Origin of the sequence: Vibrio sp. OPT18, assembly GCF_015163615.1 — a bacterium.
GTDB classification, from domain to species: Bacteria; Pseudomonadota; Gammaproteobacteria; order Enterobacterales; family Vibrionaceae; genus Vibrio; species Vibrio coralliirubri.
The window spans coordinates 1-57671 of sequence record NZ_JADDYK010000013.1 but is presented as its reverse complement, the minus strand read 5'-3'; the positions used below and the strand labels follow the sequence as shown (position 1 = coordinate 57671).

The 57671-nt window shown below is 45.3% G+C and carries 42 protein-coding genes and 1 pseudogene (1 of these 43 running past the window's edge); 29 read left to right on the top strand and 14 right to left on the bottom strand.

Going from position 1 to position 57671, the window contains the following annotated elements; all coding sequences use genetic code 11:
- The 6 genes in view from IQQ51_RS01120 to IQQ51_RS01095 are tightly spaced (at most 59 nt apart) and all read left to right on the top strand, a layout consistent with a single transcriptional unit that may run on beyond the window.
- A protein-coding gene (locus tag IQQ51_RS01120; RefSeq protein WP_193840148.1) for an ABC transporter substrate-binding protein crosses the window boundary here: on the top strand, nt 1-1230 show its 3' portion. Its footprint begins 414 nt before the window's first position; the window shows 1230 of its 1644 coding nt (coding positions 415-1644); its start codon lies off the left edge, out of view; it ends in the stop codon at nt 1228-1230.
- A 45-nt stretch (nt 1231-1275) separates the two neighbouring features.
- Entirely contained in the window at nt 1276-2250 is a 975-nt protein-coding gene (locus IQQ51_RS01115; protein ID WP_193840147.1) for an ABC transporter permease, read from the top strand.
- A 9-nt stretch (nt 2251-2259) separates the two neighbouring features.
- Nucleotides 2260-3249, top strand: coding sequence for an ABC transporter permease (locus tag IQQ51_RS01110; RefSeq protein WP_048613276.1), 990 nt, complete (start codon nt 2260-2262; stop codon nt 3247-3249).
- Nucleotides 3249-4223 carry an ABC transporter ATP-binding protein gene (locus IQQ51_RS01105; protein WP_048613331.1) on the top strand — a complete coding sequence of 325 codons (975 nt, stop codon included), beginning with the start codon at nt 3249-3251 and terminating at the stop codon, nt 4221-4223. The genes IQQ51_RS01110 and IQQ51_RS01105 overlap by 1 nt, the downstream gene beginning before the upstream one ends.
- On the top strand, nt 4213-5217 hold the full coding sequence (locus tag IQQ51_RS01100; RefSeq protein ID WP_048613274.1) for an ABC transporter ATP-binding protein: 1005 nt from the start codon (nt 4213-4215) through the stop codon (nt 5215-5217). Before IQQ51_RS01105 ends, IQQ51_RS01100 begins: the two co-directional genes overlap by 11 nt.
- 59 nt (nt 5218-5276) lie before the next feature.
- Nucleotides 5277-8729: a hypothetical protein gene (locus tag IQQ51_RS01095; protein WP_193840146.1), complete on the top strand. Its 3453-nt coding sequence runs from the start codon at nt 5277-5279 to the stop codon at nt 8727-8729.
- Nucleotides 8730-8861: 132 nt separating this feature from the next.
- On the opposite strand, the gene IQQ51_RS01090 is transcribed toward IQQ51_RS01095, so the two are convergent.
- The gene (locus IQQ51_RS01090) at nt 8862-9878 is read right to left on the bottom strand and encodes a LacI family DNA-binding transcriptional regulator (protein ID WP_193840145.1); all 1017 of its coding nucleotides are present in this window, start codon (nt 9876-9878) and stop codon (nt 8862-8864) included.
- A gap of 508 nt (nt 9879-10386) precedes the next feature.
- On the opposite strand from IQQ51_RS01090, the gene IQQ51_RS01085 reads away from it, so the two are divergent.
- Both IQQ51_RS01085 and IQQ51_RS01080 read left to right on the top strand, forming a co-directional pair.
- Nucleotides 10387-13560: a cellobiose phosphorylase gene (locus IQQ51_RS01085; RefSeq protein WP_193840144.1), complete on the top strand. Its 3174-nt coding sequence runs from the start codon at nt 10387-10389 to the stop codon at nt 13558-13560.
- 160 nt (nt 13561-13720) lie between these two features.
- On the top strand, nt 13721-15250 hold the full coding sequence (locus tag IQQ51_RS01080) for an MFS transporter (protein WP_193840143.1): 1530 nt from the start codon (nt 13721-13723) through the stop codon (nt 15248-15250).
- A 1401-nt stretch (nt 15251-16651) separates the two neighbouring features.
- Here the strand turns inward: IQQ51_RS01080 and IQQ51_RS01075 are convergent.
- Both IQQ51_RS01075 and IQQ51_RS01070 read right to left on the bottom strand, forming a co-directional pair.
- Nucleotides 16652-18280 (bottom strand): ABC transporter ATP-binding protein, encoded by a 1629-nt coding sequence (locus IQQ51_RS01075; protein WP_193840142.1) that lies wholly within the window; start codon nt 18278-18280, stop codon nt 16652-16654.
- Between the two features lie 12 nt (nt 18281-18292).
- Entirely contained in the window at nt 18293-18787 is a 495-nt protein-coding gene (locus IQQ51_RS01070) for a hypothetical protein (RefSeq protein ID WP_029235272.1), read from the bottom strand.
- A 240-nt stretch (nt 18788-19027) separates the two neighbouring features.
- On the opposite strand from IQQ51_RS01070, the gene IQQ51_RS01065 reads away from it, so the two are divergent.
- Nucleotides 19028-21388, top strand: a complete 2361-nt coding sequence (locus IQQ51_RS01065) for a Lon protease family protein (protein ID WP_017061577.1) — start codon at nt 19028-19030, stop codon at nt 21386-21388.
- Nucleotides 21389-21580: 192 nt separating this feature from the next.
- Here IQQ51_RS01065 and IQQ51_RS01060 read toward each other — a convergent pair whose 3' ends face one another.
- On the bottom strand, nt 21581-22327 hold the full coding sequence (locus tag IQQ51_RS01060; RefSeq protein WP_017065025.1) for a flagellar brake protein: 747 nt from the start codon (nt 22325-22327) through the stop codon (nt 21581-21583).
- 274 nt (nt 22328-22601) lie between these two features.
- On the opposite strand from IQQ51_RS01060, the gene IQQ51_RS01055 reads away from it, so the two are divergent.
- The 3 genes from IQQ51_RS01055 to IQQ51_RS01045 are packed head-to-tail and all read left to right on the top strand — an operon-like array spanning nt 22602 to nt 25181.
- Nucleotides 22602-22886 (top strand): GNAT family N-acetyltransferase, encoded by a 285-nt coding sequence (locus IQQ51_RS01055; RefSeq protein ID WP_048611915.1) that lies wholly within the window; start codon nt 22602-22604, stop codon nt 22884-22886.
- Between the two features lie 11 nt (nt 22887-22897).
- Entirely contained in the window at nt 22898-24010 is a 1113-nt protein-coding gene (locus IQQ51_RS01050) for a phosphotransferase (protein ID WP_193840141.1), read from the top strand.
- On the top strand, nt 24000-25181 hold the full coding sequence (locus IQQ51_RS01045; RefSeq protein ID WP_050632535.1) for an MFS transporter: 1182 nt from the start codon (nt 24000-24002) through the stop codon (nt 25179-25181). The genes IQQ51_RS01050 and IQQ51_RS01045 overlap by 11 nt, the downstream gene beginning before the upstream one ends.
- A gap of 102 nt (nt 25182-25283) precedes the next feature.
- Here IQQ51_RS01045 and IQQ51_RS01040 read toward each other — a convergent pair whose 3' ends face one another.
- From IQQ51_RS01040 to IQQ51_RS01025, 4 genes are all read right to left on the bottom strand, one after another.
- Nucleotides 25284-26630: an MATE family efflux transporter gene (locus tag IQQ51_RS01040; RefSeq protein ID WP_193840140.1), complete on the bottom strand. Its 1347-nt coding sequence runs from the start codon at nt 26628-26630 to the stop codon at nt 25284-25286.
- 101 nt (nt 26631-26731) lie between these two features.
- Nucleotides 26732-27574, bottom strand: a complete 843-nt coding sequence (locus tag IQQ51_RS01035) for a helix-turn-helix domain-containing protein (RefSeq protein ID WP_193840139.1) — start codon at nt 27572-27574, stop codon at nt 26732-26734.
- A gap of 274 nt (nt 27575-27848) precedes the next feature.
- Entirely contained in the window at nt 27849-28766 is a 918-nt protein-coding gene (locus tag IQQ51_RS01030) for a DMT family transporter (RefSeq protein ID WP_193840138.1), read from the bottom strand.
- A 332-nt stretch (nt 28767-29098) separates the two neighbouring features.
- A complete protein-coding gene (locus tag IQQ51_RS01025) occupies nt 29099-29992 on the bottom strand; it encodes a DMT family transporter (RefSeq protein WP_048611858.1) in 894 nt (297 codons plus the stop codon).
- Nucleotides 29993-30115: 123 nt separating this feature from the next.
- On the opposite strand from IQQ51_RS01025, the gene IQQ51_RS01020 reads away from it, so the two are divergent.
- Complete coding sequence (locus tag IQQ51_RS01020; protein WP_017054932.1) at nt 30116-30598, top strand: MarR family winged helix-turn-helix transcriptional regulator; 483 nt, start codon at nt 30116-30118, stop codon at nt 30596-30598.
- A 99-nt stretch (nt 30599-30697) separates the two neighbouring features.
- On the opposite strand, the gene IQQ51_RS01015 is transcribed toward IQQ51_RS01020, so the two are convergent.
- The gene (locus tag IQQ51_RS01015) at nt 30698-31138 is read right to left on the bottom strand and encodes a GlcG/HbpS family heme-binding protein (protein WP_008220964.1); all 441 of its coding nucleotides are present in this window, start codon (nt 31136-31138) and stop codon (nt 30698-30700) included.
- 101 nt (nt 31139-31239) lie between these two features.
- On the bottom strand, nt 31240-32865 hold the full coding sequence (gene aceB, locus IQQ51_RS01010) for a malate synthase A (protein ID WP_193840137.1): 1626 nt from the start codon (nt 32863-32865) through the stop codon (nt 31240-31242).
- A gap of 313 nt (nt 32866-33178) precedes the next feature.
- On the opposite strand from aceB, the gene gcl reads away from it, so the two are divergent.
- From gcl to IQQ51_RS00970, 8 genes and pseudogenes are all read left to right on the top strand, one after another.
- Nucleotides 33179-34951 carry a glyoxylate carboligase gene (gene gcl / locus IQQ51_RS01005; protein ID WP_193840136.1) on the top strand — a complete coding sequence of 591 codons (1773 nt, stop codon included), beginning with the start codon at nt 33179-33181 and terminating at the stop codon, nt 34949-34951.
- A 117-nt stretch (nt 34952-35068) separates the two neighbouring features.
- The gene (gene hyi, locus IQQ51_RS01000) at nt 35069-35845 is read left to right on the top strand and encodes a hydroxypyruvate isomerase (protein WP_193840135.1); all 777 of its coding nucleotides are present in this window, start codon (nt 35069-35071) and stop codon (nt 35843-35845) included.
- A gap of 37 nt (nt 35846-35882) precedes the next feature.
- Entirely contained in the window at nt 35883-36779 is an 897-nt protein-coding gene (locus tag IQQ51_RS00995) for a 2-hydroxy-3-oxopropionate reductase (RefSeq protein WP_193840134.1), read from the top strand.
- A gap of 242 nt (nt 36780-37021) precedes the next feature.
- Nucleotides 37022-38332 (top strand): glycerate kinase type-2 family protein, encoded by a 1311-nt coding sequence (locus IQQ51_RS00990; RefSeq protein WP_193840133.1) that lies wholly within the window; start codon nt 37022-37024, stop codon nt 38330-38332.
- 163 nt (nt 38333-38495) lie between these two features.
- Nucleotides 38496-39110 (top strand): TetR/AcrR family transcriptional regulator, encoded by a 615-nt coding sequence (locus IQQ51_RS00985; RefSeq protein WP_048611847.1) that lies wholly within the window; start codon nt 38496-38498, stop codon nt 39108-39110.
- A gap of 350 nt (nt 39111-39460) precedes the next feature.
- Nucleotides 39461-40285 (top strand): efflux RND transporter periplasmic adaptor subunit, encoded by an 825-nt coding sequence (locus IQQ51_RS00980; protein WP_193840132.1) that lies wholly within the window; start codon nt 39461-39463, stop codon nt 40283-40285.
- 2 nt (nt 40286-40287) lie between these two features.
- A pseudogene (locus IQQ51_RS00975) lies at nt 40288-43350 on the top strand (efflux RND transporter permease subunit).
- Nucleotides 43351-43527: 177 nt separating this feature from the next.
- Nucleotides 43528-44964: an amidohydrolase gene (locus IQQ51_RS00970; protein ID WP_193840131.1), complete on the top strand. Its 1437-nt coding sequence runs from the start codon at nt 43528-43530 to the stop codon at nt 44962-44964.
- 96 nt (nt 44965-45060) lie between these two features.
- Here the strand turns inward: IQQ51_RS00970 and IQQ51_RS00965 are convergent, their stop codons facing one another.
- The 4 genes from IQQ51_RS00965 to uraH all read right to left on the bottom strand — a co-directional run bounded on the left by IQQ51_RS00965 (nt 45061) and on the right by uraH (nt 50208).
- Complete coding sequence (locus IQQ51_RS00965; protein ID WP_050653189.1) at nt 45061-46422, bottom strand: 8-oxoguanine deaminase; 1362 nt, start codon at nt 46420-46422, stop codon at nt 45061-45063.
- Between the two features lie 173 nt (nt 46423-46595).
- A complete protein-coding gene (locus tag IQQ51_RS00960; protein ID WP_193840130.1) occupies nt 46596-48047 on the bottom strand; it encodes a nucleobase:cation symporter-2 family protein in 1452 nt (483 codons plus the stop codon).
- 216 nt (nt 48048-48263) lie between these two features.
- Nucleotides 48264-49607 carry an NCS2 family permease gene (locus IQQ51_RS00955; protein ID WP_048611821.1) on the bottom strand — a complete coding sequence of 448 codons (1344 nt, stop codon included), beginning with the start codon at nt 49605-49607 and terminating at the stop codon, nt 48264-48266.
- 247 nt (nt 49608-49854) lie between these two features.
- A complete protein-coding gene (uraH, locus tag IQQ51_RS00950) occupies nt 49855-50208 on the bottom strand; it encodes a hydroxyisourate hydrolase (protein WP_193840129.1) in 354 nt (117 codons plus the stop codon).
- A gap of 411 nt (nt 50209-50619) precedes the next feature.
- On the opposite strand from uraH, the gene puuE reads away from it, so the two are divergent.
- From puuE to IQQ51_RS00910, 8 genes are all read left to right on the top strand, one after another.
- Complete coding sequence (gene puuE / locus IQQ51_RS00945; protein WP_048611817.1) at nt 50620-51555, top strand: allantoinase PuuE; 936 nt, start codon at nt 50620-50622, stop codon at nt 51553-51555.
- Nucleotides 51556-51577: 22 nt separating this feature from the next.
- A complete protein-coding gene (gene uraD, locus IQQ51_RS00940) occupies nt 51578-52093 on the top strand; it encodes a 2-oxo-4-hydroxy-4-carboxy-5-ureidoimidazoline decarboxylase (protein ID WP_017067791.1) in 516 nt (171 codons plus the stop codon).
- A gap of 122 nt (nt 52094-52215) precedes the next feature.
- Nucleotides 52216-53202, top strand: a complete 987-nt coding sequence (gene alc / locus IQQ51_RS00935) for an allantoicase (protein ID WP_193840128.1) — start codon at nt 52216-52218, stop codon at nt 53200-53202.
- A gap of 14 nt (nt 53203-53216) precedes the next feature.
- A complete protein-coding gene (locus IQQ51_RS00930) occupies nt 53217-53777 on the top strand; it encodes an ureidoglycolate lyase (protein ID WP_004732859.1) in 561 nt (186 codons plus the stop codon).
- Between the two features lie 14 nt (nt 53778-53791).
- On the top strand, nt 53792-55108 hold the full coding sequence (locus IQQ51_RS00925; protein WP_061037654.1) for a urate hydroxylase PuuD: 1317 nt from the start codon (nt 53792-53794) through the stop codon (nt 55106-55108).
- A gap of 288 nt (nt 55109-55396) precedes the next feature.
- Entirely contained in the window at nt 55397-56539 is a 1143-nt protein-coding gene (locus IQQ51_RS27850) for a Shedu immune nuclease family protein (RefSeq protein WP_081229022.1), read from the top strand.
- A 99-nt stretch (nt 56540-56638) separates the two neighbouring features.
- A complete protein-coding gene (locus IQQ51_RS00915) occupies nt 56639-57235 on the top strand; it encodes a DJ-1/PfpI family protein (RefSeq protein ID WP_193840127.1) in 597 nt (198 codons plus the stop codon).
- A gap of 98 nt (nt 57236-57333) precedes the next feature.
- Nucleotides 57334-57573: a hypothetical protein gene (locus IQQ51_RS00910; protein WP_081229020.1), complete on the top strand. Its 240-nt coding sequence runs from the start codon at nt 57334-57336 to the stop codon at nt 57571-57573.
- Nucleotides 57574-57671: the final 98 nt, after the last annotated feature.

Here is a 57671-nt window from a genome sequence, read left to right as displayed (position 1 = left end):
ATTGAAGCGACCGATGAAACAACGATAGTGTTCAATATTGCACAGCCTGACACGACGTTTTTGTGGAACCTTGCGGCTTATCACATTGTGCCTAAAAAAGTGTGGGGGCTACAAAAAGACTTAACAACGTTTACCAACCCAAACCCTATTGGCAGTGGGCCGATGACACAAGTGAGCTATCTTAAATCACAACAAATGGAACTGTGTCGTAACCCGCATTACTACCTTGAGAACCGCCCTTATTTAGATTGCATTACTTTCCGTTCATATAACGATAACTCTCAAATTCAACCGGCGCTTATCAAAGGAGAGATCGACTGGGGTTCGAACTTCATTGCTGATATCGAAAATACCTTTGTTGCCCGTGACCCTGACAACAACCACTTTTGGTATCCAGCGAACGACGCTATCCACTTATATTTAAATACCAAAGAAGCGCCTTTTAATGATGTGAAGGTTCGCCAAGCGCTATCTGTTGCTTTAGACAGAGAACTGATTGTGGATATTGCAGCGTATGGCTATCCGACTGCAAACTTTAACCCTGGTGGCATTGGTGAGCTGTATCAATCTGATATTGATCCCAAGGTGAACGAGAAATACGGCTACCTAACGCAATATTCCCCTCAACTTGCGTCTGATTTGTTAGATCAAGCAGGAATCATTGACCGAAATGGTGATGGGTTTCGTGATCTTGCAAGTGGTGAAACGTTTGAGTTTGATATCGAAGTCGTCAATGGTTGGACTGACTGGATTCAAGTTGTCCAGATGGCGACAGAGTTTTATGAAGAGATAGGCGTTAAGTCGAACGTTAAAACAGTCGACTGGGCCGTGTACGACAAAAATCTGAAAGACAGTAAATATAAAGTTTCGATTAACTGGTCTATGGCTGCAGCAAACCCAATCGTAGCGTATCAAGAGTACTTCTCTTCTGACCGAATCGGTAAAACTTGGCATGCAGGTCATGGTATCAATAGCCCTGAAATTGATGCGTTGATTGACAGTTTTGGGAAAACAAACGATAGCACCAAGCAATCCCAAATTTTGTCAGAGCTACAAGAGTTCACGGCGCAAAACCTTCCATTCATCCCTTTGTACTCGAACCCTACATGGTTCCAATACAGCGAGTCGAAGATCACGGGTTGGCCGAGTAAAGAGAACCCATATATTCAACCCGTTTTTTATGATGGCGGTAAACGCGTAATCATTCTTAATAACTTACACCTTAAATAAATTCATATAGGAGGGGGCAGCCCCTCCCACTGTAAGGATGGCGTTATGTCGTTTCTTGTTCGCCGGTTTGGCTTTTACTTTACTGCTTTTTTAATAGCAATATCTTTCAATTTTATGCTTCCTCGTTTGATGCCGGGTGATCCGGTTGATGCGCTTTTTGCTGCCGCTCAAGGCCGTATGGATCCTGCTCAGTTGGATGCGGTTCGTGAAATGTATGGCTTTGTTGATGGCAATATCTTCGAGCAATATTTTGCTTACATGAAAAGCGTATTTACATTGGATTTGGGGCCGTCGGTGTTGATGTTTCCTGTGAGTGTTTCTGATGTGTTGGCAATGGCACTCCCTTGGACCATGTTTTTAGCGTTAGGGTCGTTGATTGTTGCGCTGATTATTGGTGTCAGCATTGGCACCTATGCCTCTTATCGTCGTGAAGGTCTGTTTGGGCAACTCGTGCCACCGATTTTGGCATTCATTAGTAACTTTCCTTATATCGTTACTGCTCTGCTGCTGTTCTATTTCTTTGGTTTGAAGCTAGAACTGCTTCCATTAGCGTATACCTACGATCCTTCCCTAGAGCCCGGTATGACGTGGGAGTTCATCTCGAGTGTGGCAAAGCATGCGGTGTTGCCGGTTGGGTCAATGGTTATCGTTGGCATATCGACTTGGGTGTTCAATATGCGTAATGCGATGATCAATGTATTAGGTGAAGACTACGTGACGATGGCTGAAGCCAAAGGGCTAAGCAGTTATCGCGTGATGTCTCGATATGCGGGTCGAAATGCCATTCTTCCAGTCGCTACGGCTATCGCGATGGCGATTGGTTTCTCATTTGCGGGCTCAATCATGACGGAAGTTGTTTTTAACTATCAAGGCTTAGGCAACATTTTATTAAAAGGTATCGTCGCTCGAGATTATCCACTCATTCAAGCAATTTTGCTTATCTTGGTTACTGCCGTACTCACTGCCAATTTCATCGCTGATCTGCTTTACGTTTGGCTCGACCCTCGTATCTCTAATTAAGGCCATCACATGGATAATCTAATCACCAATAAAACCGTTGCGTCTGGCCAAAATTTGCCAGCGCGTGAACCGAAATACTCTTGGAAAAATGTTAAGCAAATCTGCGGAAAAGTGTACGCCTTTTTCTACGGCAACCCGCCTGCAATTATCGGAACGTTTTTGCTGACAATCATATTGGTGGGTGCATTAATGGCGCCTGTTTTGGCAACTCATAACCCAGAGAAGCGCGTCGCAAGGCCTCATGTTGCACCGAGTAGTGAACACATATTTGGCTCCACACGCAGTGGACGAGACGTATACAGCCAAGTGTTGCATGGCGCGAGAAAATCGCTCACGGTGGCGATTTCGGCAGGCGTTATTGCTATGACGATCGCTGTGTTAGTTGGCGTTTCATCGGGCTACTTCGGTGGCAAGATAGATGATCGACTGAATTTCTTAACTAACGTTTTCTTAGTGTTCCCACAGCTTCCTCTTTTGATTGTGTTAGCGGCATTTTTGGGGCAAGTGGGATCGCTTGTGATTACCGTGTTGTTGGGCATTACTTCGTGGCCATGGGGGGCTAGGGTCATTCGCGCTCAAACAATGGCAATACGCAGTAAAGAGTTCATAATTTCTGCAGAGGTAATGGGCGAGTCCAAAGTTCGTATTATTCTCGTCGAGATCCTACCGAATTTAGTTTCAATCGTTTTTGGTGGCTTCCTTGGAACCGTGATTTATGCCATGGGCTCAGAAGCGGGCTTAGGCATTTTGGGCTTGGGCGATGCGACAGAAGTGAGCTGGGGTTCGATGCTGTATTGGGCGCAAACTTCTTCATCTTTATATACAGGCGCCTGGTGGGAAATGCTGATTCCTGCACTGGCTCTTGCCATTACGGGTGGTGCACTGGCTTTGATCAACATGTCGATTGACCAAGTGAGTAATCCGAAACTCAGAACGGGCCCACATATCAAACTTTGGCACAAACTTAAAAAAGACGCGGATAAGCGCAGAGGTTTATGATGAGTAACTTACTAAAAATTAATGATCTTTGTGTCGATTATGTCTCGCCTAACGGTATCGCGCGTGCCGTGAACAATGTCAGTCTTTCTATCGCGCCGGGAGAAACGCTCGGTATTGCGGGCGAGTCGGGTTGCGGGAAAAGCACATTAGCGTTTGCCATTTCACGCTTGCACAAAGCACCTGCTCTCATCTCGGAAGGGGAAATCCTTTATAAAGGTCAAGACGTCCTCAAGATGAACAACAAGCAGCTACGCCAATTTCGCTGGAATGATGTGTCAGTGGTTTTCCAGAGCGCAATGAACTCTTTAAACCCGGTGATTTCTATTGGCGAACAGTTAACGGACGTGATTCTGGCGCATAAACCGGTGACGTACGCGCAAGCGCATCAGCGTGGGGTAGAGTTACTCAATACTGTTGGTATTCATGGGGACAGAATGTCGAGCTTCCCTCACCAATTGAGTGGTGGAATGCGCCAGCGTGTGGTTATTGCGATCGCGTTAGCCCTTGAGCCAAAACTGATCATTATGGATGAGCCAACAACGGCACTCGATGTTGTCGTTGAGCGTGAAATTCTTAATGAGTTGTATGACCTAAAGAGCAAATTTGGCTTTTCGATACTGTTTATCAGCCACGATTTAAGTTTGATGGGCGAAATTGCAGACCGAATTGGTGTGATGTATGCGGGTAACTTGATTGAACTGGGCGATGCAAAAACAGTATTTAGCCAACCTAAACACCCATATACCAAAGGTTTGATCTCTTCATTTCCAACGATTCATGGCCCGAAAGAGCGCCTACATGGTATTCCGGGTAACCCCGTTAACCTTCTCGATATTCCCCAAGGGTGCAACTTTCAAGAGCGCTGTACCGAATGTGTCGCAGCGTGTTTTGAAACCGAGCCTCACCTGTTGTCGGTCGAGAACGCCTATCATGTCGCTTGTCATTTAGTGGAAGGAAACCAACATGGATACTGAACAAACAATCGTAAACAGCCGTAAAGATGTGATCTTGTCGGTTAGGAATCTCATGAAAGATTTTCCGCTTGGCCAATCAAGTAAGAACAATATGATGCGCGCCGTTAATGACGTTTCTTTTGAGCTACGCAAAGGCGAGGCGCTTGCCATTGTGGGTGAGTCGGGTTCAGGAAAAAGTACTGGAGCAAGAGTACTTACGCGAATCTACGACAAAACAGCAGGAGACATCGAGTTTAAAGGTGAGCCTTTAGCCAACTATATTAAAAAACATGGTGAGCTAGAGTATGCACGCCAAGTTCAGATGATTTTCCAAGACCCATTTGGATCTTTAAACCCGGTACACACCATTTATCATCATATTGCTCGTCCACTTTTGATTCATAAACGCGCAGAGAAAGACGCCATTCCTCAATTGGTGTATGAACTGCTGGATATGGTGGGTTTATCGCCGGTGAAAGAGACGGCGGAGAAATACCCTCATGAACTCAGTGGTGGGCAACGCCAACGTGTCGCTATTGCAAGAGCGATCGCAGTAAGCCCGGAAGTCATTTTGGCTGATGAGCCTATCTCGATGCTCGATGTTTCTGTTCGTTTAGGCATCTTAAACCTAATGGCCGACCTGAAAGACAAACATGGTATCTCTTTCATGTACATCACTCACGACATCGCGACCGCTCGCTATTTTGCCGAGAAAACTGCGGTGATGTATGTCGGACATATGGTTGAGTGGGGTGATAGTGACAATGTAACTCAAAACCCACACCACCCGTATTCACAACTTTTGTTGTCGGCTGTTCCTGAAGTAGGCAATGCCGGTAAACGTGAACTTGGCGCTAAAAAAGGGGACATCCCACTTTGGAAGCCGACCAGCAAAGGGTGTCCGTTTGTGACTCGTTGTTATCATGCAAGTGACAAGTGCGCTCAATCGATGCCATCAGTGACTCAAGTATCAAGTAATCATTTTGTGCGTTGCCATCACATCCCGAACAAGTAACACAAAGACAGTTAATTTTTAGCGCCTAAAGTAAGCGCTTTCATGGTTGGTTTATTATTATGACATACATTAGAAATTCAGAAGCTCAAGACGTTCGCGGACAGTTCGTCGATTTAGACGGAGAGCGTTACTACAAAATCAGCAATGTGGACGCCATGGCGCCCTTTTTTATCAGCGTAGTCTCTGCAAGTAATCATTGGTTATTTATCTCTTCTTCTGGCTGCCTTTCTGCAGGGCGTATTCGACCTGAAAATGCACTTTTCCCTTATCGTTCGGTAGATTACATTCATGAAAATGCAGAAAATACCGGTTCAAAAGCGATAGTAAAAGTGGCTCAAGGTACCAATGCTTCAGCCTGTTGGGAACCATTCAACCTACACCATGACGGCAAGTTTGATGTTGAGCGCAATATTTACAAGAACGTTACGGGTGACAAAATTGTCTTCCAAGAGGTGAACTATACACTGGGTTTGAGCTATCAATACAGTTGGCAAACCTCTGACCGTTTTGGTTTCGTTCGAGAAACAGAAGTGGCGAATTTAGACTCTCAACCGAAGCACATTGAGATCATTGATGGGATCCAGAATGTTTTGCCTCCAGAAGTGCCTAAAACGGTGATGCAAACAAGTAGCGCGCTGGTGGATGCTTATAAATGGAATGAGCGTGTCGATACTCTGCCTTTAGCCCTTTACAGCTTGTATGCCAAATTGAGTGACCGAGCCGATCCGGCGGAATCTTTACGTGCAACGTCTGTGTTCTCACTGGTTGAGAATGAGCATCAGGTGCTACTGAGTTCTAAAGAGTTAACGAAGTTTAGAAAAAACAGTCAACTTAGTGCGCAACCATTGGTTCGAGGCGAGCGCGGTGCTTATTTAATACATCAAAAATTTGAGCTAAAGCCGAACCAAAAACAAAATTGGTTGATTGTGGCCGACATTGATCAGACTCACAAAGAGGTAGAAGTGACCAAAGCACTACTGCTAGAAAGTGGTGTACTGGTTAAGCAAATTAAAACCGACATCAAAGCGAATCAATACGACCTAATTGGCTTGATGTCTGGTGGTGACGCGTGGCAATTAACGTCTTCAGAAGAAACCGATGTTCATCACTATGCGAATGTTCTGTTCAATAGTATGCGTGGTGGAGTGTTTGTTGATGGCTACGAGCTAGATAGCAGTGATGTTAGATACACATTTGCTCGTATTAACCAAAAAGTCGCACAAAAACATCGTGATCTCCTGCACTCGCTACCCTCAAAACTGAGCCATCCTGAGCTTATTTCATTGGTTAAAGAGACACAAGACGAGCAGTTAATCCGCCTTGCATATGAATACTTGCCACTGACATTTGGCCGCCGACACGGCGATCCAAGCCGTCCATGGAACCATTATGAGATTAATGTTCGTGATGATGAAGGAAATCGACTGTTAGGTTACCAAGGAAACTGGCGTGATATTTTCCAAAACTGGGAAGCGTTGGCTCTGAGTTACCCGAAATTCATCGGCTCATTTATGACCAAGTTTGTGAACGCCTCGACGGTTGATGGCTATAACCCGTATCGCATCACAAAAGAAGGGATTGATTGGGAGATGTTAGAGCCTGAGAACCCGTGGAGTAATATCGGCTATTGGGGTGATCATCAAATTATCTACTTGCTCAAATTACTGGAACTCGCTGACAAGTATCAAAGCTCCGAATTAGTCGCGTGGTTGAATGAAGAGCACTTCAGTTACGCGAACGTACCGTATGAAATTGTCGGTGCAGAGCAGATATTTAAGAACCCTAAAGATACGGTGACTTTTAATACAGAAAAACAGCAAGTAATTGATGAACGTTGTGAAAAATTAGGCAGTGATGGCCGTCTTGTTATGGGCGCGAGTGATAATGTCTATTTGGTTTCACTGATGGAAAAACTGCTGGTTCCTTTACTGGCGAAACTAAGTAACTTTGTACTTGATGGTGGTATTTGGCTTAATACACAAAGACCCGAATGGAACGACGCAAATAATGCCATTGTTGGTAGTGGGTTGTCGATGGTGACGTTGTACTACATGCGTCGATACACTTCGTTCATGACTCAATTGTTAGAACGCGCTCCAAAGAGCTTTGCGATATCAAAAGAAGTCAGTGAATGGCTAAATCACAGTTTTTGTATTTTGGAAGCGGCCACGAATGTGTTGAAACATGACGCGGCGACGCCAGAGTTCCGTAAATCGTTGTTAGTCGATTTAGCGAACGAAGGCGAAAAATATCGAAATAAAGTGTATCAACACGGCTTCTCATCGAAAACATCGGTAGACAGCGGTCATATCAAAGGCTTCATGAATATCGCGCAGTCGCTGATTGACCGAACGATTGAAAACAACAAGCGTGAAGATGGGCTTTACAATGCGTATAACATCTTAGACTTGAACGATGACGGTGCTCAAATTAAAGAGCTATACCCAATGCTAGAGGGTCAAGTCGCGGTATTGAGTGCTGGTGTTTTAGACGGCAAACAGAGCGCCGAATTGCTTGATAACTTGTTTAGCAGTGAAATGTACCGAGCTGATCAACAGACATTTATGCTCTATCCAGATCGAGCCTTGAAAGGGTTTATGGACAAGAACAGCATTGATCAACATGCCATAGAATCAAGCACGCTGTTAGAACATATGCTTTTGAGAAATGACACTCGAATCATCACAAAAGATATTAATCAGAAGTATCATTTTAATGCCGATTTTGAAAATGCAGGCGTGCTTTCAGAACGCTTAAATGAAGTGAAACCAGATTACCCAAGCTTTGTCGATAGCAACTGGAAGGCCGTACTGGCGCTTTATGAAGACGTTTTTGAACATAGCGCGTTCACTGGCCGTTCCGGCACAATGTTTGGTTATGAAGGGCTAGGTTGTATCTACTGGCATATGGTGTCAAAACTGTTGCTTGCTGTGCAAGAAAATTATCAAGCTTCGTATCGTGAAACAGGTATGAGCCCATCGACGCTCAAGCTTGATAAATACTATTACCGTATTCGAAAAGGCATTGGGTTTAATAAGACCCCTCAAAATTACGGTGCTTTCCCGACCGACCCTTATTCTCATACACCGAAGCAGGCAGGCGCACAGCAACCGGGTATGACAGGGCAAGTGAAAGAAGAGATCATCACTCGTTTTGGGGAGTTGGGTATTGAGGTTGAGCAGTCTCAGTTGCGAATCCATCCGACATTATTAAAAGCGTCGGACTTTACCACCCGTCTCAAGGCATTCAATTACATTGATGTCGATGGGGTTTGCCAGTCGTTGGCGCTAGAAGGTGGCGGCTTGGCTTTCACTTATTGTCAGGTACCTTTTGTTTACAAGGTCGACAAAAGATCAGTGGACACTGGTATTCATGTAAAACTGATGGATGGACAATGTTTGGAGTGTGAAGGTGACCAGCTTTCTCTTGAATTGACGCAGTGGCTTTTTGAGCGCTCGGCAATGATACATTCAATCTATGTGACGTTACCTAACAGCGCAGTTGAGCGTTAATCTCACTATTAGATAAGAAGAAACACAAATAAAGCCATATCTACTATGGCTTTATTTGATCTTATCGAGGTGTAGAAACTTAAAACATGAAGGCCTATGGCTTGAAGCTTGAAAGGCTTAAAAGCGACGAAGTTACTCGTCATTCATGTTTTTTACGGAGTCTCGAATAACGATGGTTGGGATGAGTTTACGGCTTGTCATTTTTCCAACGTTATTGATCTGGTCGATAATCATCTCGCCCGCTATCTTTCCCATTTCGTGCAGTGGAAAACCAACAGTCGTTAATTGCGGACGCATGTGCTTAGAAAGTAAGTCGTTGTCAAAGCCGACAACTGATATATCTTCCCCAATCAGCAGTTTACGTTGTACGCAAACGTCATAGACAGCCAGTGCTATATTGTCATTTTGGCAGAATATTGCAGTGATGTTGTTGTCTCGATCAAGCAATTTAGAGGCCGTATCAAAGTTTCCTTCATGGTCAAATCGAGCTTCAATGGTGAGGTTAGGGTCATAAGAGACACCGTGTTCAGCTAGCGCACGAATATAACCAAGTAAGCGGTCACGGGCGTCTTGTTTAGACATAGGGCCGGTGATACACGCGACATTTCTATGCCCATTATCCAACAAATGCTTGGTGGCGATATACCCACCGAGTTCATTATCAAGGTAAAGACACTGATCTTTCAGCTCGGTTATTTTTCGGTTGAGCACAACGAGTGCTTTAAAGTCACGGGTTAAGCTTTGCAACATATCATCCGAGACTTTGTCAGCATGAACAATGGCACCGTCGACTTGTTTAGAGCGTAAAAAATTAAGAGCATCGTGCTCCTTTTTTTCATCGTCTTGCCCACTGGTCACTATAAAATGAAGCCCATTACGATAAAGCGTGTCTTCCGCTGAATGCATTAAAGGGCCATAAAAAGGACCGTCTAAGCTTCCTACTAACATACCGATACTGTTGGAACGGTTACTGGCTAACGCTTTAGCGGCTGAATTGGGAGTATAACCAAGGTCGGCGATGGCCTTTTTTACTTTTTCTAAGTTCTTCTCTTTTACCGAGCCCTGACCATTTATCACGCGAGAAACAGTGGCTTGCGAAACATTGGCGTATTCAGCGACTTCTTTAATTGTTATGACTTGTTTTTGCATAATAGGTCGAAAATGTCCGTGTTTAATAGATGATGGGTTTCAACTGGAAAAGGTAAGAGTTTGATGTCAGCACCATACAAATGAATGCAAGTGTTTGATTCAACATTATCTTTTAAGCTTTAGCCCAATTTTATACGCCTTAACTGCTGAGGTACAGAAGAAAGCGGTTCAAACTTTACCTAGGTAGCAAAAAGCAACAATATCTTTCATGTTTGCTTGGTGTAAAACACATCACAGAGTCGAGCTTTAAATGCTTAAAGTGAGTAATGACCTCGTTTATTGAGGGAGCAGTTCACGTTTTTTGAGTGCATTTTAACTTTTCGTAGACTTATCCAATTGAGTGAAGGTATCTTACAAGCATAAAAGAAAGCGCTTTCTTTTTCTTTTTCGGTGACTCATTCGATGGGCGTTGCATTAGAGAGGTCTGGATCAGTCAGACACGTACAGAAAGGTTTTTAAAGCATTTTTCTCATGTCGGGATACAAGAGTTGAGGTAGGTAGAGTGACCATGAATAAAGAGTATTATTTGGCAAATGAAGAGTTTGTAATTAACGATTATGACTTAAAGAAGACATTTTCTTCATTTTTGCCGGGGTTAGCTGGGAAGAAGGGAATTCCGCTTTGGGCGTTTTACGTTAATCGAGGTCAGGGGTTATGTTCTTTTGGTGTAGAGAATAAGGATAATCCTATTCTTGAATTTTCACCGGCAGTGACCGCTTACCAAAATGTTGATCGAATAGGGTTTCGTACCTTTGTGAAGTTAAACAATGATGTGTATGAGTTTTTTGGTACTCAGCGTTCTGAAAATACCCAGCGTAAAATGTACATCAAGCGTGATAAATTTAAGATTACTGAAGAAAATCAAGATCTCGGTATATTAGTAACGGTGACATATTTCGGACTTCCAAACGATAGCCTTGCTGCCGTTATGAGAAAAGTAGAGATCAGAGATTTGTCGGGCATGACGCGACATATCGAACTGATTGATGGACTGTCGCAAATTCTTCCATACGGTACGCCAAATACGCTATTCAAAGAGATGTCGAACTTGCTGAGAAGTTGGATGGATGTCTACAACTTAGAAAATGACGTGCCATTTTTTAAGATGCGCTCAACCACGTCAGACAGTGCAGAAGTTGGCATATTAGATAAGGGTAACTTCTATCTGTCTTTTGCTAATGAACAGCTTATTCGCCCAATCGTTGATGGTGAAATTATATTTGGTCACGACACTTCTATGTCGACACCGGTCTCTTTTCAAGAACACTCCATTGATGAGCTAAAACAGAAAGTGCAAATTACCGCGAATAAAATTCCAGTCGGTTTTTCTCCGGTGGCATTTGACCTTAAGGGTGATGATACTTTTGTTCTGAGAACCATTATTGGCCACGCCAACGATCTCGAACAGTTGAACGGTAAAGTCAATGAGATGGTTTCAAGCCATTACTTTGACACAAAAGAGCAAGAGTCTGAAGCCGTGATCAACGAGTTGGTTCAAGAAGTTGAATGTCAGACATCGAATCCAATCTTTGATCAGTATATCAAGCAAAACTATCTCGATAACATTTTGCGTGGTGGCTACCCGTTAATATTCGAAGGAAATAAGACAAATCATGTTTATCATGTTTTTTCTCGTAAACACGGTGATCTTGAGCGTGACTATAACTTCTTCAATGTGGCTCCCGAGTATTTCTCGCAGGGTAATGGTAACTTCCGAGACGTATGTCAAAACCGCCGAGTCGATTCACTCTTTAACCCAAAAGTGGGTGACTATAACGTCAAACTGTTTGCTTCACTGATTCAGTTAGATGGTTATAATCCGTTGGGCGTTAACGGTTCGACATTCCAGTTTAATCGTGATGTGGATATCAAATCTTTAATCGCAGAGAACTTTGATAATAAGCATGACGTTATGGAAGGTGTTTTAGGTAAAAAATTCACGCCTGGTAGTGTCATCAATACCATGTCAAATGAAGGTATTACGTCTTCAAAAGATGAAATGACGCTGCTGTCTGATCTTTTAAAGCATGCTGAACAAAACATTGAAGCAAGTTTTGGAGAGGGATTTTGGGTTGACCACTGGACTTACATTCTTGATTTAGTTGAGTCTCACTTGGCTGTTTACCCAGATACCAAAAAAGCATTCTTGTTCGATAACTTCGACTATAAATACTATTCATCACCTGTCACCGTTTTACCAAGAGACGAAAAAACGGTACTGACAGCAGAAGGTAAAGTAAGGCGTTACGGCTCTATTTTGCACAACGATGAAGAGAAAGTAGAACAACTGGCTATGGATGTGAACGGCTCTAACTGGGCGGTTGATGTACAAGGTGAGCAGATAAAAACCAACCTGTTTACGAAACTGTTTACGTTAGCGTTTAACAAGTTTTGTACGCTTGACCCTGAAGGCATTGGCATTGAGATGGAGTCAGACAAGCCTGGCTGGAACGATGCGATGAACGGCCTACCTGGGGTGTTTGGCTCTGGCGTATCGGAAACGGTTGAACTTCTCAGGCTCTTAAAGTTCCTAGCAAGTGCGTTTGATTATTCAGGCTCAATGCAGCTGCCTACTGAGTTTACTGAGTATGTATTCCGTGTTGATTCGCTTCTTAAATCGAGCCTGACAGGGTTTGAATATTGGGACGAGATTTCTTCAATCCGAGAAGAGTACCGTCAAGCTGTGAGATTCACCGTTACCGCTAATTCAGACCAGCTGAATGTATCAGATGTGATGGCATTACTTGGAAAAATGACGGCTAAAGTCGAAGCGGGCATCGAGAAAGCGAAAGCATTGTCGAACGGGGTACTTCCTACGTTTCTTTACTATGAAGTCACACAATACGAAGAGATTCTTAAAGACGGCATGCCAAAAATCGGTAATTATAAGCTGCCGTTGGTTCGAGCAAAAGCCTTCAAACTTCATGTTTTACCGGCTTTCTTAGAAGCGCCCGCTCGCCTGTTGAAAGCGAATACATACACCCAAGGCAATGTGTCAGATTACAACAAAATTAAAGCGACAGGCATCTACGATACAGAGCTAGGCCAATTTAAAACCAGTGAGTGTTTGGATGAAATGAGTTTAGAGATCGGTCGAGCGCGCGCATTTACCAAAGGTTGGCTTGAGCGTGAATCTAATTTCTTACATATGAACTACAAGTATTTGCTTGGCTTATTAAAAGCAGGAATGTACGAACAGTATTTTAATGAAATAAACACCAACCTGATTTGTTTCATGGACCCTGAGGTGTATGGCCGAAGTATCTTAGAAAACTCATCATTTATTGCACCAACATGCAATCCAGACCCTAAAACGCACGGTCAAGGTTTTGTTGCTCGTTTGTCTGGGTCAACCGTCGAAATGCTTCATATGTGGACCATGATGATGTTTGGCGACAAACCGTTTGTGATGAATGGCGACACGTTAACACTTAACTTGAAGCCAGCACTGTCGGCGGCATTCTTTGATGAAAACAATCAAGTGTCATTTACGTTTATGGGTGCGACGAAAGTGACTTACGTCAATCATTCACGACTGAATACATACGATGAGTTTAGTGTTTCTGAATACGTTATGAAGTATTCGAATGGCAGCACAATCGCATTAACTGAAATCAATGGGGAACATGCCAAAGACCTAAGAAACGGCGAGATATCAGAACTTATTGTGACGATGAAATAACGAATAAATATAAGACACATAGTTAGTGTTTAGCGTACCGACAGACATTCAGAGTAGGCGGTACGCAATTAAATAAACAGTAATTCGTGTTATGAATTTAAATAATAAGTTTTGCCTTTATCTTAGGCGAAAACCTATTGATGGATTAAAGGGTATTAAAATGAGTGAAGCGAATCAATCAGCAAGCCAGGTTAACGTAGGGGCGAGCTATCAACCTACGGCCAATGGCTCTGTGCCGTTGTATCAAAAGATCGCCTTTGGTGTTGGCTCTTTAGCGAATCAGCTATTTGCTGCTGCACTGGGTGTGTTCATGATTGTGCTGGTTATGGGGTTAGGTATGGATCCACTGCTTGTGGGTATTTTAGGCGCGGTTCCTCGCCTGTTTGATGCGATTACAGACCCATTAATGGGGTATATTTCTGATAACTCACATACGCGTTGGGGACGCAGACGTCCATATATTTTTGTTGGCGCCATTATCACGGGTGTCGCTTTTATGTTGATGTGGCAAATATACCCAGAGAATGGTGAAGCCTATAACTTTGTGTACTTTTTAGTACTCTCATTGTTGTTCTATTTAGGTTATACCATTTTCGCGACGCCTTTAGTGGCTTTAGGCTATGAAATGAGCCCAGACTTTCATGAGCGAACTCGTATTATGGCGGTTTCTCAATGGATTGGGCAATTAGCATGGGTGATTGCGCCTTGGTTCTGGGTAATGATCTATGATCCGAACCTTTATGAGTCTGCTGCAATTGGTAGCCGTGAGTTGGCTATTTGGGTCGGTCTGCTTTGCCTAGTGTTTGGTATTACACCGGCTCTATTCTGTAAAGAGCGAGCACCAACAGAGCAACCAACTGAAAAGCTAACACTTTCTTCTTTCAAAAATATTTTTGGGAAGTTCTTTAAGGGAATTTGGCAAACCTTTAAATGTTTACCGTTCGTAAAACTGTGCAGCGCGACATTCCTTGTTTTCAATGGTTTCCAAACGGTGGCTCAGTTCTCTTTCTTTATCATTGTCTTTTACGTATTCAATGGTGATCAAGGTGCAGCTGGAACATGGCCTGCTTGGTTCGGTACTATCAGCTCACTATGTACTTGTTTATTAGTGATTCCGATTATTACCAAAATCTCACAAAAGTTTGGAAAGAAAAATGCCTTTATTATCGCGACTCTAGTGTCAATTTTAGGCTACATACTTCGCTGGTGGGCATTCGAACAAGCACTGAACCCAAGTACCCACTGGATGATGTTTGTTTCATTGCCTCTGATGGCTTTTGGTATAGGCGGTTTGTTTACTTTAATGATGTCGATGACTGCAGATGTATGTGATTTAGATGAGTTAAACACAGGTGAGCGTCGTGAAGGGGTGTTTGGCGCGGTGTACTGGTGGTTTGTTAAGTTGGGTACAGCAATTGCTACCTTGATGTCTGGTTGGGTACTAAGTTCGATTGGCTACAAAAGGCTGGAAGAGATCAGAAACTCTCTGATTAGCGGTGAAGCACTTTTGGATATGCCAGAAGCGTTAGATATCATCAACTTAATGAGAGTAGCGGACATTCTTATTCCGGTGGTAACTGCGGTATTGGCCATTGTTGTTATGTATCGATACGATTTCACGGAACAAAGAGCAATTGAGGTGAGACAAGAGCTAGAGTTTCGTCGAGGTAAGATCAAGCACGCAGAATAATACAAATGAACTTAGGTTGTTAATCTTGCGCGTTCCTGTTTTAATATGCGAGATCGGACTAGTGTTAACTGTACTACTTCTATATTAGCCAGCAACGTGAGTTGCTGGCTTTGTTACATAGAGCGATTTATTCCAAGTGTTTTTAAATGCTTCATATTGTTATCTTCCTGAGGGTTTTATTTTTGTCGATTTATTGTTTGTAATGTATGAGAAAGTAACAAGGTAACGGAGTGATAGGTTAAACTTAGATAAATATATTTAAATAATTATAATGTGTAGATTTACTAAGTGGTTTTTTCTTTGATAGTTAACTCATGGAATTAGTAATTAATTATAAGCCATAAACAGATAAATTTCGATATTGTCAGGATTTTACTTATTTTTTTTATATAAATGTTGTCTTTTCTTGCGCAGAAGCGTTAGATATGATGGATTGTATTTTGATATCTTTACTCTATTCGGGTTCTGTTGGGGCGGATTATTTGATACGAGAGCGCTCTAGAATAAAGCTACGGGCAAGAATACCTGTTCTTGATGTTGTGAAAGTACTCGTTGGATCAAAATACATCTTATGTACCGTCTTGGTAGTTGTTTAGTTACTCTGAAACCAACAATAACCCACAAAAATTGGATAATAAAAAACTATTCAAATTTCTAATGGTGATAGCCACACCCTTAAAAATTCATATATCACGATTTATTCAGTCAATGCGACTAGTAATATTATTCGAGAACTAGCGTTCACCTCATTCACACTTACAGTGTGATATCTTTTTTAGTTGTTGGTTTATATTTTCGTACCATATCCATCGTTATAACGAGAGTGGCGTATTTTATTTTGATTAGCAAAAGTTAAAAGCACTTGGGTGTGACGGGGGTGTTACTTGTTTGGGAGAGAATAATTTGTCATTATATTCCTCATATCGAATGAATATATGGTTGTATATTAGGCTCAAGAGATTTGGTAGTTGATAGAAAATATGGTATTGAGTACAGGATTTGCTATCACTCGCTCTATTGGAGTGAGTCATATCAATGTGAATGACGCATTGATTTTCTGTATTGAACGTGCAGATAAAACGTTCAATACAGAAAAAATTCCAGGCGGGAATTGTGTATTTAGTCAGCTTACGGATTGTATTTATTAGTAATGAATAGGTCTACAGAAACAGTTGTACCTGCTAGTCAGAAATGAATTAAAAGTAATAGTATTGAATTTCGCTTTTTGAGAAATTTAAAGTTAATCATTGCCGTCTGAACAGAAACGAAAAATGTCGCATCCATGCGACATTTTTCTTTTGGCGGCCAAACCAGTTTTGCTATATCCATTCTAGAGTTCAATCCATTAGGAGATTAGTCAGAATGTATATATAAGACGCTGTTAATGTTGATTAGTTCCCTCTACGCGGCATTTTTTTTCGATTTATCTTCTAAGTCGAATGACGCAGCGATTAATTTCTTGGTGTAGTCGTTTTTCGGCGCATTGAAAATCTCTTCTGCAGACCCTTCTTCCATCACTTCACCCTTCTGCATCACCAATACACGATCCGACAGTGCTTTCACTACCGAGAGGTCGTGGCTGATGAATAGAAAGCCAATATTGTGCTTGGCTTGAATGTCTTTGAGCAGGTCAATCACGGTCAGTTGTACAGAGCGATCGAGTGCAGAGGTCGGCTCATCCAGCAAAATAAAAGAGGGTTCAAGAATCAGCGCGCGAGCAATCGCGATACGTTGTCTTTGTCCACCTGAGAATTCGTGCGGATAGCGGTTAATTGAATTCGGCTCTAAGCGAACCTCAATCAACGCTTTGCGAGCTCTTTCTAATCTCTCTTTCTTGGATAGATGAGGTTGATGCACCGTTAAGCCTTCGGTGATGATTTCCCCAACCGTCATACGTGGTGATAAAGAACCATAAGGATCTTGGAACACCATCTGCACATCTTTCTTAAGCTTGTGACGCTCTTTGTCGTTCAACAAACTAACGTCTTGGCCTTTGTAAACTATGCGTCCGCTGCTTGGCAGCAAGCCGATTAATGCACGTCCAAGGGTTGATTTACCTGAACCAGATTCACCAACAATGCCCAAGGTTTCGCCCTGTTTAAGGTTCAACGAAATGCCTTTTACGGCTTCGAAGTACTGGCTTTTACTCTTGATGAAGTGTGATTTAACCAAGAACTGAACTCGGATGTCGTCAGCACACAATAGCTCTGGGGCTGTCGCCTCAACAGGAACCTTAGCGCCTTTCGGAATAGAGTTAATCAGCATCCGTGTGTAATCGTGCTTAGGGTTATCGAACAGCTCTTGTGTTTGCCCTTCTTCAACCAATTCCCCTTTACACATGACGAGTACACGGTCGGCAAAGTGTTTCACTACGCCTAGGTCATGGGTGATGAACAAAATCGCCATGCCCATTTTGCCTTGAATCTCTTTGATAAGAGAAAGTACTTCCGCCTGAACAGTCACATCCAATGCTGTGGTGGGTTCATCGGCTATCAAAATATCTGGTTCATTGATCAAAGCCATTGCGATCATGATGCGCTGTAACTGACCACCCGAAAACTCATGCGGATACTTGGTATAAGCTTGTTCTGGCATTGGCAAATGAACCAGATTGAAGAGCTCTAGTACGCGCTGTTTTGCTTTTGATTTCGATACATTGCGATGACACATAATGGCTTCTGCCACTTGAATGCCAACACGAAGGTAAGGATTGAGAGAGGTCATCGGCTCCTGAAAGATCATGCCGATTCTGTCGCCACGAATCGACTGCATTTCTCGCTCAGTTTTTCCAAGAATCGATTGCCCCTCAAACTCGATGTTTGATTGCTGATCAATAATCGCGTTATCAGGAAGCAAACGCATAAGCGCGTTGGAAGAGACGGATTTACCTGAACCTGATTCACCAACAATGGCCAAGGTTTCGCTTGAGTTAAGGGTAAAGTTAACCTTTTTGACCGCATCAATGATTCCATCATTGGTTGTGAAGCTAACGGAGAGGTTATTGACTTTAAGTATGGCCCGGTCCGACATGATATATCCTTATCAATTTAAGACATTAGGTGAAGATTGAACTTCTGACGTTGTTTTAAGTTGCCCAAAATGGTGATGAGCACGTTGAATTTGTTCTAGTTCGAGCATCCAATGCGAACTACGCTGAGCGCTGCAAAAAGCGATCAGGTGATTGAGTAAATCTTCGCTCTGCTTTTCCAATAACCCAAAGGTACGTTGAATCAGCTCAGTGTTCTCAAGAGAGATAAATTGCATCAGAGCGTAAGATTGATTCAAGGTATCGAAGGCTTGTTGATGCTGACCTAAACGGTTGAGTATCTCTGATTGAGCGACACTCGCATCTCTCAACCCGGCAAGCAGGCAGGCAAATTGGCAAGGCTTAATATCGCTTTGGTATGCTGCATCTTGGATGTGATGAGGAAGTGAGGTTAGAACATCACCATACAGGCGCTGTGCTTCAGGCCAGTGACCTTGTTCCATTAACTGTTCAGCTTTTAGGTAGTGCATCCAGCATCGTTCAATTTCCATATCCACATCCTCAATTTATAATATCCGAAAATGTTAATGATATTTATTATCAATTGCAAATTAAAATCATTCACATGTTAAGTTGGTGAATTAAATAACGAGCTATTCCTAAAAATGGCTTAAATTGTGTGTTATTTGTTCAGTTGAACAGCTGTGTAGCGTAAGTCACTAAATTTGTAGGAAATTACATCTACACTGATTTTATCTACACCCAAGTAATGAAGGACTAAGGAGGCGGCGATGGCGATGCAAAGACTCAATACAGAACAGCTGTATCAGGTAGCGGATTTAGACAAGCTACCATGTAAGTCGACCAAAGAACTGGCTCCAATTGACGAAATCGTCGGGCAGGAACGGGCACAAAAAGCCGTTGAGTTCGCGATGTCAATCAAGGAAAAGGGTTACAACATTTATGCGATAGGGCGAAATGGTCTGGGTAAACGCACCATGATCTTGCGCTATCTGAACCGTCACCCTCAAGAAGTGCAGGAGCTTTTTGATTGGTGTTATATCGCGAACTTTGAAGATATTCGCACACCTAAGGTACTGAAATTGCCGCGTGGCGTTGGCAGCAGCTTGAAGCAAGATATTGAAAAATTGATGCGTAAGCTGCTGAAAGGTATGCCTCTCGCGTTTGATAACGAGATGTACTTTAGCCGTGCTGACAGGCTTAAAAATCAACTGGCAGCTAAGCAACAAGCCGCGTTAGAAAGCATTAGCCAAGAAGCGAAAGACAAGGGCATTAACCTGACGATCACCACTCAGGGTGATTACCAGTTTGTGGCCATGAATGGCGATGATCTTCATACCGAAGAGAGCTTTGATCTGCTTTCGCCTGAAGAACAAGATCAATTCGATAAAACCATTGATGGATTGGAAGTCGGCCTACGCACCATTTCTCGTGAGTTGACGGAGCTTGAAGAGACGTACACTGAGAAAATTCAAAAGCTTAATGATGATACGGCGCGAGACGTGATCACTCACTTCATCAAGCAATTGAAGAAGGATTACAGCCAATATCCAGACATCAAAAAGTACCTAACGGCACTGCGTAAAGACATTGTCGACAACGCTGACATCTTCTTAGAAGAGAGCACGGAGCAAGCAGAAGTTGCAACAGCCTCTTTAGATAAAAAGATGCCGCGTCGTTACAAAGTTAACGTGATTGTGAGCCAAAAGGAGGAGACTCTGCCGATCGTGGTGGAAGAGAATCCGAATTACCACTCTCTGTTTGGCTATGTAGAAACGGCAACGTTCAAGGGTACTGTCTTTACTGACTTCTCACTGATTCGCGCAGGTAGCTTACACAGAGCTAACGGCGGCGTATTACTGATGGACGCAGTGAAGGTGCTTGAGCAACCGTACGTTTGGGAAGGCTTGAAACGAGCGCTGCGTTCACGTCAATTGAGCTTCACTTCATTAGAAAAAGAGGTGACCTTAACGGGCGCGGTATCGCTTGATCCAGAACCGATTCCATTGGACGTTAAGATCATCCTGTTTGGCGATTACCGAACTTACCAACTGCTGCAACACTACGATGCAGAGTTTGGCGAACTGTTCCGTGTGACGGCCGATTTTGAAGATGAGATGAAGCGTACTCCCGATTCTGAAATGCACTACGCGCGCTTTATTTCGAGCATCGTGCACGACAACAACATGCTGCACTGTGACCGCAAAGCGATCGCTCGCATCATTGAGCACAGCTCTCGTCAGGCGGGTGACCAAGGTAAATTGTCTCTGCACTCTGCTCACATTGCTAATCTGCTTCGTGAATCAAACTACGTGGCGAGAGGCTCAAAATCGAACCTGATTCGTGCGACGCACGTTGACCAAGCGTTATCTAACCAACAGATGCGTGTAGGACGACTGCAAGACAGCGTGATGGAAACCTTCACTAACGGTACAACGCTAATCCATGTTGATGGTCAGGCGGTTGGGCAAGTGAATGCGCTGTCTGTACTCAGTACGACGGATCATATGTTTGGTGCACCGAACCGAATCACGGCAACCACCGCTTACGGTGATGGTGAAGTGATTGATATTGAAAGAAACGTAGACCTAGGTGGCAGCATTCACTCGAAAGGTGTGATGATCTTGTCAGCTTACCTTTCTTCCGTATTTGGTAAGACAGCCAAAGTCCCGCTCACCACTAACATCACCTTCGAGCAATCGTATGGTGGCGTCGATGGTGACAGTGCGAGTATGGCCGAGTTCTGTGCGGTGGTGTCAGCGTTTTCTAAGCAGCCAAACCGTCAAGATATCGCGATTACAGGCTCGATGAACCAGTTTGGTGAGTCTCAGCCAATTGGTGGTGTGAACGAGAAAATTGAAGGTTTCTTTGATGTGTGTGAAATCAAAGGGCGCTCAAACGAACAAGGGGTGATTATCCCGCGTTCAAATGTTCACAACCTGATGCTGCGTAGCGATATCGTGAAAGCGGTTGAAAAGGGTGAGTTTAATATCTGGGCGATTGACCATGTAACAGAAGCAATTGAGCTGTTCACAGGCAAAGCCGCTGGTGAAGCAAGTGACGAGGGTAGCTATCCAATTGATACTATCTTTGGTATCGCCCAAGCGAAGCTGAACGCACTGCGTAAATAGCTTGAATATCTAGATACACAGTTTAATAGCTAAGCTAAATAGATAGCTAAACAAACAGATAAACAGCCAAAACGCAAAAGCCATCGATTCTAGAGTCGATGGCTTTTTTATTGATTACGATTCGGCTCGCTAGTGAGTTATTCGTTTTTGGCCGGATTACGGTATTCGGTGAAAGTCGCGTGTTAAAAAGCGTTACCCATTTCGTAGGCAAAGCTTGGTGCCATCGAACTTCAGTTTTGCCAATAAGTGTTTGGCGTTAGCTCGGCCAATATCATCAAATTCAACACCGTATCGAGCGTAGTGCGTCGATTTCTGTAGATTACAGACGATGCCTCGCAATGGCGGAATCAATGGGCCATTGTAGTTCTCAGGGGTTATCTCAATAGACACTCGGTCGGCAATCTGAATCGCACGAGAGGTTGGTGAGGTAACGAAACGACAACCACTTTTCGATAAGTCTCGTATCTCACAGTTTGCTCGCTGGTCGTTGAAGATGATTCTTGAAGCCAGATTCACTTCATAGCGTGTTTCTTTACGCAGCTGAGTCACTTGCATCGTGCTTGGTGTCGAAAGTACAAGAATAGGGAAGGGTTCACCAATCTTATGATGAATTTGGCTTCTAAAGTGGATAAGCGCGCCTTCACCTCGTAGAGAATACGCACGAGCAGTCATCCAAAAACCTTCTTGAAAGAAAAAGTTCAGATCTTCATTGGATACCTCGGGAACCTCAACCACAATACAGTTATCACTGTGCGTACCGATAAACTTGGTGGTGGCGAGAAACTTCGTACCAACGGGAGTCGAGACATTTAATGTCAGCTCACTGCCGTGCTCAATCATGGCCAGTGCATCAGTGCTATTGATGGTGGAAACGGTGCGATTTCGAGGGTCTTGAAGTGCCTGATTATGCTCCAAAGGCTTCTTCAGGGGTGCGTTCATTATATGTTCTCCATGCGCCAACATGCGTCTGTTAGTTATATTGGTAACTTGCTAACAAGGGGTTATTACGTGCTAGATTAAGTGGACGTACTCACATAGATTTATAGAGTGCCTTTTATCATTGCTGATTTTATATTAAGCCGATTGCACTGAATTATTTGCTGTGTTTGTAAGTACTTAGTTTTATTTATATGCACTTGCGTTAGTCTATTACAAGGAACTCATACTTCAAACTTTTATTGTTTGTCGTATCAATTATTTGCAGGAGTTGAGAATGCAGGCAGTAAAATGGGATCAAGAAGTGAACCAGATCACGGTAGAGCTAGAACCCAACCAGTTCGCGGTCGTTAAGTATCAAAAGGACGGAGATGTACTACATATCACGTCGACACGCATTCCAGATGAACTGCAAGGCAAGGGCTTTGGTAAGGTGATGATGGAGTCGGTATTGCCTGAAATCGAACAAGCGGGCTTCAAAATTGTGCCGGTTTGTAGCTATGTGGTTCACTACATGAATAGGCAGACACAGTGGTCACATCTTCTATCCGATAAAGCATAACAACGAGTAATATGTCTCAATCAATATCGTCGAATAATCGAGCTCAAGCTACAGCAAGCTCAAGAGAAAATCAGCTTTATCAAAAAATAGCGACCTCATTGGGTTGTCATCAAGGATTTGATGTCCAAGTGATTCAACGCCTATGGGGTGGATATGGCGAGTTAGTTCGCTTGGTCTTTTCTCAAGCAAGCCGTGCTGAACTCAAGAGTGTGATTGTTAAACATGTCGCGTTGCCAGATAAAGCCGAACACCCCAGAGGCTGGAACACCAAACTCTCTCACCAACGAAAGGTACACTCTTACCAAGTGGAAACGGCTTGGTATCAGTCGTTCACCCAACAATGGGATGAGCGCTGCCTTGTACCTGTTGGGCTGCAATGTGAACTAGAAGAGAATGAGTGGCTAATTGTGATGCAAGACTTAGCGGATATAGGTTTTCCGTTAACCTCTCAGTTTGATGTGCTTGCTGCTTCTGACTATCAGGTATCTAGTTACACAAGAGAAGAGCAAAAACAACGCGATGCTTGCCTTAAATGGCTTGCTAACTTTCATGCAAAGCACATCAATATCAATCAACAACAGTCGTCATCATTGTGGCACGTCGGTACTTATTGGCATCTAGATACACGTCCTGATGAGCTCAATGCCTTGGCTGATTTACCATTGAAGAACCAAGCCAAGCACATCGACCGTTTACTCAAAGAATGTCCATATCAGACCTTGGTCCATGGCGATGCCAAGCTCGCTAATTTTTGTTTTGATTCTGAAAGCGAGCGCGCGGCTGCGGTCGATTTCCAATACGTCGGTCACGGCTGTGCGATGAAAGACGTGGCCTTGTTCATGAGCAGTGCGGTGAGGCCGCAAGATTGCGCAGAGCTTGAATCAGAAGTACTAGATGCTTACTTCCAGCACTTGAAAGAAGCATTAGCGCACTATCAACCACACCTTTCATTTGATGAAGTCGAAGCCGCATGGCGACCAATGTTTTGCGTGGCATGGGCCGATTTCCAACGCTTCGTAAAAGGCTGGAGCCCAGAGCATTGGAAGATTAATCCTTATACTGAGCAGTTGACCTTACGAGTGCTCACTCAATTAGACGAACAGGAGTCCGTCAATGTTCGATAGAACCGCGAGCTGGAAAACGCCGCAAAATTTTTTATTACTGATCTCGATTGTTGTACCGATCGCGTTTTCGAGCTGGATGGCTTTGCTTAATAACTTCGTGGTTGAGAAAGCGAACTTTGATGGTGCGGATATTGGCTTGCTGCAAAGTGTGCGTGAGATTCCGGGCTTCTTAGCGTTTACGGTGGTGTTTGTGTTGGCTTTCATTCGTGAGCAACGCTTCATGTTGATATCGTTAGCGATGCTCACTGTGGGCACCGCGATTACGGGTTTATTCCCTTCACTGACAGGCCTTTTGCTCACCACTATTTTGATGTCGACGGGTTTCCACTATTTTGAAACGCTGAAGCAGTCTTTGTCACTGCAATGGCTGAGTAAAGAAGAAGCGCCAGAGATGCTAGGTAAGATGATCTCAGTCGGCGCACTGGCATCTTTAATCACTTACGGATCTATCTGGGTGATGTTAGAACAGCTGAAGCTCGACTTTGCTTGGGTGTACGGTATTACTGGCGGTATTGGTTTTATTCTGGTTTTGGTGATGACCTTTGGCTTCCCTGAGTTTCAAACCAAGACGCCACAGAATAAGAAGTTGGTACTGCGGAAGCGTTACTGGCTCTACTACGCGCTAACGTTTATGAGCGGTGCGAGAAGACAAATCTTCACCGTGTTTGCAGGCTTCTTGATGGTAGAGAAGTTCGGTTATTCGGCTGCCGACGTCACATTGTTGTTCTTGGTTAACTACCTATTTAACTTCTTGTTTGCGAAACGCATTGGACGATTCATCGGTGTGGTTGGTGAGCGCAAGGCGTTGATCTTCGAATATGTGGGTTTGATCGGTGTGTTTGTCGGTTATGGCTTGGTGCAAAGCGCGGAGTGGGCGGCGGCACTTTACGTGATCGATCACCTGTTCTTTGCATTGGCGCTGGCGATCAAAACTTACTTCCAGAAAATCGCAGACCCGGCAGACATGGCATCAACCGCTGGTGTCTCTTTCACCATCAACCATATTGCCGCAGTCGTTATTCCGGTCGTGTTTGGTGTGATTTGGTTATCGTCCCCTGCAACGGTTTTCTACATCGGTGCTGCGATGGCGGCGGTTTCTTTGGCGTTGTCTTTAAACATTCCTAAGACACCTGAAGAAGGCAATGAAGTGCGAATGTTTAGCTGGCGTTAACGCTAGGTAGAGGCAACTAAAAAGCTCCAATATCGCTATTGGAGCTTTTTAGTATGTGCCGTTTGATGGTCAAGAAGCGTTAAGCTCGAAGCGGATTGCTTCCTATGCCACCTGTTTTTCTAAAGAGCCTGCAAAGCGTTTCCTGTAGCTGCGTAACATGCTGAGGCTGACTATCGCGGTTAGGGTCTCGGCGAACAGAATACTTGCCCAAATTCCTTGTTCTGGGAATAGCTTAGGTAAGATGACGATGCCTAATGCGACGAAGACAAAACCACGACCAAGAGAGATTAGTGTCGCTTGCTTAGGCTTCGCCGTTGCCTGAAACAGGTTGGCGATCACCAAGTTGACTCCCATTAGTGGTACAGCAAAGAAAAAGAACGTTAAAGCGGTTGCAGCTAGCCCAATCAAATCACTCGAATCACCTAAATAGAGGGCTGCGATTTGAGGCGCACACAGGTACACAATAATCATAAACACCAAGCCACTACCTATTGCACTTTTTAAACCTAAACGAAAAATTGCTTCGATGCGGTTTGGCTGATTAGCACCATGATTAAAGCTGATGATTGGCTGGCAGGCTTGAGCTATTCCGACCATCACAAACAACGCAAATACCCCGATGTTTGCGGTCAAGCCATAGGCGATAATGTGATTCTCACCAAACTGATGCAGCAACACGTAGTTGAACAATAAAATTGTCATCGCTGCGGTCACTTCAATGAAGAAAGTCGGCGTGCCTATTTTTAGAATGCTTGGCAGTTTGTTAAAACCAATCCCTTTTAAGCTCAGTTCCAATGTGCCTTGTTTACGTACAAAGTGGCTTAATAAAATACAAGCGATGACACCTTGTGCAATGGCTGTACCGTAGGCTGCCCCTTTCATTCCCCAGCCCCATTTCAAGACGAAGAAGTAGTCCAACACTAGGTTGACCACGGCACCTATCGACATCGCGTAAGTCGCCAGTTTTGGGTTGGTGTCATTACGAACAAAGCACGACATGACCCAAGCCAACGAGTACAAAACAAAGAATGGCAGCATCACAGACAGGTAATCGTGAGTCAGTTCAGCCATGTATCCAGAAGCGCCCATCAACGCAATAATGTCGTCCAGAAAATACAGAGCGAGGCTGACTGAGATGGTGCTAAGTACGGCGGTACTCAGCATCGATTGGCTAAAGAGAGTTTGACCCGACGCCGAATTGCCTTTGCCGACTTCAATAGACATAAGAGCCGCGCCGCCAATACCCACCATCATCGCGATAGCGGTAAATATAGAGAAAGCAGGAATGGTTAGCGCGATAGCACCAAGCCCATCTGGGCCAACACCGCGTCCGACGAACCATGCATCTCCCATGATGAAAAGAGACTTGATCACCATGCCGGTTAGCGCTGGCCAAAGGTATTGATAAAAGGATTTAGATATTGGATCGGTTTTTAGGTTGATGGCCACTGGAGTTAGCTCCCAACAAATTGGATTTAACCAAATTGGATGAAATAAAGAGGGAGCATTATCCGAACTTAACTGGATTCTAAAAAGGGATAATCTGCTTATTATGTTGCACTATCTGCACATCGAGTTCGAAATTCTGCAGGTGACTCTTTCATCTGGCCACGGTAAAAACGGCTGAAATAAGCTGGGTCTTCGAAGCCGAGTTCAAAGGCGATGGTTTTAATTGTCTTGGTCGAAAAGATCAATTCTCGATTCGCTTCCAAGATGATTCGATCGTGGATTAACTGAGTCACGGTTTTGCCTTTCTCAGATTTGACGATCTCATTGATGCGCTTGTTAGTTATCGACAGTGCTTGAGCATAAAACTCACAACTCTTGTGGGTGGTGTAGTGCTGCTCAATCAAATCGACCACTTTGTTTACTCGGCTGTCGCGCACTTCGCCTTTCAATGATGATTGGGTTGCAAAACGTAATATGTAGCGCAAAAAGCTATTCATGAGGGATTCTACCAAATCCCAGTCGCTCTCTTCTCGTGCACACTCTTCTTTAATCATAGTGAAAATAGGCAGTAGGTAGCGGTTGCCTTCTTCACTGCAATCTAAGTAGGGAGGGCGACTTTGATGCATGGCAAAAACGGTATCGACTAGCTGTGTGTTACGATGGTTGGTCTTGATAAAGCCTGGGGTAAACACCAATAAACGAGCGCTTTCTCCCACTAGTTCAGATCGGTGAACCTGGCCCGGAGCAATGGTAAAAATACGTCCAACCTTGTTGTCATAGTCTACAAAATCAATGCTCTGACTGCCTAAGCTATCCACGCACCACACCAACTCCCAGTATTCATGTCTGTGCGGTTCTAAGAACGCGTCGTCGCTGTTAGTCAGTTCCTCAACCCTACAAGGCTGACCTTTGATGAGGCGCATGTGTTTGATGGGAGATCTCATGACATTCCTTGGTTGAAGGTAGACTGTGCAGTTAAGACTAGAGTCGGTTGTTTTCGACGTTTCTAATGTAGTCGATAGTGACTTTTAAGTCATTCGATTGCTGCGTTATTGGCTATCTGATATGAGCGGTGAACCAGTGCTGGTGTCGGAATAGACTGAAGTATATGTGGTGGAAGTGAGAGAGAGGTTTAAGTCGGAGTGGTATCTAAATAAAACCCTAGAGACTCATTGCGAGCCCTAGGGTTATATATACAGATTATTAGTCTAGCTTAGCCTAGTTGCTACTTACTGTTTTCAAAGAAGAGCGTAGCTTGAAGATTCCCTTAGGTGCCTTGGTCAGCAAGATGCCGCAAAGTAGAGGAATCATCATTACAAGTGACTGTTCAGATAGAACCTCACCATTGATGTAACAAGAGATCAGCAGCGCAACCACTGGGAAGATTAGGAAGCAGATAGACGCTTGGAAAGGGGTCGAAACCTGACCTAATTTAAAGTAAGCCACAATGCCGCCCACACTCGCCACAAAGCCTAGGTAAACCACAGCTGAGATTGAATCCCAAGTGAAAGATTTAACATTTACGTTTTCGCCCATAGCTGATACGGCAAATAAGAATAGAGCTGCAATTAAGCTTGGTACGGCGTTGTAGGTCAGTACTTCAATGCCTTTGCAGTGCTTTTGAACCAGCACATACATAACTGCGTGAATCGCCACAGCAAGGCCTAAGCAAACCGTGCCAATTAGGTAGTCATCGCCACCCATCTGCATTTCATTACCAAGGATTAAACATAGGCTCACAACAGCAGCGATCAAACCGAATATCTGGTGCTTCGCCAGTCGTAGACCTAAGAATAAGCCAGACATCAGCATCACAGCGACAGGCATGTTGGCGAAGATGATCGACGCTAGACCAGAAGAGATGTATTGCTCACCATAGATCATCAAAGTGAACGGAATCGCGAAATACATCAGCGCAACAATAAGCAGCCATTGGCGCTTACCTTTAGGGAACAGTAGTGGTTGGTTGAAGACTTTCGCCAATACCGCAAGCAGAGGGGCTGCAAGTAAAAAGCGCAACGCAGTAGCAAAAATAGGTGGGATAGAATGCAATGCTACTTCCATAGCGAACCAAGTGGTTCCCCAAATTAAGCAAACAGAGACAAAAAGCAAGATAGTTAGCGACTTCGAATTCATGGTGACTACTCATTAATAATTATTTTAAATCATAGGCTTGTAGCGCCTTAATGACGTGGCACAGTATAGAAAGGTAGTCGGAGAAAAGTTTTGTCTTTTTATCTCTAATTTAAGTTTTTTGTGGAAATTAAATCTCTAATATGATCATTTTATAGAAAATAAATTCACTTTAGATAGTTTAATTAAAGTCATTATTCTTTGTGAGGTCTAATTTTGCTCAGGAAGTGATCAACTCAACGAGTATGGCTGTTGGGTTATTGCTGTTAGCGTAACAACAAAAAACGCGCCCACAGTGAGGCGCGTTTTTGATCAATATATTTAAGAGACGGTATTTATTGCGTAACAGGCTTAACTTGTTTGGACTGCCTTACCGCCAGGATAAGTTGCGGTAGCAGCGACATCACTATCATGCCGGTCATTAGTGAGTATTGTACTGCAGTGAATGATTCACCCATCAACACCATACCGGTCACAATGCCAGCTACTGGGTTTGCAATGCCACCGAAGGTGAAATCAACCACCGACATACGTTGTAGCAACCACACGTACATGCCGTAACCCAGTGCTGTGTTTAGACCAATAACCCAAACCAAGCCCATCGCATTGCGAGTATCGAAATGAGTGACAGCATTAACATAAGGCTGCGGGTCGATGAATGCATGAACGCCAGACGCGACAGACAAAATCGTACCACCCAAAATCAGTTGCCACGTGAGTACCTTCCACCAATGCATACGGTTACCCAGTGACTTGGTAATGCTGCTGCCGATAACGATACACATGATCGCGGCGAACATTGCGCCTAAACCTATTGGGTTCAGAGCAATTTGGCTTGGGTTAAAGAGTACCCACGCTAAGGTGATCAAGCCAATACCTGAAAGGGCTTGAATCAGGTGTGGGCGCTGTTTTTTCACTACCCAGTGGAAGATCATCGCGAACACCGGCACAGAGATCATACCCACGCCAGAGATTGCTGAAGGTAGCGTCAGCGCCATCACGAAGATCAAGCCAAAGAAGGTCGCGATATTGATAAGGCCCAGTGTGAAAATGATCTGCCACTCGCCTTTTTTAGGCAGTGTTGGCTTTACTGCTAGCAATAACAAACCAGCAGGCAACGCACGCAAAGCACCCAATAATAATGGTGGCCACTCCTGTAGCGTAAATTGCGTCACTGCATAGGTTGTTCCCCAAAAGAACGCGGGGATCATTGCTAATAATATGTTCATTTAAAATATCTTTACGTTAAGATAACTATTGTGTGAACTGTATACTGAGAACTAGTGGTTGTAAAGTATCTTTATGTTAAACTAGTTTGAAGTAATCAGACTAACAACGGAGCGAGATTGCAAATGGATGCTATCGACCGCGTAGTAGAGCAATGGGCAAAGGAAAAGCCCGAACTAGAAACTGAGCCTATGGCAATGATGGGTCGGATTATGCGTATTGCCAAGTATATGGAGACGCAAGTTGCCGAGCTTCATAAAAAATACGACATGAAGCTGGGTGAGTTTGATGTGCTGGCGACGTTGCGACGTTCTGGAAAGCCTTACCGACTGACGCCATCTGAACTGATTGGATCCATGATGCTGACATCAGGCGCGATGACCAATCGCCTTGATAAGCTAGAAGCCAAAGGGTTGATCAGTCGTGAGCACAGCAAAGAAGACAGACGCAGCGTGAGTGTTCAGTTAACCAAAGATGGTCTTATTCTGATTGACCAAATGATGACTGAACATGTTGAAATGCAGAAAAAACTGGTTAAATCATTGTCTGCGAGTCAGAAGAAGAACACCAACCAACTTCTGAAAACATGGTTGAGTGCGTACGAGTAGTTTTGCTGACCTTCCTTTAGATTCAATAAAAAACCGAAGCCTAATAGCTTCGGTTTTTTTGTTCTTGTTTAAGAACTTCAAGTACAGCGAATTGGCGAGTTAAGCTTGGAGCATCTCGTCGCTAAACAGTTCTGCACAACCAATGCCATTGATGGCGCAGCTCTCGTCGATGTCTGAAATGTCACCGCTGACACCAATCGCGCCAAGTACCGTTTTGTCCTTATCTCGAATCAGTAGGCCCCCTGGTACTGGCACCATGTTTCCGTGTGCGAGTACGTTTACGGCGGAGATGAATGCTGGTCGGTTGTCAGCATCTTGGGCGAGTTTTCTTGAGGAACAGCCCAGTGCGAGTGCTCCCCATGCTTTAGCGATCGCGATGTCTGGTCGCATCATGCTAGAGCCATCTTGACGTTGCAAAGAAATCAGTTTGCCACCGCTGTCTAAGACGGCGACCGTCAAAGGTTCTGTGTGGATCTTGTTTCCTGCTTTTAAGGTGCCATCAATGATGGTTAACGCTTGTTGTAGAGTCAAACTTCCCATGTTATCTCCTAGTTTTTCAAGGGGCCATGTACCAAGCTAAGTCAGCCGAACATTACTCTAGTTGTGAATATCATCGACTGATTCAGCTCGGTACAAGAGTCCTAACTGGACTCTTGTAATAACCCATAGCTGGGTAAAGTTAGGAAGGCAGCGAACTCTTCGGCTGTAGAAAGTTGATAGAAAAGATCGGCTGTCTCTTCAAATCGACCTGCTGAATAGCGCGAGTCTCCGACTTCATGTTTTATGGTGTCTAGCTCTTGGTAAAGCCAAGAGTGGAATAGTGATTTGGTAAAGGTTTGGCCATCATCGAGTGTTACCCCGTGGTGGATCCATTGCCAGATATTGGCTCTCGAGATCTCAGCGGTCGCCGCATCTTCCATAAGGCCGTAGATAGGTACACAGCCGTAGCCTTGGATCCAAGCTTCGATGTAATACAGCGCGATGCGTATATTCTTACGCACACCCGCTTCGTCGCGGCTGCCTTCGCAAGGTTTTAGCAACGAGTCTGCATTGATCACATGCTCTGGGCTTTGGAAGTCCATTTGGTTTACTTTGCCATCGAGGTGCTTATCGAATATCGACATCGCTAAATCAACCAGTGCAGGGTGCGCGACCCAAGTGCCATCGTGTCCGTTTTGAGATTCTCTCTGTTTGTCTTCAATGACTTTGGCGGTGACACGCGCCATCTCTTGCGGGTCTTTCGCTGGAATAAAGGCTGACATACCACCCATCGCCAGTGCGCCACGAGCGTGACAAGTACGCACCAACAGTTGGCTATAGGCGTTGAGGAATTCTTGATCCATGCCGATGCCGTGACGATCTGGCAGGATGCGGTCTTTATGGTTCTTCAGCGTTTTGATGTAGCTGAAAATGTAATCCCAGCGACCACAGTTCATTGCTACGATATGATCACGCATGGCGTACAAGATCTCTTCCATTTGGAATACGGCTGGAAGTGTCTCAATCAAAACCGTCGCACGAATGGTGCCTTTGGGTACGTGGAAATAGTTTTCGGTGAAGCTGAAAATATCGTCCCACCACTGTGCTTCTTCCATGCTCTCAAGCTTGGGAATGTAGTAGTAAACGCCTAAGCCTTGTTGTGCTCGTGACTGATAGTTATGGAAAAAGTACAAAGCGAAGTCCATCAAACAACCGCCGATAGGCTGATTGTTGAATTGGATGGATTGCTCAGGAAGGTGGATCCCTCGTGGGCGTGCGATTAGCAGTGCAGGATCGTCGTTTAATTGGTAACGCTTCTGCTTCTTCTCATCGAAATAACTAATGGTGCCAAGGTTGGCATCTCTTAGGTTGATTTGCCCTTCGACCATATTGGCCCAAGTCGGGGAAGAGGCATCCTCAAAGCAACACATGAAGACTTTCGCGCCTGAGTTTAGCGCGTTGATCACCATCTTTCTTTCGATAGGGCCGGTGATCTCTACGCGGCGATCGAGTAGCTCTGTTGGAGGCGTTGCTACCTTCCACTCTTTATTCTGACGAATGGAAATGGTGTCTTTTCTGAAATTGGGTAACTCACCCTCGTCATATTGAGCTTGTTTTACGTCGCGGTCACTTAGCAGGGCATGACGGCGATCTCCAAACTTATTGACGAGAGCTTCTAAGAATTTTAATGCATCTTTAGACAAGATCTCTTTGTACTCGGAGTTGTCCATATTCCCGAGTACCTGCATACACTGTACTTCTTCTCTCTCTTTTACGTCATTCATCATTGTTGTCTCCTTTGAACAATACGATGTCACTTTGTATACAAAATGCTCTTTTTAAGGATATTTATATTGCATAAATTGTAAACAAGCAAAGGGTATTTAACATTTATTTATCATTTGATCTTTTTGTGATTTATTTTCACGTAAAGATATTTTATGTAAAGCAATGAATTGTAAGCTTTTCAGGGTGGGTGCTTACTCAGAATGGCAGCGGTATGTAACTAAATTGTTTCATTTTGGGGTTGATAAATGGCGAGGATGGTTCATAGTACACAAAAGTTAGTTTAATTGTATACAATCTGAACTGGAGGTTCGAATGGCAATTATGAAAGCGATTGAAGCAGCGGTAGAGGTGCTTAAACGTGAAGGTGTAGACATCGCATTTGGTGTTCCCGGCGCAGCAATAAACCCTATGTATGCGGCTATGAAAAAGCTCGGAGGAATCGACCACGTCTTAGCTCGTCACGTAGAAGGTGCATCCCATATGGCTGAAGGGTACACGCGTACTAATCAAGGCAATATAGGTGTGTGTATTGGTACCTCTGGTCCTGCGGGAACGGACATGATCACGGGGCTTTATTCGGCGTCTGCAGATTCGATCCCAATTCTGTGCATCACAGGCCAAGCGCCCCGTGCTCGTCTTCACAAAGAAGATTTCCAAGCGGTCGACATTGAATCTATCGCCAAGCCAGTGACCAAGTGGGCAACCACGGTACTGGAACCTGCACAAGTGCCACGCGCATTTCAAAAAGCCTTTCATTTGATGCGTTCGGGTCGCCCGGGACCAATCCTGATTGATCTACCGATTGATGTTCAGCTGGCTGAGATTGAGTTTGATATCGATACCTATGAACCGCTAGAACCTTACAAACCACAAGCAACTCGCGCGCAGGTTGAGAAAGCATTAACCATGATGTCTCAATCTGAAAAACCGCTGATTGTATCGGGCGGTGGCGTGATTAATGCTGGCGCGTCTGAATTGTTGCAACAGTTTGCCGAGATCACCGGTGTTCCTGTGATTCCAACCTTAATGGGTTGGGGATCGATCCCGGATGATCATGACTTAATGGCGGGCATGGTGGGGCTACAAACGTCCCATCGTTACGGTAACGAAACCATGCTCAACTCTGACTTTGTGTTTGGTGTCGGTAACCGCTGGGCAAATCGTCATACCGGCTCTGTGGATGTTTACACCGAAGGCCGAAAGTTTGTACATGTGGACATTGAACCAACCCAAATCGGCCGCGTGTTTTGTCCAGATTTAGGCATTGTTTCTGATGCGAAAGCAGCACTAGAGCTAATGATCGAAGTGGCGCAAGAGTGGCGTGATGCAGGCAAGTTGCCGAACCGAAATGCTTGGGCAAGTGAGTGTCAGGAACGTAAATCGACCATGCTGCGTAAAACCAATTTCGACGAAGCACCAATGAAACCGATGCGTGTTTATGAAGAGATGAACAAGGCATTTGGTCGTGATACTTGTTATGTGAGCACCATTGGTTTATCGCAAATCGCCGCCGCTCAGTTCCTGCATGTTTATAAGCCTCGTAACTGGATCAACTGTGGTCAGGCTGGCCCGCTAGGTTGGACAACACCCGCCGCATTGGGCGTACGAGCTGCCGATCCTGATCGCGATATTGTCGCTATCTCTGGTGACTACGATTTCCAATTCATGATCGAAGAGCTGGCGGTAGGTGCGCAATTCAACTTGCCATACATTCATGTGTTGGTGAACAACTCATACCTAGGCTTGATTCGCCAAGCTCAGCGCCAATTTGATATCGACTATTGTGTACAACTGGCGTTTGATAACCAGAATGCGCCTGAGCTTGAAGGCTACGGTGTTGACCATGTTGCGGTTGTTGAAGGTTTAGGTTGTAAGGCAATTCGAGTTCGTGAACCAGAGCAAATTGCGGCAGCGTTTGAGCAAGCCAAAGAGCTGATGAACAAGCATAAAGTACCGGTTGTTGTTGAGCTGATTCTTGAGCGAGTAACCAACATTGCGATGGGCGTTGAGATCAATGCTATTAACGAATTTGAACCGCTTGCCGAAAGCCGTGGTGATGCCCCAACGGCGCTGGCGTACAAGTAATCATTAAGTCATGTGTATCCGTAGAGCTGAGGCTTAGCTCTACGGAAAAGCCTCCAATAGAGCGAGGCTTTACTACAAATAACCAGATTTTAAAAAATAAAGAATAAGGACAGAGTCATGGCAAAATTTGCAGCAAACTTGTCAATGTTATTCACGGAAGTTGATTTTATGGAGCGCTTTGAAGCCGCCGCAGAAGCGGGCTTTCAAGGTGTGGAATACCTTTTTCCTTACGATTTTGATGCTCAGGCAATCAAAGTAAAGCTCGACGCTAATAACCTAGAGCAAGTGCTATTTAACTTGCCTGCGGGTGATTGGGATGCTGGCGACCGTGGTATCGCTGTAGACCCAGCACGAGTAGAAGAGTTTCAAGCGGGTGTACCTAAAGCCATCGCTTACGCAAAAGCGCTCGGTTGTACTCAAGTGAATTGCTTGGCCGGGATTGTTCCGCAAGGTGTCACCCAACAAGATGCGCAATCGGCGTTTGTGATTAACCTGCATTACGCGGCGAACGCGCTAGCAGCAGAAGGCATCAGCTTAGTGATAGAAGCAATCAATACTCGCGATATTCCGGGCTTCTTCTTGAACACGACTGAGCAAGCCAAAGCGATCATCAAAGAGGTAGGGAGCGATAACCTTTCTATCCAATACGATATTTATCACATGCAAATTATGGAAGGCGATCTTACGCCGACCATGCAGCAAAACATTGGCCAAATCGCACACGTGCAACTGGCGGATAATCCAGGTCGACACGAACCGGGGACGGGAGAAATCAATTACCCATTCGTGCTCAATTATCTTGATGAACTTGGCTATCAAGGGTGGGTTGGCTGCGAATACAAGCCGAAAACAACAACGACAGAAGGCCTTGGTTGGCTACACCAGTACCGTTAATTGCGTCTGGTAACCCTCAAACGTTAAGGAGAACAACATGTCTAAAATTGCATTTATCGGAACTGGCATCATGGGGAAACCTATGGCGAGTAACCTTCAAAAAGCAGGTCACGATTTGATTCTGTCGGATCACTTTAATGTAGCACCTGCCGATCTTGTGGCAGCAGGCGCAACGGTCTGCCATTCACCCGCAGAAGCGGCAGAGGCGGCGGATGTCATTATCCTAATGGTGCCGAATACGCCTCAAGTGGAAGACGTCCTGTTTGGTGACAATGGCGTCGAGCAAGGCCTCACCGCAGGTGGCGCTGTTGGAAAACTGGTTATCGATATGAGTTCTATCTCGCCAATCGCGACCAAAGCCATTGCAGCGCGAATCAACGAAGGCGGTGCTTCATACCTTGATGCTCCGGTATCAGGTGGCGAAGTAGGCGCTATCAATGCAGCGCTGACTATCATGGTCGGCGGTGAGCAAGACGCCTTTGATAAAGCCCGTCCGCTATTTGAAATCATGGGTAAGAACATCACGCTGGTGGGTGATAACGGTGCAGGTCAAACGTGCAAAGTGGCTAACCAAATCATCGTTGCTCTGAATATCGAAGCCGTGTCTGAAGCGTTAGTCTTTGCTTCAAAAGCCGGTGCCGATCCAGCACGCGTACGTCAGGCTCTATTGGGCGGCTTTGCTAACTCTAAGATATTGGAAGTGCACGGCGAGCGCATGGTTGAAGGCACATTCGACCCTGGCTTTAGAATCTCACTTCACCAGAAAGATCTGAACTTAGCACTAACGGGCGCACAAGAATTAGGTGTTGCACTGCCGAATACGGCGAATGCTCAGGCGTTGTTTGGCGAGTGTGCCGAAATGGGCGGTGAAGGTTGGGATCACTCTGCGCTTATCCAAGCGATAGAGAAACGCTCTGACCACTCGATTCGTTAATCTAGTTAACGGTTTATCCGTTTAGTGGTTAATCAATCAACCGATTATCCGTTAATTAATTGGGGCTGCTATCGATTCGTAGCCCAACAGTTTGTTTATAAATCGCGTAGTTTCGTCTCCTTTTATACGCGTTCCTGATACAAGGCAGAGGTTGAAGTTGTTCCTTTCCAACTTGATCTTAGCAGGCACCCTTTGGCCTTGTATCGGGGTTCTTTTTTTCTCCGTCAACTAAGGAGTGGCTGATGGACATTGATGCTAAGCAATTTCTGCAAACCCTTTTCTCAAGTGCTGTTAATCAGGCGCTACCTAAAAATCACATCGAACCTTTTCTTCCTCAAGACATTTTTTATCGCTTTGCTAACCAAGCTGGGCGTACTGTGGTGATAGGAGCAGGAAAAGCGGCCGCGTCAATGGCAGCAGAGCTTGAAGCGGTTTGGCAGGCAAAGAAACAACAAGACCTTGCACTGCGTGACCTTGAAGGCTTGGTGGTGACTCGTTATGAGCACACCGCCCCTTGCGAACATATTGAGGTGATTGAAGCAGCGCACCCCGTGCCAGACGCGATGGGTTTAGAAGTAAGCCAACGTATGTTGCAATTGGTGAGTGGCTTGAGTGCTGACGACACAGTGATTTGCCTACTGTCTGGCGGTGGCTCTGCTTTACTAAGCTTGCCCGGTGGCGACATCAGCTTGGCAGAGAAGCAACAAATCAATAAAGCGTTGCTTAAATCGGGCGCCGCTATTGATGAGATGAACTGCGTTCGTAAGCATTTATCTTCGATTAAAGGTGGGCGATTAGCGAAAGCTGCTTACCCGGCAAGAGTGGTCTCTTTGGCGATTTCAGATGTGCCGGGCGATGATATCAGTGTGATTGCATCGGGCCCGACCGTGCCAGACACCACCACCCGTTTTGATGCGATGGCAATACTGGAACGCTATCGAATAGAAACACCACCTTCGGCATTCGAATGGTTGAACAACCCAGAGTCAGAAACGGTAAAGCCGGATGATGAGTGCTGGAAAAACGCCGAGCACCATATTATCGCCACCCCGATGTCAGCATTGGAATCCGCTGCGGCAGAGGCTGAAGGCTTAGGCATTCCGGCTTATGTGTTGAGTGATTGTATAGAGGGAGAGGCGCGAGATGTCGCGAAAGTTCACGCAGCGCTGGCTAAGCAAGTGGCCAATCATAAGCACCCGTTTGAGACGCCTTGCGTGATACTTTCTGGTGGCGAAACCACGGTAACCGTTAGAGGCAATGGTCGCGGTGGGCGTAACTGTGAATTTCTGTTGAGCTTGTATAACGAGCTCAAAGGCCAAGACAACATATTTGCATTGGCTGCCGATACCGACGGGATTGATGGCGTGGAAGACAATGCGGGTGCGTGGATCACACCTCAAACATGGCAACAAGGTTCGAGCCTGTCTCTTAAAGCGCAAGAATACCTCGATGCGAATAACAGTTACGATTTCTTCGAACAAGTCGATGTGCTTCTTACCACGGGGCCTACGCTGACCAATGTGAATGACTTCCGTGCGATATTGATTCTTTAATTTGAACAGTTCAAAAACACAGTATGGAATGGTCGCTTCTTAACAAATAGAGCGGCCATTTTATTGTTATCAATGCGGTGACCTTGAGTTCTGAAATTATCTTCTGGACTAATGAAGCACGTTGATTACTATGATTTCAGTAACGAGCTGTAAAGGATGCAATATGTCTAGGATCAGACAAAAGAATCAAGATTTAATCATCGAAGTCGCGTGTGAACAATTCGCCACTCATGGTTATGCTGCAACAAAAATGGCTGACATCGCAAAAGCGGCCGACATTCCCAAGCCTAATGTATTCTATTATTTCAGCTCTAAAGATAAGCTCTACAACGCTGTGCTTGAAACCGTCACTCAGCCATTACTTGAAGCGTCTCGTCCGATTGAAGAGCTCAGCGATCCTGTTGAAGCCTTGTCTCAATATATTCAAACCAAGCTGATCATTTCTCGCGATCATCCGCACGCCTCTAAGGTATTTGCCAATGAAGTGATGTCTGGCGCGAAAGTGCTACCAAAAGAGATTGGTGACGAGCTGTATAAGCAATCCCAGATGATTCTTGATAAGTTCTCGACATGGTCGGCGCAAGGTCTAATGGACGATGTTCCCGCTCATCACCTGATGTTTACCATCTGGGCAGCCACACAAACTTACGCCGATTTTGGCTGGCAGATTTGTAGCGTAATGCAGAAAGAACAACTCGATGATAAAGACTATGCCGATGCCGCTGAGTTTATCACTCAACTGGTGATTAAAGGCTGTGGTGTGAAAGGAAAAGCTTAGTTAGCTAGTCGAACTCAATTTCATAAAAATAAGGACATCACTCGATGTCCTTATTTTTATGCGTTGCTTTATGGAAGAGTGACCTTTAGAAATCGGCAATAATGCCTTGTCGTTCGATATTGTCTTCAACAACCAAAATACGACTGCGTTCAAGCCTCTATCCGATCCAAAGACCTGCCCCTACCCAAAATGTAGCCAACCTAAAATCATGTCGAACTTATCTCTAATGGATAGCGTTGATCAAAAAAATGAAATTTCATCAAATTCTTTATAAATCTAGCATCGACTTTGACTTTAATTCGACAAAGCCAGTTCAATAATAGATCGCATCAATAGGTGAGGGTCGAATTATGAAAACTAAAATCATCGCGCTTGCAGCACTTCTCGGAGTTTTTACAACTCAAATATCAACAGCTCAAGCAACAGAGCTGATCGGCCATGTTCAAGGGTTGAACAAACACAGTATTGTGGCTGAGGTGCCTGGCGTTGTTGAGATGAATAACCTTGAAGTGGGAGATGCTGTAAACCAACAGCAACTACTTGCTCAAATTAAAGCCGATGATTTTGAGTTTAGTGTTAACAAAGCGAAGGCAAATCTTGCGCTTGCAGAAGCGGATCTTGCATTACGGAAAGCAACCTATAACCGCTATCAAGCACTCATCAAAAAGAACAGCCTTTCAATAGGAGAGCTAGATACAGCACGTGCCGAGTTTCTCAGTGCTAAAGCGGCTGTTTCTGTTGCTCAAATTGACTATCAACAATCTCAAGTCGATCTCGAAAATACGCAAATTGAGTCTCTTATCTCGGGTTATATCTCTAACAAACCAGCACAATCAGGCGCTTGGGTGAGTGAAGGTGATTTGCTCTATGAGGTGGTCAATATCGATAAAGTCACCTTGTCATTCATGGCGAGTGAGTATGACTTAAAGCATTTCACTGTAGGTCAGAAAGTGGTGGTGTGGTCTGAAACCAACCCAGAACTCAAGATGGAAGCGAACGTGCAGCGTATTGGTGTCGAGATGCAAAATTTGACCTACCCAGTCTTGGTTGAGATCACCAACCAAGGGCATCAATTTAAGCCGGGTATGTCGGTGTACGCCTCGACAGAGCTTGCAGTGAAAAATATCACAACAGCTAAAGCAACATCGGACTCGAACCAAGGTAAAGGGCAGTAGAGATGAACTTTTTAGCATACTTCGCGAATCGTCAATTTTTAGCTCGAATTATTACGGTAATGGTGTTGCTGACGGGTGCTATGTCGTTAATACAGCTCAATTTACAAGAGTATCCCGATGTTGCGATGGACACGGCGGAAATCGAAACCATCTATCCCGGTGCAACGGCTCAAGACATTGAACTCAACATCACCAACCCGATAGAGAAAGAACTTCGTTCAGTGGATGGCATTGCCTATTTTTCGTCTGAATCATCAGAAAGGCGCTCTTTTATCGAGGTCGAATATCTACCCGGTGAAGACGCAGCGGTGATCTTGCGAGATATTCAGCAGGCGGTCGATCGAGTCGGAAACCTACCGAAAGATATAGATGCTCCACCGGTTGTGACTCAGCAGAAAACCTCTTCTTTGGATGTGTACCATTTTGGCGTGAGTTTATCAGACAGCAACACCGATCCCGCTTCATTGCAGCACTACGCGTATCAGCTAGAAAAGAGAATCAACAACCTTGGTGGCGTTGGTGCTATCAAGCTTTCTGGGTTTAACGACCGAGAGTTTTGGGTTGAGGTTGATCCTGAGAAAGCACGTCGTTACCAAGTTGCCTTCAATGATGTCAGCACTGCAATAGAGCAACACAACCTATCGCAATCGGGTGGTTTTGTAGAGTCATGGAGCCAAGAGCAGAAGATCGTCACCATGACCAAAGTCGCGTCTACGAGTGATGTTTCTGACATCGTAATCAAGGCGCTGGATTCTGGTCAGGTCGTGCGTGTGTCTGATGTGGCAACGGTGATTGATACCTTTGCGCGCGCAACTGAAGATCCTGTTTTGAGCGGGAAACCGGCGGTGATGTTCTCAATCACAAACAGTGTCAGCGCCGATGTGACTGCTACCATCGAAAGTATCAAAGCGTTGTTGGACAAAGAAAGCGAACGCATTGGCGATCAATTCATCTTCCAGACCAGCCTTGACCTTGGTAAAGACATGAGCTAGAAGTTCTCTATCGTGGCCACCAATGGTGCAATCGGTCTGGTGTTGGTTTTGCTGATCTTGAGCATGATTCTGCAACGACGCGTCGCCTTTTGGGTGTCGGTCTCTATCCCGTTTTGTGTGTTCGGTGTGATGATGGTTTTACCGATTATGGGGCTGAATTTAGACAGCATCACATTGGCTGCACTGTTGTTGGTGATCGGCATTATCGTTGATGACTCGGTGATCATCGCGGAAAGTATTTTTCAAGAAAAAGAAGCGGGTAAAAAAGGTGTCGATGCTGCGGTGTCGGGGACGTTAAAGGTGATCAAGCCATTGATGGCGAGCCTAGTAACCACGGCTTTGGTGTTTATCCCGATGATGTTTATTCCGGGCACTATGGGCAAGGCGGTTGCCGTGATTCCGATTACCGTAATCGCAGCGCTCGTGTTCTCATTCATTGAATGTACGCTCACACTGCCTGCACACTTGGCTTCTGCAAAAGAGAGCAACCAAAAATCTCAAGAAAAGGCTCGATTTGAATGGATAGCGAACCACTACCGTTCGCTGCTCAATTTCGCCCTGAACTATAAGAAGTCAGTGATTGGATTGGCGTTGGTTGGCTTCGCCGTTTCTGGCTTTTTGGTGTCTTCGTTGAAAGTAGATATCTTCCCAACAGAATCGGGCAAATACATTGAGGTGTACACCGAAGTGAAGGCAGGCACGCCGCTAAGCAAGGTGCGAGCAGCTCATCAGTCGATAGAGCAAGCGATCGAATCCCTGCCGGAAACGGAACTGGTTAGCTATGAATTGGTTTACTCATCACCAGTGTCGCAAGGCGTCATTAATTTAACGAACTTTGACCAGCGCAGCCGTTCAGCAGAACAGATTATCGCGGCACTTAATGAAGAGTTGAAAGTGGTGTCTGAAGGTATGTTTATTAAGTTCTCAATTGATGCTGGTGGTCCGCCTCCCGGTGAGCCTGTCGAGGTTCGAGTACTTGGCGGAACCGAGATCGAACGCAATCAAACCGTGGATTTGGTGATGGCTTGGCTAGAAGATTACCAAGGAGTGACAAGCGTCAATCATAGTGAGGCACTGAAAGATCCTCAGTTGAATATTGTTCCTCAATATCACTGGCTGGCGAAATACAACTTAACGGTGAGTGACTTATCGAATGCACTGCGAGTCGGCTTTGATGGTAACAGCGTGACATCCACTTGGCTTGGCGATCAAGAGGTCGATATCCGTGTGGTATTGGATGAGCAATTTCGCGATATCGAGAAACTGAAAACGACAAAAATCTACACTGCAGATGGGCAGCAAGTACCACTGAGTCGATTAGCAACGGTTGAAAAGATAGAAATTCCGCGTCTGATTAAGCATTACAACGGTGAGCGTGAAGTGACGGTATCAGCAGCTTTATCTGACGAGAGCATTAGCCCAGTCGCGTTATCCGATGAGCTAGTCACAGAGCTAAACGGTCAATACCCATCGAACGTGACCATCAGCGTTGGCGGCGAAGCGGAAAGCACCAACGAAACCATGAGTGGTTTTATGGTGGTGTTCCCCGCCGCAATGGTGGCGATCTATTTCGTGTTGGCGGTGATGTTTAACTCATTGTTACAACCGCTGCTGATTATGGCGGTTATCCCGTTTGCGATTATGGCGTCTTTGATGGCACTCGTGGTTCACATGCAGCCGATGTCTTTGTTTGGTTTGATTGGTGTTCTCGGCATGACAGGCGTGGTGGTCAACAACTCACTAGTGCTAATTAACCGAATCAATGAGCTAAGAACCGAAGGTTTAGAGGCAATAGATGCGGTGACTCAAGCCGCGGTCAGCCGCCTTCGCCCGATTGTGATGACATCACTGACCACGGTTACTGGCTTACTTCCTCTGGCCTATGGGTTAGGCGGAACGGACGTGTTTATGGGGCCAATGTCGCTTACGCTGGGCTATGGTCTGCTGTTCTCGTTGCCTGTTGTACTGTTGGTGATTCCAGCCATGTATGCGTTGTTCTTTTCTAAAGGTTCGGCTGAACGAGCGAAGAGCAGTTCACAAGTGGAGCTCAAGGCTAATCACAAAGGTTCGTGAAGCACGATTTTGTGACTTGTTGTGCAATAACTCATTTATCTTGAATTTGGCTCGATTAGGTATGCCATTTTATTTAAAGGTAAGGTTATAGTGTCGCAAAAATTTAGCGGTGCTCTTTTTTTAAAGGAAAAGACTAACCTGCTAACAATATTACACGCACAACATATAGGTTTAGTAATGACGCTTAAAAGCTTGGCATGCACCATCAGCGCAGTTCTGCTTGCAGGTTGCGGCTCGACGGTCGCGACGCAAACATACAACGCCGATCTGATCATCACCAACGGACAGGTTCTAACGATCAATTCAGAAATGGATGTGATTGAAGACGGTGTCGTAGTGGTGAAAGACGACCAGATTATCGCAGTCGGTAACGAGGATTTGATCACTCAATATCGCGCCGAAAAGGTGATTGATGCTCAAGATGGAGTCGTTATGCCGGGTATGGTGAACGCGCACAACCATTTACCGATGATTGCGTTTCGAGGCTTAGGCGAAGAGGGTATTTCGAACCGCTTGTTCGCTTACTTCTTTCCTCTAGAAGCAGAAAAACTGAGTCGTGAACTGATTTACAACGCGACTAAGCTTGGCTCTATTGAATTGGCTCAAAGCGGTGTAACTACTTATGCCGACATGTATTACCACATGGACGAAATGGCCAAGGCGACCAAAGAAGTTGGCTTGCGCGCCGTGCTCGGCGAAACCGTGATTAAATTCCCGGTGGTCGATGCCAAAGAACCTTACGGCGGCATTGAATACGCCAAAGGCTTTATCGAACAATACAAAAACGATGAGCTAATCACGCCTGCTTATGCGCCACATGCGGTGTACACAGTCAGCAAAGATAAGCTGCAAGAAATCAACAAGCTATCTGCTCAATACGATGTGCCTGTGTTAATTCATGTTGCTGAATTCCCGAATGAAGAAAAGCGCATCAAAGACGAAACCAAAGCGACATCGCCAGTTGAATACATGGATGAAATTGGTGTGCTAGACGAGCGCGTAGTGATTGCTCACGGTATCCACCTTTCAGAGAACGACCAAAAGCTTCTCAAGCAAGCTGACGCGGGTATCTCATACAATCCAATGGCGAACGCTAAAGGCGCGACGGGAATCGCACCTGCATGGGATATGTACCGTGCTGACATGCGCATTGGCTTAGGAACCGACGGCCCAATGAGCTCTAACCAAGTCGATATCATGCGCACATTAAGCTACGCAGCAAACATGCAACGCTTAAAGCATTCAGACCGCACCATCATGATCCCTGAACAAGTCATTGAGATGGCGACATTAGGCGGCGCAAAAGCCCTCCATATGGAAGACCAAATAGGTTCTCTTGAAGTGGGTAAGAAAGCAGATATCGTGATTGTAGAGACACAATCAGCGAACATGATGCCGAGTTACGACCCATACGCGACACTGGTTTACCAGGCGAACCCAAGCAACATCGACACCACGATTGTTAACGGCCAAGTCGTAATGGAAAACCGAGTGATGCAGACCGTTCAACTGGATGACATCCGCCAAAGCGTCGATGAGTTCGAAGCAGACATCACTGAGTTCGCGAAAGAGCTTTCTAAGAAAGCGATTAAGTCTAAGAGCTTGATGGATTAGGACATAAATCGGATTCTAAAATCGAATAGAATGAATAAACAAGAAAGGCCGACATCACGTCGACCTTTTGATTTCTTTAATTCAGATCGAGTGTATCTAATTATTCATCGCCAATTTACCAAGCTTCATCGCCGCAGCGTGGTGGCGGTGCATCAGTTGCTCCATGTCTACGCCAATCACAGCACCATCATTCACTCGCCATTTTCCGGCTACCATCACTTTATCGGCTTGTTGAGCGCCACAAAGTAGTAATGCAGCCAGTGGGTCGTGGCTACCAGAGAAGCGAATATCATCGAGCTTGAACATCGCGATGTCGGCTTGTTTGCCAACCTCTAGCGTGCCGATATCCGTTCTGCCCATTGCTGCTGCAGAGCCTGATGTTGCCCAACGCAGTGCGTCGAAGTGTGAAACGTTGGCCGAGCCATATTGCAGGCGTTGTAGATACATCGCCATGCGCACTTCGGCAATCATATTGGAACCGTCGTTTGAGGCCGAACCATCAACACCTAGCCCGACTTTAACGCCAGCGGCTTCAAGGTCGTTGTTCTTACAAATACCGGAAGCCAGCATCATGTTGGACGTCGGGCAGTGGCTGATGCCAATGCCTGCTTTGCCCAATCGTTTGATCTCTTCTGGGTTGAAGTGAATGCCGTGTGCAAGCCAAGTGCGTTCATTCAGCCAGCCCACATCTTCTAGGTAATCGACAGGGCGTAGACCGAACTTCTCGATACAGAAGTCCTCTTCATCGAGCGTTTCGCATAGGTGAGTGTGCATCATCACGTTCTCACGCTCACTGATCTTGGCGGTCTCTTTCATTAGGTCGGTGGTGACTGAGAACGGCGAACAAGGCGCGAGTGCGATTTGAATCATCGCCCCTTCATCACGCTGGTGGTAATCGCGGATCAAGCGTTGGCTGTCATCGATAATGGTTTGTTCGGTTTGAATGGTGTGTCGTGGAGGTAGCCCACCTTCATCTTCCCCTAGGCTCATGGAGCCGCGCGTAAATATCGCTCTCACACCTAGTTTCTCTGCGGCCTCGACTTGTAAATCGATGGCGTGCTCTAGCCCGTTTGGCAGCAAGTAATGATGGTCTGACGCTGTGGTACAGCCCGACATCATTAACTCAACCAGCGCCAGCTCTGTGGCAAGGCTCATCATCTCTGAGTCGAGGTTGGCCCAAACTGGATAGAGGCTTTGTAGCCAATGGAAGAGTTCTTTATTCAGTGCGCCGGGGTAGGCACGCGTTAGGGTTTGATAGAAGTGGTGGTGCGCATTGATAAGCCCAGGAGTCACAACATGACGAGAGGCGTCGACGCTGTAATCTACGGGTAAGGTCGGTTCTTTGTGTTTGCCAACCAGCTCAATGATTGTATTACCTTTAATGACAATACCGCCTTCTGCATCAGCCAGTGAGCCAGTGTAGATTGCGAGAGGATTCTTAATCCAGATGGTTTCCATTCATAGTAGTCCTTAGCCATCTCAGCCTTTTCAGGGAAGAGGGTCTTTATTGGTATTTGCTGTTGAAAGATAAATTCGAATCAGGGCGTTAAAACGTTCAATGCTCTAATCAGCCCTGATCCTACGGAAATCGGTTTTACGTTAGTTTGAGACTTAGTTAGTTCGAGAACCAGCTAGTTCGTTTTTGGCTCAGGGTCATCTGATGCTGCTTGAACGTCTGCTTCTGTACTTGCTTGCTGAATCTCTAATTGCTCGTCTGAGTGTCGTTCTTCTTCTGCTTGCTCTTTCATTTCTAGCTCAACTTGCGCTTGGCTTTCGGCCAGTGCTTCTTGCTCTTCTGCTCGTGAAGACCTTGGTAAAACAAGGTTCAATAGCACCGTCATGATAGTACCGGTAGTGATGCCAGAGTGAAGAAAGTTCGCAAGGTCATGCGGCAAGTGTTGCAGTAATCTTGGTTCGAAAGTGACGGCCAAACCAGATGCCAAACCAACACAGATTACCAAGGCATTTCGCTTGGTGTCTGCGGCTTTGATCAACATGCGGATACCCGCGTAGGCAATCATTCCGAACATCACAAAACCCACACCACCTAGAACAGGTTTCGGAATCGTGACGGCAATAGCGGCTAATTTCGGGAATAAACCGCCTAAAATTAGCAAACCACCGGTTGCAGCCACTACATAACGACTTGCTACACCTGTGATACCCACAATACCGACGTTTTGACTGAACGATGCCAGTGGCATTGCCGTTAAAATCGAAGATAAGGTACTGCCAAGGCCATCGCCTAGAAGACCACGTTTTAAATCTTTACCGGATACTTGGGTTTGACAGTTGTTACCCAGAGCCATGAAGTCACCAGTCGCTTCGGCGATAACCACGATGTACACCAAGCTCATGCTGATGATGGCACTCGCAGAAAAGGTAAAGCCATATTTGAAGGGCTCAGGTCCGCCAACCCAAGCGGCAGAGCTGATTTGCTCAAGGTCGACCATGCCGAGTGATAGCGCCACAATATAACCTCCCGCTAAACCAATCACGATGGCCGAAGCGGCAACCGCGCCTTTACAGTAAACCGATACGCCGACCACGATGCCCAGCGATACAAGGGCTAGAAACAGTTTAGGTAGTGTGGCGAATTGTTCTGTGTTGGCAGGGGAGTCTCCGACCCAGTTCATGGCAACCGGTAAAATGGTTAAGCCGATTAAGGTAACCACTACACCACTTACCACGGTTGGGAACAGTTTCCGAACCTTGTCCATATAGAAGCTGGCACCAATCACCACGAACGAGCCGATAAGCGCTGAGCCCATGATAGCGGCGACACCGCCTTCGTTGCCGATTGAAATGGCGACGCCCAAAAAGGCAAAGCTCGAACCCATCACCACGGGTAGTCGAATGCCAACAGGGCCAAAACCGAGACATTGAGCGACGGTCACAATACCTGACGCCAGTAGCGCAGCATTGATCAGTGAGACGATCTCTGTGTTAGGTAGGCCGATAGAAGCGCCGACAATAAGGGGAACAGCGACGATGCCACCAATCGAGGCGAGCATGTGTTGCAGTGCGAGTAGGAGGGTTAGCCCATGAGGCGGTCTTTCATTTAGGGTGTACAGAAGTTTCATTTGATATTCCTCTGCCTGCGTTTCCGTTTACAGGCGATTGGCGGTCAAATAATGACTTCTACAAACTGCGTAGGGTCATAAAAAAGGTGAACTAACCGAGCGGATATTTGTGTGTTCCGCTGATTAGTACAATTAGCTTTTTCTTAAAAATGTTGTTCTAGCATGTGTCTTGATAGCTCAGCCTGCGAACAGGCCAAGCGATAGTACGTTTGGTGATTAGCCGATGAACACGAGCTTGGCGATGAAGATAGCCGCTAGGAAGTACATCGAAATTGATACGTCTTTTGTTTTACCTGTCGCCAGTTTCAGCACTGTGTAGGTAATGAAACCCAGTGCGATACCATTCGCGATAGAGAATGTCAGTGGCATCATTAACGCGGTAATGGCAGCAGGGGCACCGTTGGTGAAGTCTTTCCAATCAACGTGTTGCATGCTGCTCATCATTACGAACGCCACGTAAATCAACGCGCCAGAGGTTGCGTAAGCTGGGATCATGCCTGCAAGTGGAGATAGGAAAATCGCCGCTAAGAACAACACACCAACCACAATCGCAGATAGGCCAGTTCGTGCGCCTGCTGCAACGCCCGCTGCACTTTCTACGTAACTGGTTACTGGCGGACAACCCACACACGCACCTGCCACGCTTGAGATACTGTCGGCCTTCAGCGCTTTGCTCAGACCTTCGATCTTGCCTGTTTCAGGGTTGGTTAGGTTTGCACGCTCGGCCACGCCCATCAAAGTACCCGCGGTATCGAACATGTTTACAAAAAGGAAAGCTAAGATAACGCTGATCATTGAAACATCGAGAGCGCCCATAATGTCCATTTTTAGGAACGTAGGCGCTAAGCTTGGTGGCGCTGCGAAGAAGCCGTTGTAATGCACTAAGCCAAGCATCATACCGACCAAAGTGACACTCAAAATGCCGATTAACACCGCACCAAAGACTTTACGCTCACTGAGAACCGCGATGATAAGGAACGCGATAGCAGCCAGTAGCGCTTCTGGTTTAGTGAAGTCACCTAGTGATACCAAAGTTGCTGGGTTTTCGACGACGATACCGGCTGTTTTTAAGCCAATCAGACCTAAGAACAAGCCAACACCCGCTGTCATGGAATAACGCAGACTTACTGGGATACTTTCAATTATCCATTGGCGGACTTTGTAAAAGCTCATCCCGACGAACAAGATACCGGAGATAAACACCGCACCCAGTGCCACTTCCCAGCTGTAGCCCATTTCGCTTACTACTGTGAACGAGAAGAAGGCGTTCAAGCCCATGCCCGGCGCAAGTCCGACAGGCCAATTCGCAAATAGCCCCATTAACAAACAACCGATCGCAGCACCAATACAGGTCGCGACGAATACCGCACCTGAATCCATGCCTGAAGCGGCCATGATTTGTGGGTTAACGAAGATGATGTAAGCCATGGTTGCGAAGGTGGTGACACCACCGACTAACTCATTCTTTACGCTACTTCCGTGGGCCTTGATTTTAAAAAACTTCTCTAAAATTCCGTTGTTCGCATCTTGGTTGAGTATTTCTGTTTTACTCTCACTCATGTCAGCAAGTCCTTTTATGTTGTGATCCATTTATTGAATACAGCGAGATTTCAATATTAAGTTTTAAGGTTTTTTCCTAGCCGCTATTTCTTTAGTTATCTGTTGTTTAGTCATCAACTCTCTAACTATTAACGTTGTTAGTATTTTTATATGAGCGTGTTTAGTGAGTGCACACCTTTTGGGGTGTACACGTGAATTTGTTTATGATTTGTCGGTTGAGCCTAGTTCGAAATTCTAGGTCACGGGACTAACTGCCCCGATAGGTAGAGAAACTGTAAGGCGAGACGAGAAGAGGAACGTGGTAGTGCGCGTCTGGATCATCTAGACCAAAGCGAATAACCACATCATCTAGGAAGGGCACGCCATCCAGCTCCACGCCTTTGCTTCTGTAGTAATCGGCGACGTAAAACACCAATTGGTATTTCCCCGGTCGGAAATCATTTCCTGCCAGAATCGGCGCATCGGTTCGGCCATCGGAGTTAGTGAGTACCGTCGCCAGCTTTTCTGTTGAGTTTTCGTTGACCTTATAAAGCTCGACCTTGATCTCTGCACCTGGTAAGCCGTGAGTAGTGTCTAATACGTGTGTTGTTAGTCTTCCCATAGTCCTTTAATAGCGCTTTTGGCGCTCCTCTGTTCCGTGGTTTATCTGTGTAATTCGACCCTGCAAAGAATGCAACTGGTCACTTTGTTATCACTAACTATGTACGAACTGTATACAATTAGTAAAGTGAATTGTTGGAAAAATGTTAACTATTTAGTCGTTTTTTCTGACTTTAAAGATGTGAGTTATTGGTTTTGGGTCGAGGGTTGCATTGTTAAAGTATTGTTTTTTAATGAATTGAATAAGAAAAATTAACTTGAATAACAAAATCTTTACATTGAGATAAATAATTGTATACAATAAATGTACAGGGGTAAGGTTGCTCGGTTTTTGGAAAATCCATTCACTGATTCATTTTGATGAACCAGTGGAAGAGCGGCTAAGCCAACCACTTATGTTAGGAGTACTTGGATGAATAAGGATTATTCAAGAAATTTGATCGGTTACGGAGCTAACCCTCCAAACCCTCAATGGCCAGGTAATGCGCGCGTCGCGGTTTCTTTTGTATTGAACTATGAAGAGGGCGGTGAGCGTTGTTTGTTACATGGAGACGACGAGTCTGAAGCTTTTCTTTCAGAGATCCCGTCAGCACAGCCGATCAAAGGCGAACGTCACATGAGCATGGAATCCATCTATGAGTATGGCAGCCGTGCGGGTGTATGGCGTGTTCTTCGCTTGTTCGATGAATATGAAATCCCACTGACCGTCTTTGCGGTCGCGATGGCCATTGAGCGTCACCCAGATGTTGCCAAAGCCATGGTCGAAGCGGGCCACGAAATCTGTAGTCACGGTTATCGCTGGATAGACTATCAATACATTGATGAGTCTGAAGAGCGCGACCACATGACCAAAGCGATTGAGATCATCCAACAAGTGACGGGTCAACGCCCCCAAGGTTGGTACACGGGTCGAACTGGGCCGAATACGCGTCGCTTGGTAGCAGAAGAAGGCGGCTTTCTTTACGACTCCGATGCTTATGACGATGACCTGCCTTATTGGCACACCGAAACCGGTCATCCGCAATTGGTGATCCCTTACACACTCGATGTGAACGACATGCGTTTTTCAACAGCGCAAGGCTTTAACTCGGGTGAGCAGTTCTTCCAATATCTGAAAGACACGTTTGACACCCTTTATATGGAAGGCGAAACCGCACCGAAAATGATGTCGGTTGGGTTGCATTGTCGTCTGATTGGTCGCCCCGGTCGTATTGCTGCATTAAGACGCTTCTTAGATTACGTCAAAGAACACGACAGCGTGTGGTTATGTCGTCGAATCGATATTGCCAACCACTGGCACCAGCACCACCCTTATCAACCGAACAACGTTCATCAACAACAGAAGTAGCAGTGAAGCAAGGAGGCTTAACGTGACTGAATTTCGATCATGCCAACCAACAACCATGGACCGCGATACCTTTGTCGCTCACTTCGCTGATGTTTACGAGCACAGCCCATGGGTTGCAGAAGTGGTGTATGACCAAGGTTTGAATGCCGAAGACGACCATATCGAGAATCTTCATCTGAAAATGGCATCGACCTTGTTAAGTGCAGACCAAGGCAAACAGTTGGCTTTGATCAACGCTCACCCGGATTTAGCCGGTCGAGCGGCAGTAAACGGCGAACTCACCGAGTCGTCGACCAAAGAACAAGCGGGGGCGGGCATCGACCAGTGCAACGCCGAAGAATTTGAAAAATTCACTTCTTACAACAACAGCTACAAAAGTCGCTTCAATTTCCCTTTTATCATGGCGGTGAAGGGAGCCAATCGTTACCAAATTCTTGAGTCGTTCGAGATGCGATTAGGAAATGATAGTGAAACTGAGTTTGCTACGGCGATTCAAGAGATCAACAAGATCGCGATGTTTCGTCTCTGGGATATGTAAGTTAACGGAGTTAACAGCTATCTCAGCCCAGTCTTAGTGCGCTAAGAGCCCGCTTTTAAGCGAATAAGCCACTGAGTTCTCATTTTATTATTACTTGATTAATTGGATAGGATTACACGGACATGACCCAAACATTTGAACAATACATAAACCTTGCAGACGAAAAACTCGGCGCAGAAGCTACCTTCGCAACCGACGATTTTTTCGCAGATAAAAGCCGTCTTCTCAGCCACGCAGCGCCAGAGTGGAAAGACGACTTATACGACGATAACGGCAAGTGGATGGACGGTTGGGAAAGCAGACGTAAACGCGGTGAAGGTTACGACTACTGTGTCGTTCGCCTTGGCCTAGCTGGCACCATTGCTGGCGTTGATATTGATACCTCATTCTTCACAGGTAACTTCCCACCTTCGGCATCAATTGACGCGTGTTATTCACCACAAGGTGAGCCAACAGACGCAACAGAGTGGCAAGAAATTCTGCCTTCAATGGCATTGCGGGGTGATCATCATCATCTTGAAGCAATCGAAAGTGACCAAGTATTTACGCACCTACGTTTGAACATCTACCCAGACGGCGGTGTCGCACGTTTACGTGTTTATGGTCGACCAAGTGTAGATTGGGACGCAATTGATTCTCAGCAACAAGTCGACCTAGCAGCCGTAGAACACGGTGGCCGAGCACTCGCATGTAGCGACGAGCACTACGGCAACAAAGCCAACATCTTAGGCCCAGGCCGTGGTGAAAACATGGGTGATGGCTGGGAAACAGCGCGTCGTCGTACACCAGGTAACGACTGGGTTATCGTAGCACTAGGCCACCCAGGTAACATCGAACGTATCGTAGTGGATACAGCCCACTTCAAAGGTAACTACCCTGACAGCTGCTCAATTCAAGCGGCTTACGTGAAAGGTGGTACCGATGACCAAGTAGAAACACAAAGCCTATTCTGGCGTGAACTGTTGCCAGCACAAAAGCTGCAAGCGCACGAGATTCACGAATTCATTTCTGAGGTAAACGACCTTGGTGCGATTACCCACGTACGTGCAAACATATTCCCAGATGGTGGTATCAGCCGTTTGCGTCTGTTTGGTACGAAAGCGAAATAGGTAAGGAAATGAGTATGAGTAATGGAATACGTCGTTTATCCATCGAACCGTTAACCAAGCAGGCTTTTGCAGAGTTTGGCGATGTTATCGAGTCCGATAATAGTGATTTCTTCATGATCAACAGTGGATCAACACGTCGCTACCACAAGCTAGCGACAACGGATGTGCAAGACCAAGACGGAGAAGCCATCATCAGCATCTTCCAAGCCACACCGTTGAGCTACCCACTGACCATCAAAATGTTAGAGCGTCATCCACTTGGCTCTCAGGCATTTATTCCATTACTTGGTCAACCCTATTTAATTGTTGTTGCGCCAAAAGGCGACGATCCAACATTAGCCAATAGCCGAGCTTTCTTGAGCAACGGTCGTCAAGGAGTGAACTACCACAAAGGGGTGTGGCATCACCCAGTTCTCGCCCTCACCGATCAAGATCAGTTCTTGATCGTCGATAGAGGCGGTGAAGGACATAACTGTGACGAAGTTTATTTCGACAGCGATCGCGTGGCATTGCATTTGGACGACTTGCCAACGGACGACAATAAGGAAGAGCAACGCTTAGCTAAAGCGTTGTGATACAGGAGTTTATTATGGATCCGCATATTACAGAATGGTTGAATTTAGCAATACGCTGGGCTCACATGATTGTTGGTGTTGCGTGGATAGGCGCATCATTTTACTTTGTTTGGTTAGAGAACAACCTTAACCGAGTAAACCCAAAAACGGGCCTTTCAGGCGACTTATGGGCAATTCACGGCGGTGGTATTTATCACCTAGAGAAGTACAAACTTGCGCCACCGGAGATGCCAGAGCACCTGCACTGGTTCAAATGGGAAGCTTACTTCACGTGGATCACCGGTGTGTGTCTATTGGGTGTGGTTTACTACCTCAACGCTGAAATTTACCTGATTGCACCGGGCTCTGGCCTTGATTCTACAACCGCAATCGCGATCGGCATTGGTTCATTCGTTGCCGGTTGGTTTATCTACGACTTACTGTGTGATTCGCCATTAGGCAAAACCCCCGTGTTGCTTGGCGTTGTCCTGTTTGTGCTGCTCGTTGCTGCGACATATGGCCTAACTCAAGTGTTCAGTGGTCGTGGTGCTTACATCCACGTGGGTGCGATCATTGGTACCATCATGGTGGGTAACGTATTCCGCGTTATCATGCCTGCACAGCGCAACTTGGTGAAAGCGATAGAAGAGAAGCGCGAACCGGATCCGGCACTGCCAGCGAAAGGCTTACTGCGTTCTCGTCACAACAACTACATGACACTGCCAGTGTTGTTCATCATGATCAGTAACCACTTCCCAAGCACTTATGGCTCGGAATACAACTGGCTGATCCTTGCTGGCCTCGCGATTTTCAGTATCTTGGTGCGTCACTACTTCAACACCCGTCATGGTAGCCAGAAGTTTGCATGGACAATACCAGTAGCAGCATTGGGTATGATCACGCTTGCGTTTGTGACTTCACCTTACGCGAAAAAACAGATGACTCCGGTTGTGCAAGCACCAGTGGTTCAAGAAGTGCAAGTTAGCGCGACTGAATCGGCGACAGAAGAGCTTGCTGCAAACGACACCGCTTCAACGACTAGTTCTCAGGCCGCACCAGCAGACCACGCAATGCAAACTGCGAGCGCAGGTGTAAGCTTTGAAACCATCAACAAAGTCATTCAAGAGCGTTGTTCTGTGTGTCACTCATCAACCCCGAGCCACGCCGCTTTTGCTGCTGCGCCAGGTGGTGTGATGTTTGATACCCCAGAAGAGATTAAAGCCAACGTCCCAAGGATTGTTGCCCAAACCGTAACAACCAAGGTGATGCCGCTCGGCAACATGACTCAAATGACCGACGAAGAACGCGCACTGATCGGCACTTGGGTAGAGCAAGGCGCTACGCTTCAATGATGATGTGAATCCTTCACCTAAGAGCATGAGTCTTAGGTAAGGCTTGGGGAGAGTTTGGTTTACGGGCACGCGCCAAACTCATCCCACCCTGTTTCCCCGGTTCCTATAACCGGGGCTTTTTGTTTTTGGACAAAAGAAATGCAGATTTATCATTCAGTTGGTGACTCTATATGCATATCTGGTTTAGAGTTCGCGAGATTGGATGTTATTTAACTATTTTGGTGTAATTTAGTTTTTTGCTCAGAGCTTCAGCAACTTCAAAATTGACTATGTATCAGGGGGTAATCGGTGTTTGACGTATCAAGTTTTAAACCAACAGAAGAAGATGTGATTAGAAACTCGAAGCTAGAGACGCTCTATAATCATACTTTTGAAAAAGGTCGGTTTTTCCAAGTGATTTTTTCTGATGAAAGAGAGTTTCACATTCAGTTAGCTCCTCGGACAATGATGAAAGTTGTGTATCTCAAAGATAAAGATGATATCGAGGGAATAAAGCTGTGTAAGTTAGTGAGTGGGCAAGAAAAGCAAGTTATTGAGTTTTCGAAATTCAATATGCAGCAGCTAAAAACTTTTCTCAATTTCATTCAAGAACTCGACCTTCAAGGAGTAGCAGAGCGTCGTATTCGGCTTTCTGAAGATTCCATGGATATCCTTGATGCTGAAACAAAGCAGAAAATCACCACATTGCTCTCTGGATCGGATGGAGGGGAGGTTGTCAGGGATTTATTATCTCAAGGTATGATAACCACTCAAGACTTGGTTAATACTGGTTATCGTAAAGCACAGCTTGATATATTCAAAAAGCTTCTCTACTCCAACTATTTACCACAATATAAACATGATATTGGAAGACCAGAAACAAAAGATGAAACCGCATGGCAGCACTTTTTTTCCATTAATCAATGGATCTTTGGATATGGTTTGGATTATCGATTTCAAGGAGTACTGCAGAAAGAGTTCCATGCATCTGATACTAATGCTGGAGGAAGTGAAGGCGTCATTGCAGATTTTCTAATGGGTGATCATAGGTTCACTACTTTTGTTGAGTTAAAGTTACCTACGACCCCGCTTTTTGGAACAACAAAAAACAGAGCACAAAGTTGGAAACTTTCCAAAGATTTGATGGAGGCTTATTCTCAAATTTTGGAGCAAAAAGCGAGTGGTATATTGAAAATTGAAACTACTCGTGAACTCTATGCCGATGATTATAGTGAAATCAATCAAAGTGCGTATGACTCTAAAGCTGTTCTAATTGTTGGTAGTTGGGATCAAATAGACGACGTGTCTGAGCCTGCTGGAATCAAAAAAATGAAACGTAAAACGCTCGAGCTTTTTAGAAGAGATTCTCGAAACATTGAAATCATAACGTACGATGAATTGCTAGAAAGGGCATCATTTATTGCTCTTAATGAGACTAACACGCTTAGGTAATAAGCTGCTTAAATCGTGGTTTTGTGGAGCAAAGGTGACAGGAGTTTAAAATATAGGTAGTTATGACCGTATTGAATCAAGAGATAGGAAAGGATAAATATGGATATTGCAGTATTAACATTTGATGGATTCAACGAGTTAGATTCTTTCATTGCAGCGGGTATTTTGAACCGAATGAAACAGTTTGGCTGGAATGTGCAGATTACTAGTCCTACAGAATCAGTGACTTCAATGAATGGAGTCACAATTAAATCTCAACAGCCTTTAGAGTTCGCGAATACTGCTGATGCGGTGTTGTTTGGTAGTGGCATGTTGACCCGCGATATCGCCCAAGACGCTAAATTACTCTCAAGGTTAAGCCTTAACCCACAAACACAATTGATTGCAGGTCAATGCTCAGGGACTTTATTGATGTCGGTATTGGGGTTACTGAATCAAGTTCCAGCCTGTACTGATTTAACAACGAAGCCATGGGTCATTGAATCCGGTGTGACCGTGTTGGATCAACCGTTTTATGCGGAAGGAAACATTGCTACAGCAGGCGGCTGCTTGTCATCCAAATATCTAGCAGCATGGGTTATCAGCAAACTCGCAGACCAAGCACATACCGAAGCTGCAATTCACTATGTTGCGCCTGTCGGCGAGAAAGAAAACTCAGTAAAGCACTGCATGTCAGTAGTGAGCGCTTACCTTTAAGAGCTATTCTTTACGTGTGTAGTTCTGTATAAGGCACTTGATATGAATCTCTACCCGTGGCACTTTCTGTTCCAAATTAATATTTGTTAGGACAGAAAATGGAAGAGGTGATAGTCGCGTATTTTAGGGCATTAAGCGCATTCTTCAGATATATGTTTCAGTCGCTCGTGATCGAATTTATTGGTTACGGAGCTGGCTGGGTCGTCTGCAAAGTATTCACGTTAGGACGCTTCCCCTCATTGACTCCAACTGAAAAAGAGCGAACCAGAATCTCTTATATCGGTGCGATCAGCATCGCACTATTTCTGTTAGCCATCGGTGTGTTCAATAGTTTTTAGGTAAGCGCGTCATAAACCCCGCATTCTAATCACCTAGAGCGAATAATAAGATCAGGTCTCCAACCATGAGGAGATTTGAAATGAGAAAACGTCGCACC

What these genes read in the sequence shown, in the direction of transcription:
- IQQ51_RS01115 (WP_193840147.1), top strand. Translation starts at nt 1,276, where the DNA reads ATGTCGTTTCTTGTTCGCCGGTTTGGCTTTTACTTTACTGCTTTTTTA.
- IQQ51_RS01110 (WP_048613276.1), top strand. Translation starts at nt 2,260, where the DNA reads ATGGATAATCTAATCACCAATAAAACCGTTGCGTCTGGCCAAAATTTG.
- IQQ51_RS01105 (WP_048613331.1), top strand. Translation starts at nt 3,249, where the DNA reads ATGAGTAACTTACTAAAAATTAATGATCTTTGTGTCGATTATGTCTCG.
- IQQ51_RS01100 (WP_048613274.1), top strand. Translation starts at nt 4,213, where the DNA reads ATGGATACTGAACAAACAATCGTAAACAGCCGTAAAGATGTGATCTTG.
- IQQ51_RS01095 (WP_193840146.1), top strand. Translation starts at nt 5,277, where the DNA reads ATGACATACATTAGAAATTCAGAAGCTCAAGACGTTCGCGGACAGTTC.
- IQQ51_RS01090 (WP_193840145.1), bottom strand. Translation starts at nt 9,878, where the DNA reads ATGCAAAAACAAGTCATAACAATTAAAGAAGTCGCTGAATACGCCAAT.
- IQQ51_RS01085 (WP_193840144.1), top strand. Translation starts at nt 10,387, where the DNA reads ATGAATAAAGAGTATTATTTGGCAAATGAAGAGTTTGTAATTAACGAT.
- IQQ51_RS01080 (WP_193840143.1), top strand. Translation starts at nt 13,721, where the DNA reads ATGAGTGAAGCGAATCAATCAGCAAGCCAGGTTAACGTAGGGGCGAGC.
- IQQ51_RS01075 (WP_193840142.1), bottom strand. Translation starts at nt 18,280, where the DNA reads ATGTCGGACCGGGCCATACTTAAAGTCAATAACCTCTCCGTTAGCTTC.
- IQQ51_RS01070 (WP_029235272.1), bottom strand. Translation starts at nt 18,787, where the DNA reads ATGGAAATTGAACGATGCTGGATGCACTACCTAAAAGCTGAACAGTTA.
- IQQ51_RS01065 (WP_017061577.1), top strand. Translation starts at nt 19,028, where the DNA reads ATGGCGATGCAAAGACTCAATACAGAACAGCTGTATCAGGTAGCGGAT.
- IQQ51_RS01060 (WP_017065025.1), bottom strand. Translation starts at nt 22,327, where the DNA reads ATGAACGCACCCCTGAAGAAGCCTTTGGAGCATAATCAGGCACTTCAA.
- IQQ51_RS01055 (WP_048611915.1), top strand. Translation starts at nt 22,602, where the DNA reads ATGCAGGCAGTAAAATGGGATCAAGAAGTGAACCAGATCACGGTAGAG.
- IQQ51_RS01050 (WP_193840141.1), top strand. Translation starts at nt 22,898, where the DNA reads ATGTCTCAATCAATATCGTCGAATAATCGAGCTCAAGCTACAGCAAGC.
- IQQ51_RS01045 (WP_050632535.1), top strand. Translation starts at nt 24,000, where the DNA reads ATGTTCGATAGAACCGCGAGCTGGAAAACGCCGCAAAATTTTTTATTA.
- IQQ51_RS01035 (WP_193840139.1), bottom strand. Translation starts at nt 27,574, where the DNA reads ATGAGATCTCCCATCAAACACATGCGCCTCATCAAAGGTCAGCCTTGT.
- IQQ51_RS01030 (WP_193840138.1), bottom strand. Translation starts at nt 28,766, where the DNA reads ATGAATTCGAAGTCGCTAACTATCTTGCTTTTTGTCTCTGTTTGCTTA.
- IQQ51_RS01025 (WP_048611858.1), bottom strand. Translation starts at nt 29,992, where the DNA reads ATGAACATATTATTAGCAATGATCCCCGCGTTCTTTTGGGGAACAACC.
- IQQ51_RS01020 (WP_017054932.1), top strand. Translation starts at nt 30,116, where the DNA reads ATGGATGCTATCGACCGCGTAGTAGAGCAATGGGCAAAGGAAAAGCCC.
- IQQ51_RS01015 (WP_008220964.1), bottom strand. Translation starts at nt 31,138, where the DNA reads ATGGGAAGTTTGACTCTACAACAAGCGTTAACCATCATTGATGGCACC.
- aceB (WP_193840137.1), bottom strand. Translation starts at nt 32,865, where the DNA reads ATGATGAATGACGTAAAAGAGAGAGAAGAAGTACAGTGTATGCAGGTA.
- gcl (WP_193840136.1), top strand. Translation starts at nt 33,179, where the DNA reads ATGGCAATTATGAAAGCGATTGAAGCAGCGGTAGAGGTGCTTAAACGT.
- hyi (WP_193840135.1), top strand. Translation starts at nt 35,069, where the DNA reads ATGGCAAAATTTGCAGCAAACTTGTCAATGTTATTCACGGAAGTTGAT.
- IQQ51_RS00995 (WP_193840134.1), top strand. Translation starts at nt 35,883, where the DNA reads ATGTCTAAAATTGCATTTATCGGAACTGGCATCATGGGGAAACCTATG.
- IQQ51_RS00990 (WP_193840133.1), top strand. Translation starts at nt 37,022, where the DNA reads ATGGACATTGATGCTAAGCAATTTCTGCAAACCCTTTTCTCAAGTGCT.
- IQQ51_RS00985 (WP_048611847.1), top strand. Translation starts at nt 38,496, where the DNA reads ATGTCTAGGATCAGACAAAAGAATCAAGATTTAATCATCGAAGTCGCG.
- IQQ51_RS00980 (WP_193840132.1), top strand. Translation starts at nt 39,461, where the DNA reads ATGAAAACTAAAATCATCGCGCTTGCAGCACTTCTCGGAGTTTTTACA.
- IQQ51_RS00970 (WP_193840131.1), top strand. Translation starts at nt 43,528, where the DNA reads ATGACGCTTAAAAGCTTGGCATGCACCATCAGCGCAGTTCTGCTTGCA.
- IQQ51_RS00965 (WP_050653189.1), bottom strand. Translation starts at nt 46,422, where the DNA reads ATGGAAACCATCTGGATTAAGAATCCTCTCGCAATCTACACTGGCTCA.
- IQQ51_RS00960 (WP_193840130.1), bottom strand. Translation starts at nt 48,047, where the DNA reads ATGAAACTTCTGTACACCCTAAATGAAAGACCGCCTCATGGGCTAACC.
- IQQ51_RS00955 (WP_048611821.1), bottom strand. Translation starts at nt 49,607, where the DNA reads ATGAGTGAGAGTAAAACAGAAATACTCAACCAAGATGCGAACAACGGA.
- uraH (WP_193840129.1), bottom strand. Translation starts at nt 50,208, where the DNA reads ATGGGAAGACTAACAACACACGTATTAGACACTACTCACGGCTTACCA.
- puuE (WP_048611817.1), top strand. Translation starts at nt 50,620, where the DNA reads ATGAATAAGGATTATTCAAGAAATTTGATCGGTTACGGAGCTAACCCT.
- alc (WP_193840128.1), top strand. Translation starts at nt 52,216, where the DNA reads ATGACCCAAACATTTGAACAATACATAAACCTTGCAGACGAAAAACTC.
- IQQ51_RS00930 (WP_004732859.1), top strand. Translation starts at nt 53,217, where the DNA reads ATGAGTAATGGAATACGTCGTTTATCCATCGAACCGTTAACCAAGCAG.
- IQQ51_RS00925 (WP_061037654.1), top strand. Translation starts at nt 53,792, where the DNA reads ATGGATCCGCATATTACAGAATGGTTGAATTTAGCAATACGCTGGGCT.
- IQQ51_RS00915 (WP_193840127.1), top strand. Translation starts at nt 56,639, where the DNA reads ATGGATATTGCAGTATTAACATTTGATGGATTCAACGAGTTAGATTCT.
- IQQ51_RS00910 (WP_081229020.1), top strand. Translation starts at nt 57,334, where the DNA reads ATGGAAGAGGTGATAGTCGCGTATTTTAGGGCATTAAGCGCATTCTTC.